The sequence below is a fragment of the Acinetobacter sp. ANC 4216 genome (assembly GCF_004331195.1).
Classification (GTDB): domain Bacteria; phylum Pseudomonadota; class Gammaproteobacteria; order Pseudomonadales; family Moraxellaceae; genus Acinetobacter; species Acinetobacter kookii.
The window spans coordinates 57,672-115,342 of sequence record NZ_SJOC01000013.1 but is presented as its reverse complement, the minus strand read 5'-3'; the positions used below and the strand labels follow the sequence as shown (position 1 = coordinate 115,342).

The 57,671-nt window shown below is 39.7% G+C and carries 45 protein-coding genes and 1 tRNA gene (2 of these 46 cut by a window edge); 26 read left to right on the top strand and 20 right to left on the bottom strand.

Annotated elements, in window-relative coordinates; all coding sequences use genetic code 11:
• A protein-coding gene (locus E0H88_RS11920) for a YbfB/YjiJ family MFS transporter (protein WP_131274323.1) crosses the window boundary here: on the bottom strand, nucleotides 1-88 show its start. The gene continues 1,091 nt to the left of window position 1, outside the view; only the first 88 of its 1,179 coding nucleotides appear in the window; it begins with the start codon at nucleotides 86-88; its stop codon lies off the left edge, out of view.
• Nucleotides 89-607: 519 nt separating this feature from the next.
• On the opposite strand from E0H88_RS11920, the gene E0H88_RS11915 reads away from it, so the two are divergent.
• Nucleotides 608-2,584: an acyltransferase family protein gene (locus E0H88_RS11915; RefSeq protein WP_131274322.1), complete on the top strand. Its 1,977-nt coding sequence runs from the start codon at nucleotides 608-610 to the stop codon at nucleotides 2,582-2,584.
• 73 nt (nucleotides 2,585-2,657) lie between these two features.
• Here E0H88_RS11915 and E0H88_RS11910 read toward each other — a convergent pair whose 3' ends face one another.
• Complete coding sequence (locus tag E0H88_RS11910; protein WP_131274321.1) at nucleotides 2,658-3,893, bottom strand: pyridoxal phosphate-dependent aminotransferase; 1,236 nt, start codon at nucleotides 3,891-3,893, stop codon at nucleotides 2,658-2,660.
• Nucleotides 3,894-4,044: 151 nt separating this feature from the next.
• Here E0H88_RS11910 and msrB point away from each other — a divergent pair, with 151 nt between their 5' ends.
• On the top strand, nucleotides 4,045-4,464 hold the full coding sequence (msrB, locus tag E0H88_RS11905; protein ID WP_092819276.1) for a peptide-methionine (R)-S-oxide reductase MsrB: 420 nt from the start codon (nucleotides 4,045-4,047) through the stop codon (nucleotides 4,462-4,464).
• Nucleotides 4,461-4,943, top strand: coding sequence for a glutathione peroxidase (locus tag E0H88_RS11900; protein WP_092819277.1), 483 nt, complete (start codon nucleotides 4,461-4,463; stop codon nucleotides 4,941-4,943). Before msrB ends, E0H88_RS11900 begins: the two co-directional genes overlap by 4 nt.
• Nucleotides 4,944-5,093: 150 nt before the next feature.
• Here the strand turns inward: E0H88_RS11900 and dapC are convergent, their stop codons facing one another.
• The 5 genes from dapC to E0H88_RS11875 form a co-directional block, all read right to left on the bottom strand.
• Entirely contained in the window at nucleotides 5,094-6,263 is a 1,170-nt protein-coding gene (gene dapC, locus E0H88_RS11895; protein WP_131274320.1) for a succinyldiaminopimelate transaminase, read from the bottom strand.
• Between the two features lie 25 nt (nucleotides 6,264-6,288).
• Complete coding sequence (gene glnD / locus E0H88_RS11890; protein WP_131274319.1) at nucleotides 6,289-8,955, bottom strand: [protein-PII] uridylyltransferase; 2,667 nt, start codon at nucleotides 8,953-8,955, stop codon at nucleotides 6,289-6,291.
• Nucleotides 8,956-8,985: 30 nt separating this feature from the next.
• Complete coding sequence (purT, locus tag E0H88_RS11885) at nucleotides 8,986-10,200, bottom strand: formate-dependent phosphoribosylglycinamide formyltransferase (RefSeq protein ID WP_171458695.1); 1,215 nt, start codon at nucleotides 10,198-10,200, stop codon at nucleotides 8,986-8,988.
• Between the two features lie 159 nt (nucleotides 10,201-10,359).
• Complete coding sequence (ygaH, locus tag E0H88_RS11880) at nucleotides 10,360-10,707, bottom strand: L-valine transporter subunit YgaH (RefSeq protein WP_092819281.1); 348 nt, start codon at nucleotides 10,705-10,707, stop codon at nucleotides 10,360-10,362.
• On the bottom strand, nucleotides 10,697-11,452 hold the full coding sequence (locus E0H88_RS11875) for an AzlC family ABC transporter permease (RefSeq protein WP_131274317.1): 756 nt from the start codon (nucleotides 11,450-11,452) through the stop codon (nucleotides 10,697-10,699). The genes ygaH and E0H88_RS11875 overlap by 11 nt, the downstream gene beginning before the upstream one ends.
• Before the next feature lie 104 nt (nucleotides 11,453-11,556).
• Between E0H88_RS11875 and E0H88_RS11870 the strand changes: the two genes are divergently transcribed.
• Nucleotides 11,557-12,036: a hypothetical protein gene (locus E0H88_RS11870; protein ID WP_131274316.1), complete on the top strand. Its 480-nt coding sequence runs from the start codon at nucleotides 11,557-11,559 to the stop codon at nucleotides 12,034-12,036.
• 239 nt (nucleotides 12,037-12,275) lie between these two features.
• A complete protein-coding gene (locus E0H88_RS15940) occupies nucleotides 12,276-12,440 on the top strand; it encodes a hypothetical protein (RefSeq protein WP_165493314.1) in 165 nt (54 codons plus the stop codon).
• Between the two features lie 133 nt (nucleotides 12,441-12,573).
• Here E0H88_RS15940 and E0H88_RS11865 read toward each other — a convergent pair whose 3' ends face one another.
• Nucleotides 12,574-13,275, bottom strand: coding sequence for a Crp/Fnr family transcriptional regulator (locus tag E0H88_RS11865; protein ID WP_131274315.1), 702 nt, complete (start codon nucleotides 13,273-13,275; stop codon nucleotides 12,574-12,576).
• A 101-nt stretch (nucleotides 13,276-13,376) separates the two neighbouring features.
• Between E0H88_RS11865 and E0H88_RS11860 the strand changes: the two genes are divergently transcribed.
• Nucleotides 13,377-13,910 carry an Mpo1 family 2-hydroxy fatty acid dioxygenase gene (locus E0H88_RS11860; RefSeq protein WP_131274314.1) on the top strand — a complete coding sequence of 178 codons (534 nt, stop codon included), beginning with the start codon at nucleotides 13,377-13,379 and terminating at the stop codon, nucleotides 13,908-13,910.
• A gap of 386 nt (nucleotides 13,911-14,296) precedes the next feature.
• On the opposite strand, the gene ychF is transcribed toward E0H88_RS11860, so the two are convergent.
• The 8 genes from ychF to E0H88_RS11820 all read right to left on the bottom strand — a co-directional run bounded on the left by ychF (nucleotide 14,297) and on the right by E0H88_RS11820 (nucleotide 22,775).
• Nucleotides 14,297-15,388: a redox-regulated ATPase YchF gene (ychF, locus tag E0H88_RS11855; protein ID WP_092819286.1), complete on the bottom strand. Its 1,092-nt coding sequence runs from the start codon at nucleotides 15,386-15,388 to the stop codon at nucleotides 14,297-14,299.
• A gap of 113 nt (nucleotides 15,389-15,501) precedes the next feature.
• Nucleotides 15,502-16,161, bottom strand: coding sequence for a methionine ABC transporter permease (locus tag E0H88_RS11850; protein WP_131274313.1), 660 nt, complete (start codon nucleotides 16,159-16,161; stop codon nucleotides 15,502-15,504).
• On the bottom strand, nucleotides 16,142-17,212 hold the full coding sequence (locus E0H88_RS11845; RefSeq protein ID WP_131274338.1) for a methionine ABC transporter ATP-binding protein: 1,071 nt from the start codon (nucleotides 17,210-17,212) through the stop codon (nucleotides 16,142-16,144). The genes E0H88_RS11850 and E0H88_RS11845 overlap by 20 nt, the downstream gene beginning before the upstream one ends.
• Before the next feature lie 10 nt (nucleotides 17,213-17,222).
• On the bottom strand, nucleotides 17,223-18,059 hold the full coding sequence (locus E0H88_RS11840; protein ID WP_131274312.1) for a MetQ/NlpA family ABC transporter substrate-binding protein: 837 nt from the start codon (nucleotides 18,057-18,059) through the stop codon (nucleotides 17,223-17,225).
• An 11-nt stretch (nucleotides 18,060-18,070) separates the two neighbouring features.
• On the bottom strand, nucleotides 18,071-18,901 hold the full coding sequence (locus E0H88_RS11835) for a MetQ/NlpA family ABC transporter substrate-binding protein (protein WP_131274311.1): 831 nt from the start codon (nucleotides 18,899-18,901) through the stop codon (nucleotides 18,071-18,073).
• 15 nt (nucleotides 18,902-18,916) lie between these two features.
• The gene (locus tag E0H88_RS11830; protein WP_131274310.1) at nucleotides 18,917-20,338 is read right to left on the bottom strand and encodes an LLM class flavin-dependent oxidoreductase; all 1,422 of its coding nucleotides are present in this window, start codon (nucleotides 20,336-20,338) and stop codon (nucleotides 18,917-18,919) included.
• Complete coding sequence (locus E0H88_RS11825) at nucleotides 20,338-21,561, bottom strand: SfnB family sulfur acquisition oxidoreductase (protein ID WP_131274309.1); 1,224 nt, start codon at nucleotides 21,559-21,561, stop codon at nucleotides 20,338-20,340. Before E0H88_RS11825 ends, E0H88_RS11830 begins: the two co-directional genes overlap by 1 nt.
• An 11-nt stretch (nucleotides 21,562-21,572) precedes the next feature.
• Nucleotides 21,573-22,775 (bottom strand): SfnB family sulfur acquisition oxidoreductase, encoded by a 1,203-nt coding sequence (locus tag E0H88_RS11820; RefSeq protein WP_131274308.1) that lies wholly within the window; start codon nucleotides 22,773-22,775, stop codon nucleotides 21,573-21,575.
• A 380-nt stretch (nucleotides 22,776-23,155) separates the two neighbouring features.
• Between E0H88_RS11820 and E0H88_RS11815 the strand changes: the two genes are divergently transcribed.
• Nucleotides 23,156-23,920, top strand: coding sequence for a glutathione S-transferase family protein (locus tag E0H88_RS11815; RefSeq protein ID WP_131274307.1), 765 nt, complete (start codon nucleotides 23,156-23,158; stop codon nucleotides 23,918-23,920).
• 249 nt (nucleotides 23,921-24,169) lie between these two features.
• Nucleotides 24,170-24,640, top strand: a complete 471-nt coding sequence (locus E0H88_RS11810; RefSeq protein ID WP_131274306.1) for an Lrp/AsnC family transcriptional regulator — start codon at nucleotides 24,170-24,172, stop codon at nucleotides 24,638-24,640.
• 103 nt (nucleotides 24,641-24,743) lie between these two features.
• Here the strand turns inward: E0H88_RS11810 and E0H88_RS11805 are convergent, their stop codons facing one another.
• Both E0H88_RS11805 and E0H88_RS11800 read right to left on the bottom strand, forming a co-directional pair.
• Nucleotides 24,744-25,493: a YebC/PmpR family DNA-binding transcriptional regulator gene (locus E0H88_RS11805; RefSeq protein WP_131274305.1), complete on the bottom strand. Its 750-nt coding sequence runs from the start codon at nucleotides 25,491-25,493 to the stop codon at nucleotides 24,744-24,746.
• 112 nt (nucleotides 25,494-25,605) lie between these two features.
• Nucleotides 25,606-26,187, bottom strand: a complete 582-nt coding sequence (locus E0H88_RS11800; protein WP_131274304.1) for a 1-acyl-sn-glycerol-3-phosphate acyltransferase — start codon at nucleotides 26,185-26,187, stop codon at nucleotides 25,606-25,608.
• Between the two features lie 1,150 nt (nucleotides 26,188-27,337).
• Between E0H88_RS11800 and E0H88_RS11795 the strand changes: the two genes are divergently transcribed.
• The 6 genes from E0H88_RS11795 to E0H88_RS11770 all read left to right on the top strand — a co-directional run bounded on the left by E0H88_RS11795 (nucleotide 27,338) and on the right by E0H88_RS11770 (nucleotide 31,425).
• Nucleotides 27,338-27,413, top strand: a tRNA-Ile gene (locus tag E0H88_RS11795).
• Between the two features lie 78 nt (nucleotides 27,414-27,491).
• Complete coding sequence (locus E0H88_RS11790; RefSeq protein WP_131274303.1) at nucleotides 27,492-28,223, top strand: hypothetical protein; 732 nt, start codon at nucleotides 27,492-27,494, stop codon at nucleotides 28,221-28,223.
• 155 nt (nucleotides 28,224-28,378) lie between these two features.
• Nucleotides 28,379-28,591, top strand: coding sequence for a helix-turn-helix transcriptional regulator (locus E0H88_RS11785; protein WP_131274302.1), 213 nt, complete (start codon nucleotides 28,379-28,381; stop codon nucleotides 28,589-28,591).
• The gene (locus tag E0H88_RS11780) at nucleotides 28,591-29,283 is read left to right on the top strand and encodes a DUF1376 domain-containing protein (protein ID WP_131274301.1); all 693 of its coding nucleotides are present in this window, start codon (nucleotides 28,591-28,593) and stop codon (nucleotides 29,281-29,283) included. Before E0H88_RS11785 ends, E0H88_RS11780 begins: the two co-directional genes overlap by 1 nt.
• 10 nt (nucleotides 29,284-29,293) lie before the next feature.
• Entirely contained in the window at nucleotides 29,294-30,019 is a 726-nt protein-coding gene (locus E0H88_RS11775; RefSeq protein WP_165493315.1) for an ATP-binding protein, read from the top strand.
• Nucleotides 30,020-30,291: 272 nt separating this feature from the next.
• Entirely contained in the window at nucleotides 30,292-31,425 is a 1,134-nt protein-coding gene (locus E0H88_RS11770) for a hypothetical protein (protein ID WP_131274299.1), read from the top strand.
• A gap of 82 nt (nucleotides 31,426-31,507) precedes the next feature.
• Here the strand turns inward: E0H88_RS11770 and E0H88_RS11765 are convergent, their stop codons facing one another.
• Nucleotides 31,508-32,707 (bottom strand): competence protein CoiA, encoded by a 1,200-nt coding sequence (locus E0H88_RS11765; RefSeq protein ID WP_131274298.1) that lies wholly within the window; start codon nucleotides 32,705-32,707, stop codon nucleotides 31,508-31,510.
• Here E0H88_RS11765 and E0H88_RS11760 point away from each other — a divergent pair.
• The 12 genes from E0H88_RS11760 to E0H88_RS11695 all read left to right on the top strand — a co-directional run bounded on the left by E0H88_RS11760 (nucleotide 32,686) and on the right by E0H88_RS11695 (nucleotide 56,088).
• Nucleotides 32,686-35,013, top strand: coding sequence for a type I restriction-modification system subunit M (locus E0H88_RS11760; RefSeq protein ID WP_131274297.1), 2,328 nt, complete (start codon nucleotides 32,686-32,688; stop codon nucleotides 35,011-35,013). The two genes, E0H88_RS11765 and E0H88_RS11760, sit on opposite strands and share 22 nt — an antisense overlap.
• Nucleotides 35,013-36,356, top strand: coding sequence for a restriction endonuclease subunit S (locus tag E0H88_RS11755; protein ID WP_131274296.1), 1,344 nt, complete (start codon nucleotides 35,013-35,015; stop codon nucleotides 36,354-36,356). The genes E0H88_RS11760 and E0H88_RS11755 overlap by 1 nt, the downstream gene beginning before the upstream one ends.
• Before the next feature lie 187 nt (nucleotides 36,357-36,543).
• Nucleotides 36,544-37,461: an Abi family protein gene (locus E0H88_RS11745; RefSeq protein ID WP_131274294.1), complete on the top strand. Its 918-nt coding sequence runs from the start codon at nucleotides 36,544-36,546 to the stop codon at nucleotides 37,459-37,461.
• Between the two features lie 34 nt (nucleotides 37,462-37,495).
• A complete protein-coding gene (locus E0H88_RS11740; protein ID WP_131274293.1) occupies nucleotides 37,496-40,759 on the top strand; it encodes a type I restriction endonuclease subunit R in 3,264 nt (1,087 codons plus the stop codon).
• A 27-nt stretch (nucleotides 40,760-40,786) separates the two neighbouring features.
• A complete protein-coding gene (locus E0H88_RS11735) occupies nucleotides 40,787-42,898 on the top strand; it encodes a hypothetical protein (RefSeq protein ID WP_213074928.1) in 2,112 nt (703 codons plus the stop codon).
• 10 nt (nucleotides 42,899-42,908) lie between these two features.
• Nucleotides 42,909-43,691 carry a hypothetical protein gene (locus tag E0H88_RS11730; RefSeq protein WP_131274292.1) on the top strand — a complete coding sequence of 261 codons (783 nt, stop codon included), beginning with the start codon at nucleotides 42,909-42,911 and terminating at the stop codon, nucleotides 43,689-43,691.
• 870 nt (nucleotides 43,692-44,561) lie between these two features.
• Nucleotides 44,562-47,090 (top strand): DUF8426 domain-containing protein, encoded by a 2,529-nt coding sequence (locus E0H88_RS11720; protein WP_409515227.1) that lies wholly within the window; start codon nucleotides 44,562-44,564, stop codon nucleotides 47,088-47,090.
• 12 nt (nucleotides 47,091-47,102) lie between these two features.
• A complete protein-coding gene (locus tag E0H88_RS11715) occupies nucleotides 47,103-48,380 on the top strand; it encodes an McrC family protein (protein ID WP_131274291.1) in 1,278 nt (425 codons plus the stop codon).
• A gap of 345 nt (nucleotides 48,381-48,725) precedes the next feature.
• Nucleotides 48,726-50,735 carry an anti-phage ZorAB system protein ZorA gene (gene zorA, locus E0H88_RS11710; RefSeq protein WP_131274336.1) on the top strand — a complete coding sequence of 670 codons (2,010 nt, stop codon included), beginning with the start codon at nucleotides 48,726-48,728 and terminating at the stop codon, nucleotides 50,733-50,735.
• Nucleotides 50,736-50,753: 18 nt separating this feature from the next.
• On the top strand, nucleotides 50,754-51,485 hold the full coding sequence (zorB1, locus tag E0H88_RS11705; protein ID WP_131267807.1) for a type I Zorya anti-phage system protein ZorB1: 732 nt from the start codon (nucleotides 50,754-50,756) through the stop codon (nucleotides 51,483-51,485).
• 20 nt (nucleotides 51,486-51,505) lie between these two features.
• On the top strand, nucleotides 51,506-52,864 hold the full coding sequence (locus E0H88_RS11700) for an EH signature domain-containing protein (protein WP_252152016.1): 1,359 nt from the start codon (nucleotides 51,506-51,508) through the stop codon (nucleotides 52,862-52,864).
• Between the two features lie 20 nt (nucleotides 52,865-52,884).
• Complete coding sequence (locus E0H88_RS11695; RefSeq protein ID WP_131274290.1) at nucleotides 52,885-56,088, top strand: DEAD/DEAH box helicase; 3,204 nt, start codon at nucleotides 52,885-52,887, stop codon at nucleotides 56,086-56,088.
• A 175-nt stretch (nucleotides 56,089-56,263) separates the two neighbouring features.
• Here the strand turns inward: E0H88_RS11695 and E0H88_RS11690 are convergent, their stop codons facing one another.
• A protein-coding gene (locus tag E0H88_RS11690; RefSeq protein ID WP_131274289.1) for an excinuclease ABC subunit UvrA crosses the window boundary here: on the bottom strand, nucleotides 56,264-57,671 show its 3' portion. 728 nt of this gene lie beyond the right edge of the window; the window shows 1,408 of its 2,136 coding nt (coding positions 729-2,136); its start codon lies off the right edge, out of view; it ends in the stop codon at nucleotides 56,264-56,266.

Below are 57,671 nucleotides of genomic sequence, written 5' to 3'. Positions count from 1 at the left end.
GCGCAGTATAGGAGAAACGCAAAATACCAATCCCCAAGCACATACTGAGGCATAACAACAGACTAAGCTTGATATTGTTTGAGGACATCCATGTACTCACAGTATTTATTATTCATTCATCCTATAAATAGCATGAGTGCCGCAGAATAAACAGGATTAGAACCAATAAACACTATAAAAACATGCATGCACGCGTTATTAAGTAATAGAATTCTTTCATAAATCATTTTAGAAACTAAAAATTGCTCGTAAAGCTGAAATTGAAAATAGATTTTAGTCGATATTGGATTCAGGAGTGTGGCATGGATGCCACACGTTTCTCATCACGACAAGGATGTCGTGTATGGGAAACAAAAGGTTTTTGTCTACTTTTGACCTTTCAAAAGTAGAGAGATTGCCTACGAAAAGGTACAAAAAATTAAATCAATCAAATGAGGCCGTGCTGATTTAAAATATCTAATATTGATCATTTTTTGATTTATGAAAGAGATTTAATGTTTAAGACTGTTTTTATAGCATTGTGTGACATATAACCCTTTATTTTGAAAATTGAATTTTTTTAATAAAGGTCTACAATCCCGCTACGTCATCGTACTTTTTTGAAATTATGAATTTCTCCTATCGCGCTGATATTGATGGCTTAAGGGCCATTGCTGTTTTATTGGTGATTTTTAACCATGTCGGATTATCTTTCTTTTCAGGAGGATATATTGGTGTGGATGTCTTTTTTGTCATTTCAGGTTATTTAATCACCATTATTTTAACGCATGATATTCAGTCCAAACGGTTTTCCATCGCGCGATTTTACAAGAAACGTGTGGTACGTTTAGCTCCGGCCTATTTTACCGTACTCAGTGTTGTGAGTATTATTGCCTGGCAGGTCATGCTTCCTGGTGAATTGACCGAATATTTTGACAGTGTCATGTATGCAACCTTGCTCATGGCAAATATCTATATGCGCAATGAAGTGGGTGATTATTTTAGCCAGGATGCTGAAGGAATCCCTTTATTGCACCTATGGTCGCTAGGGGTTGAAGAGCAGTTCTATATTTTCTGGCCTTTACTGTTATTGCTATTTGCAGGAAAGGTATCGCGTAAATATATGTGGGCTGTAGTCACTGCATTCATTGTGGCCTTATTGCTGTATGCCCAGCACAAGTTGACTCAGAATGCAGCGAAGGCCTATTACAGTATGCCGGTTCGTGCCTTCGAGCTGCTGATTGGTGCATTGATTGGCTTTCTGCCCCAGCTCAAACTGCCAAAAAAATTGCTGCAAAGCCTGATTTGGGGCGGTTTGGTCGTATTGTTTGCCACAGCTGTGTATTTTGATAAACAGACGCCTTTTCCTGGCGCAATGGCGCTGATCCCGTGTTTGGCGACAGCGCTGATTATTTATCTAGGTCAGTCTTCACCCTCAAGCAATATATTGTTAAGCAATCGTTTCAGTACCTGGGTGGGAAGAATTTCTTATCCTTTATATTTATGGCACTGGCCGATTATCGTGTTATTCGGCATCTATATGCGACCATTGAATGTCGAAAATCAGGTAGTGATTGTATTATTGTCCATCCTGTTGGCATTTTTAACCTATCAACTTATTGAAAAACCCAGTAAACGTTTTGTGATGGCAGCGAATTACAAAGTGATTGTTATCGGCTTTCTGATGCCAGCCCTGAGTTTTATCGCCATTGCCAAGACCGTCAATCTCAATGAGGGTTTTCCAGACCGGTTTCCGCAATCTGTTTATAGCAAGCAGGAAGCCATGCTTTCTTATGCGCATGTGATCCGAAATAAATGCATGGATATTGAGGATCCGAAAGCTTTACCCGATCAGGAGGACTGTGTCTTGGGCAAGCCGAAAGCCGATATCGACTTTTTATTGATTGGCGATTCGCATGCTAACGGTTATAGCGCGATGCTGGATGTATGGGCCAAAGATGCGAATTTGCGCGGTTATGACATCACGCAAAGTTCAACTTTTTACTTGCCCGGGGTGCAGCGTTCGGAAGCGAATTTTAACCGCTGGACAAAACTCGACAAGTTTGCATTCAGAAATGAGGCGATTACGGCCCATCTTGCGAAAACCCATTATCCCACCATTATTTTGGCCGGTTCCTATGTGCCGTATTTCGGTGATGAGGTGAAACTGGAAGATGGTAAACATCACTCCAATGCAGAAATATTTAAAACCGGTTTCATGAAAGCCCTGGAGATTGCCTATCAGTCCAGTGATCAGGTCATTCTGCTGAATGATGTACCTCGGTTAGATAGAGATGGGGTGCCGGCAGACTGTAATCTTCGCAATGAAATTTTAAATACCCAGGCGCCATGTACTGTTTCCCGAAAGAATTATGAGGCACAGCTACTACAATTTAATCGCATTGTTGCAGAAGCCAAACAGAAATACCCTGACCTGAAAATCATTGACCCGACCAGGGTCATCTGTAATCAGCAGGCGTGTAAAATTATGATTAATGATGTGCCTTTATATCGGAATAAAGACAGCAATCATATTAATGATCAGGGGTCGCGGCAATTGGGCATTGAATATCTAAAACAGTTTGGCAATCCGCTGAAAGACTAACAAGCGCTCACATCAGACATAAAAAAACCGCGTGATCAAACGCGGTTTTTTTAATCTATCTCAGAACCTAGAACTAGCGCATTTTTGACAGGAAACGACCTAAACGGGTAATGGCTTCACGCAGTTCATTTTCGGCAGGCAAGAACACCACACGGAAATGGTCAGGAGTCGGCCAGTTGAAACCGGTTCCTTGAACCAGTAACACTTTTTCCGCACGCAATAAGTCGAGCATGAATTTTTCATCATCCTGAATTGGGTAAATTTCCGGATCCAGTTTAGGGAAACAGTACATGGCACCTTCCGGTTTTACGCAAGAGACACCCGGAATGTCATTTAACATTTCCCAGGCAATATTGCGTTGCTCATATAAACGGCCACCCGGACGGATCAGGTCATTGATGGACTGATAACCGCCTAAAGCGGTTTGAATCGCATATTGTGCCTGGTGGTTGGCGCATAGGCGCATTGAGGCCAACATGTCCAGGCCTTCAATATAGTCTAGAGCACGTGATTTATCACCGGTAATGGCCATCCAGCCTGAACGGTAACCTGCGATACGGTACGCTTTAGACAAGCCATTAAAAGAAATACAAAGCTGGTCACCGGCAAGCGCAGCGACAGCAACATGCTCGATGCCATCATAAATAATTTTGTCGTAAATTTCGTCAGCAAACAAAATCAGGTCATATTTTTTTGCAAGATCAACGATTTGTTGCAATACATGACGAGGGTAGACCGCACCGGTCGGGTTGTTTGGATTGATAATCACAATACCGCGGGTATTGGGTGTGATTTTACTTTCCATATCCGCAATGTCTGGATACCAGAAATTTTCCTCATCACATTTATAGTGAATCGCGGTACCGCCAGACAGGTTTACGGCAGCTGTCCATAACGGATAGTCAGGCATTGGCACCAGCATTTCATCGCCGTCATCCAGCAAGCCTTGCATGGCCATCACGATCAGTTCTGACACGCCATTACCGATATACACGTCATTGACATGCATGTTCAGAATGCCTTTTTGCTGGTAATACTGGCAAATGGCTTTACGCGCAGGGAAAATCCCTTTTGAATCGGTATAACCTACAGCATTCGGCAGGTTTAAAGCCACATCATTAATAATTTCTTGCGGCGCTTCGAAACCGAATGGGGCGGGATTACCGATGTTCAGCTTGATAATCTTATGCCCGGCCTCTTCCATTTCGTTGGCCGCTCGTAACACAGGTCCGCGAATGTCGTAGCATACATGCTCGAGCTTAGACGATTTTTTAATTTCGCGTGGCGTAGTGTTACCTAAAACGGACATATTTCCATCCAACTATGTAAGTGTGTAAAAAAATAGATTACTGAAATATCACAATCTATATTGAAATTTAGCTAGATATTTTTTTTGCTCTAGCGTAAATATGAAGTACTGAAGCATGACATTGAATGTCAAAGATTTAAAGGAGTTAGTGATGGGAAAACTCAATAAAACAGACCGAGAATGGCAAAGAGAGTTATCACCAGACGAATTTCGCATTACGCGACAAAAGGGGACGGAGCCAGCATTTACCGGTAAGTACTGGAATACAAAGCAAGCAGGGACTTATCTTTGCCGTTGCTGTGGGACAGAATTATTCTCTTCTGAAACTAAATATGACAGCGGCAGTGGCTGGCCAAGTTTTTATCGTCCTGTAAATAATTCGGTTATTGAAGAGCATCAGGACTCTTCGCATGGGATGGTCAGAACCGAAATTGTTTGCCATCATTGTGGCGCACATTTAGGCCATGTTTTTGAAGATGGTCCACAACCTACAGGATTGCGCTATTGCGTCAATTCAGCTTCTTTAGAATTAAAAACACAAGAAAAAAATGATGAGGAAACCTATCCATGACCAACATTTATCAGTTTGAGGCTGAGTTGTTAGATGGAAAAAATAAATCATTTGCCGATTATCAAGGTAAGGTTTTATTAATTGTAAATACCGCAAGTAAATGCGGTTTTACGCCCCAGTTTGCAGGTCTTGAAAAATTGTATGAAAAATACAAAGATCAGGGATTTGAAGTATTGGGATTTCCCTGTAACCAGTTTGGCGGGCAAGATCCGGGTTCCAATGAACAGATTGGTGCATTCTGCCAAAAAAATTATGGGGTGAATTTCCCGATGTTTGCCAAAGTGGATGTCAAGGGACCTGAAGCCCATATTTTATTCCGCTATTTGACCAATAACAGCAAGGGAATTTTAGGCAACGGCATTAAATGGAATTTTACCAAATTCCTGATTGGCAAAGATGGCAAAGTATTGAATCGTTTTGCACCGACCACCAAGCCTGAAGATCTGGAAAATGAAATTGAAGCAGCTTTAGCGCAGTAAGCTTAAGCTGGAATAATAGAAAATAAATAAAATAGGGCGATTCATGAATCGCCCTCTCTCATTTTATAGGCTGCGTTTAAATGCATGTGCAAAAAATTATCCACTGTTGCAGCAGTGGATAATGGTTGATCTTATTGCTTATTTAAGCCATTAAAGAAAGGCTTTCAAACGCTGAATGGCTTGTTCACATTGTGCGATATCGGCGACCAATGCCATACGGACATGATTTTCACCCGGGTTGCCTTGCTCGGTATCACGTGAAAGGTAACGGCCTGGCAGGACTTTAATATGGGCTTTTTCCATCAGCATTTTGGCAAAGCTTTCGTCATTGTCGACTTTCAGCCAGTAATAAAAACCCGCATCCGGTTTTTTCAGTGGCAGTAAATGTCCCAGTTCATTTTGAAACAATTCAAATTTGGCACGGTACAGCTTACGGTTTTCTTCCACATGCACTTCATCATCCCACGCCGCAATAGAGGCCAGTTGATGCTGAACCGGCATGGCAGCACCGTGATAGGTACGGTATTGCAAATAAGGTTTCAGTAAAGTGGCATCACCGGCAACAAAGCCGGAACGCATGCCCGGCAGGTTTGAACGCTTGGACAGGGAATGGAACACGACACAGTTTTTGTAATCGTCACGACCCAGTTCAGCGCAGACTTCCAGTAAACCGACAGGGGCTTCCTCAAACCAGAGTTCTGAATAGCACTCATCTGAGGCAATCACAAAATTGTACTGGTCTGAAAGTGCAATCAGTTTTTTAAATTGTTCTTTGGACAATACGGCACCCGTCGGATTACCTGGAGTGCAGACGAATAATAATGCCGTTTTTTCCCACACTTCTGCGGGAACTGCATCAAAATCACCCAGATAATTGTTTTCTTCTGTGCAATTAATGAAGTAAGGTTTGGCACCGGCGAGCAAAGTTGCCCCTTCATAAATTTGATAGAAAGGATTCGGCATCACCACATAAGGTGCATCTTCGCGGTTGACCAAAGCCTGAACAAAAGAAAAGATCGCTTCACGTGTTCCCGATACAGGCAAAACATGGTTTTCAGCGCTAATGCTGTTCAGCTTGAAGCGACGGGTGAGCCAGTTGGCAATGTTTTGACGTAATTCAGGCAAGCCTTTGCTGTTCGGGTAAGTCGATAAATGCTGGAAGTTGTCAATAATGGCCTGCTTCACAAACTCCGGTGCCGGATGCTTTGGTTCACCAATCGATAATGGAATGAGTGGTAAATCTGCAGGTTGAATACCCTGAAAAAGCTTATTTAACTTTTCAAAAGGATAAGGATGCAATAATGACAAACTTGAGTTCATGAAATCGATACCGCGTAAATTTAAGTTAATGGTGACCAGAGACTAGACTTGAGGCTTCATCCAGAGCTGACTTCAATTGGGCAGCAAAAGTTTCAGCTTCTGAATCAGTCATTGGCTTGCCATCTTTTTTGGTGACAAAGAAAATATCTTCTGCACGCTCACCCAGGGTGGCAATTTTAGCAGAATGAATATCTAAACCCTGCATCATAAATAAACCACCTACTTTAGCAAGTAAACCCGGATGGTCGAGCGTTGCAATTTCCACCATGTTTTGCTGAAGTGCTGCATTCAGGGTGATATCCACGGTATTTTCAATATCGAAATGACGTAACTGGCGTGGAATACGGCGTTGCATTAGGCCCGGGTATTTATCTGACTCGCTCAACGCCTTGACCAGTGCCTCAATGACCGTTTGTTCACGTTCAGGGTCAGTCAGCAAAGTCCCAAAACGGTCCAGCACCACATAGGTGTCCAGGCTAAAGGCAGTCGAGGCGGTGATAATCCGTGCATCCTGAACGTCCAGGTTCATCCGGTCCAGAATGGCGACAGTGGTGGCGAATAAATTCGGTTGATCCTGAGTGTAAATAAAGATCTGCACGGCATCTTGTGCCGACTGGCGATGGGCACGCATCAAGACCAGAGGCTCTGGATTATGGCCGTGTTGCAAGATGGCACGGGTATGCCAGGCAATTTCATCGGCTGATTCCTTAATAAAGTATTCATCGCCGAGTTCTTGCCAGACTTTTTCGACATCCGCCAGGGAGAAGTCATTGACCAGCAATTCACTGGCAGCGAATTTGGTGTCTTCAATCAGCATCTGATAATCCACCGGATGTCCCAGACCGGTACGAATCACATCACGTGCGTGGGTATAAAGCTGACGCATCAGGGAGGCACGCCAGGTATTCCACAGTTTTGGATTGGTCGCGTTAATATCGGCAACGGTTAAGGTATACAGATAGTCCAGGTGTTCCATATCACCGAGTTTTTCAGCGAAATCTTGCACCACGTCCGGGTCGGAAATATCTTTTTTCTGTGCGGTCATCGACATCAGCAAGTGGTTTTGAATCAGCCAGGCCACAAGGTTACATTCACGTTCGGTAAAGCCGTGGGTACGACAGAAGGTAATCGCATCTTCTGCACCCAGTTCGCTATGGTCACCGCCACGACCTTTGGCAATGTCATGGAACAAGGCCGCCAGATAGACAATGTCGCGACGGCGAAGACGCTGGAACACCGAACTGACCACCGGAAAATCTTTGGCAAATTCAGGTTCTTTAAAGCGGTTTAAATTGCGCAGCAATAATAAAGTATGCGCATCTACGGTATAGATATGGAACAGGTCATATTGCATCAGCCCCATAATTTGCCCGAATGCCGGAATATAGTTTCCGAGCACGCCATAACGTTTCATCGCCACCAGTGTGTCATACAGGCGATGCGGTGAACGCATGATTGCCATAAACAGGGCCTGATGTTCGGGATTATCGCGATAGGCTTGATTGATGCGTTTGGCTGCCAGGGTGAGCAGGCGTAAAGTGCGGGCACGGATGCCTTCAATTTCAGGACGGTTCGCCAATAAATAGAACAGTTCTAAAATTGCACTTGGACGTTCCGAGAAAATTTTATGATGCTGTACCGCCAGTTTGCCATCGACCAGTTTGAAATTTTCGTTAATTTCTTCAATTTTGCGTTCGTAGTTGGGTAACCGTGGGGTAATCACAGATTCATTAAAGTAGGCCAGCAGCATTTCATTTAAGGTAGAGACCTGCTGTGCGCTACGGTAATAGCGCTTCATGAACTGTTCAATCGGATAATTCGGCGATTTATCTTTTTCACGGGTATAGCCAAATAAGGCCGCAATATCACGCTGATAGTCGAACAATAAGCGGTTTTCATCGCGTTTGGTCAGACGGTGCAGATGATGACGGATTTCCCATAAAAAGCTTTCAGCTTCTTCTAGAACACCCAGTTCGAACTCTGAAATGAAGCCTAAATGCACCAGGTCATAAATCCGGTTGACCCTGAAGTGACGTTTGGCAATCCAGCCAATCTGGTTGATGTCGCGGATGCCTCCCGGCGCATTCTTGATGTCCGGTTCCAGGTTGCTTTCGGTATTGTTGTGCTGCGCATAGCGTTTTGCCTGCTCATCCATTTTGGCATCAAAAAAGGTTTTATCGGTCCAGGTTTGCGACACAATACGGCGTGGCCATTTGGCTAGATGCCGGTTGCCGCTAATTAAGCGCGATTCAATCAGCGCAGTCGCGACGGTTAAATCATTGGTGGCCTGTTCAACACACTGCAAAATGGTCCGTACACTAATACCGGGTTTGAAATTGCCGACATCCCAAAGCGAGGAGATAAAAGTGGAAATCAGTTTTTCCTGCTCGGCAGTAATGTCATGTTCCGATAAAATCATGATATCGACATCGGAATAAGGCAGCATTTCCCGACGGCCATAACCACCTACCGCAAACAAGCCCAGATCGGTCTGGTCAAGTTCAGCATGTTTCCAGAGAAACTCCAGGGCTTCATCAATCAAATGGGATCGGGCCAGGATAATTTCTCGGATGGACTGTCCATTTTCAAAACTTTCCTGAAGCTGATTTTCAACATCGGTGCGCCATTGATTGATTGCCTGGATGTCATGGTTACTTTTAACGTAATTCAGCAGAGGAGAGGTATTGATCATGAACAGTGGTCCGTTAATAAGGTGGCAGGTTTAGTTTTGTTGAACACTGACTTGAGACGCCGTCTCTAGGGCAAGTTGACGCGCCTGATCTGTTGTTTCAGCACGTGCAGTTGCAACCCCCATACGACGACGTTTAAAACCCTCGGGTTTACCAAAAAGGCGTAAATCGGTGTCTGGATTGGCTAAAGCAAGATTTAAGCCAGAAAAAGACAGATTGGTGTCATCAACGCCTGCATAAATGACAGCACTGGCTGCAACACTATGACGAGATGTATTTACCGGCAGGCCTAAAATGGCACGTGCATGTAATTCAAATTCGCTCTGGAATTGCGATGCAAGGGTGACCAGCCCTGTGTCATGCGGACGTGGAGAGACTTCACTAAACCATACTTTATCGCCTTTGACAAATAGTTCCACGCCGAAAATACCGCAGCCTCCTAAAGCTGTTGTGACTTTATGCGCAATGCGTTTGGCTTCTTCCAAAGCCGCCGCTGTCATGGCCTGAGGCTGCCAGCTTTCGACATAATCGCCAGAGTCCTGACGGTGTCCGATCGGGTCGCAGTATTGCGTTTCAATTTCACATGTTTCCGCATTTTTGGCACGTACCGTGAGCAGGGTAATTTCAAAGTCGAAGTCGATTTGCGATTCGACAATCACTTTACCCTGATTGACCCGGCCACCGGTTTGCGCATATTCCCAGGCCGCATCCACTTCATCAAAGTTCTTGACGCGTGATTGTCCCTTACCGGAAGAAGACATCACCGGTTTGACAAAGTTGGGATAGCCAATGTCATCACAGGCTGCACGGAATGATTCTAGCGAGTCGGCAAAACGGTAAGCTGAGGTCGGCAAGCCCAGTTCTTCGGCAGCCAGACGGCGAATGCCTTCACGGTTCATGGTCAGGTTGACGGCTTTGGCAGAAGGAATGACGGTGGCAATATTCTGTTGTTCGATTTCGACCAGAACCTGAGTTGCGATGGCTTCAATTTCAGGCACAATTAAATCAGGTTTAACCTGCTGGATCAGTTGTTTGAGTTCTTCGGCATCTGCCATATTCAAGGTATATGCATAATGGGCAACTTGCATCGCAGGAGCATGATCATAACGGTCAGCAGCATGAACTTCTACACCTAAACGTTGTAGAGAAATCACCACTTCTTTACCTAATTCTCCTGAGCCTAAGAGCAAAACTTTAAAGGCAGAAGTTTGAAGGGGAGTACCAATAGTCACGCTCATGTAAATCATCCATGCTTGATTTTATGGACTTTTAGCATAGCAGAACTGATTGCCGAATTAAGCCCGGATTCACATAAAATAATGATATTGTCCAACAATTTTATTTATAAAGTGCTTTAAAAATTTTCCTAAATCCCTCTTTATAAAAGAGGGACTTGTATACAGGGTTTAAAATGAAACCGGCAGATAAGTATAAATCACGCCATAGGCCAGCGCAGCGGTTAAAGTCGCCGGAACAATCTTCTTGAATTTAAAATATAGCCCGGCTAAGGTTAAAAAACCGACCAGCATGGCAAAGCTTTTATTCGGGTTTTCCATGAGTGGCGGAAGTGTCGCCACCACCAGCATGGAACTGATAGCGGCAATGCCAATACTGCCTAAAGCAATTCTGATCCAGACCGAGCCACGCTTTTGAGCGTTTTGCCGACTTTTCTGAATGACATAAAAAGGACCAAAACGCGAAGCAAAATTGGCAATCCCGACAATAATCCCGACCAGAATAATTTCAAGATTCATGGGCTTCTCCCAGTACATCATCATGCTGTTTTAAAACATAGTGCTTAAATAAGCCGGCCAGAATGCCGGATAGAATCCCAATAAAAATGGCTGCAGACAAATTAATGAAATAGCAGGCAATCGCGGAAACAATTAAACAGACCGTGACAATAAAAGTATGTTTCTTTTCAAAGGCAGCCAGCAGGAAGCTCAGGAATAAAGCCGGCAGCAGGAAATCCAGTGCGGCCTGTAAAAACTGCGGCAAGGCACTGACCTGGTCGGCGAACAATCCACCCAGGAAAGAACCTAAAGCCCAGGACATCCAGCTAAACAGGCTTAAGCCCAGCATCCAGGACTCTGACCATTCCTGACGGCGTTGCGACAGTTTAATCATGCCCGAGGCAAACACTTCATCGGTCAGGCCCCAGGCCCAGACGGCAGTTTTCTTTAAATTCAGCTTGTCCTGAATCAGGTTTTGTAGGGCTGGGCCGTAAAGCACATGTCGAATATCTAAAGCAATGACGGTGAGGGCGGTCATCCAGATGGAGGTGCCACTGCCCAGTAAGGCGACAACCAGAAACTGGCTGGCACCGGCATACATCGAGCAGGATAAAAACAGCGCTTCCCAGGAGCTAAAACCAAACTGGCTGGCCGAAACCCCGAAAGCAAAGGAAACGGGAAGATAAGTAAAAATAATGGCTTGACTGTCTTTAGCACCTTGCCAAAAGCCAGCAGCTTGAACTGGAGGAGTTTTGTGCTCAGACACGACACACCTTTGCGGGAGAGTTGAACAGCAGGTCAAATGATGATTGAGTATTGTACTCGAATTCACTAGCATAGTGCCGAATTGTTTATCGAGGCGAGCCTGATATGTTGATGTCGAAGACACGTGGAATGCTGATCGTTTCTTTATTGTGCAGTAGTGTTTTGCTGCAGGCTTGTGGAAATGATGGCGAAAAAACAGAAAAAGCTGAAATTAAACCCGCACCCAAACTGACCAATGATGCCACCACTTATGCGCATGAAGCCTGGACATTCATTAACAAGGTGGATGGTTTGGTCTATGCCAAAAAACTGGATGTATTAGAAGAACAGGTCCGTAAACCTGCACGCAAGCTCAGCACCGATTGGCGCATTAATGTCAAAATGACTGATTCGGTGACTGAAGGTAAATATGCACTCTGTCGTAAAGCCTTGACCAGTCTGGAAATCTGGGCACGTGAGACGATGGAGCAATCAAGTACAGTGGCGCAGAAGCAGGCCGATTACGAACGTGATAAACAGCAATGTAAAGGTGCGATTGAGCATCCGCAGTTGGGCAATACCGACCCGAAAAAGATCGGCGTTTAAATGCAAAGCAAACGAGGCCATGGCCTCGTTTTTTTATATTTTAAATATTTAAACATGTTCTTATTTATAGCTTTAAAGAATGAGTAAGAAGATAAAGTGATAACCTGATAAAAATATTAAATTATCATAAAATGATAAAATGTTTATAATAATATGTGATTATTACATAATATTATTTAAATAAATTCAAAATTTATTTAACTTTAAAAGAATCAGGAGTAATAAAGATGGTAAATAAAGTGTTTTTATCAATAAGTATGGCTGTCGTTTTGAGTGCTTTAAGTGATGTTGCCACAGCTGCAGAGCTGCTACAGGCCATCCAGGCGTCGTTGGACAATGAATATGAAGTTGCGCCATGCACCAATGGGTTTGATGATGTCAATGTGTGTCAATTACGTTCATAAACACGATAAATAAAATAAATGCGTCATCCGGTAAGTCATTCACCTGTCAGGCTTGACCGAAACACAGCTGATACCGCAACGGGATACATCGCTGAATTATTTTCATGGTTTAAAATTTCCTTCATGTTCCGATTTAAAGATTGGGAAAGGCATGCGCGATGCGATGCAGTTCCGCTACATCCAAAATCTCAATTTTCTTAAAAGATAGGCGCAATATATTTTGCTGTTCCAAAGCTTGCAGTTCCTGATTGATGGTCTGCCGGGAGCAGGTCAGCATTTGGGCCAGTTGTTCCTGAGATAAATGAATGACATTCTTTTCAATACTTAAATGATTGCCATAGCCATTTAAAATAAACATCAAACGCTGTGCCAAACGCTGGCTGATGCTTTGCGTTTGAATGGAAATCAGCTCCAGAAAAGCAAAGCGCAACTTTTGACTGGTCAATTGCGCGATGTGATACCAAAAAAACGGATGCTGTTGCAGCAGTGATTGCAGGGCGGTACTGGAAATATGCAGGATCAGGCTTTTTTGCGTGGCAATGGCATCGTGGGAACGGGGCTGGGCATCGACCAGCGAGATTTCGCCAAACCACATAATCGGTTCAACAATGGCAGCCACCGATTCTTTGCCATGAATATCAATATAGCCCAGGCGAACGGCACCCTCTAAAACGGCATAGATGCCATTAAATGAATCACCGGCATGAAAAATCGCTTGTTCCTTGTCAAAATGCTGCTGCACGGCATGCTGGATAATGAACTGCTTAAATTCGGCTGACAATTGTGCAAACCATACATTCTGCTGTAAATGATCGATATAAACCGGTTCGAGCATTGTTATTCCTTTTTTAATGTCAGTTGTCGGCTAGCTGACAACTTGTCCGGGTATTTTTTTATATAGTGAAATGAAAATATAAGTCTAACAAGGAAACGGTCATGACCAAATTAGAACAGCTGCTGAGCCAGTATGCAGCATATCATCTGGACCAGAAAAATATTTATACCCATTTTATTGGCATTCCATTGATTGTGTTTTCCATTATCTGCCTGACTGCACGTGCCGGTGTGATCATTTCAGGTGTTGAGCTGACGCTGGCTTTAGGGCTATTGCTTGCCAGTACGCTGTATTATCTCAGCCTGGACCGCATCTTTGGCCTGATCATGTTGCTCATCTACGCGCTTGCTTATCCATTCGCTTACAGGATTGCCCAGCTGGATACGGTGGTCTGGTTAAGCTTAAGTATCGGCATTTTTGTGGTGGGATGGGTATTCCAGTTTGTGGGCCATTTTTATGAAAAGAAAAAACCGGCTTTTATGGATGATGTGATTGGCCTGGCAATCGGGCCTTTATTTGTATTGGCTGAAATGGTGTTTATGTTCGGATTTCGAAAAGAGCTGGAGCAACGCATGCTGGCAGAAGCACGCAAGCAACGTGCTGCAATGGATGCCCAGACGGTAAGCCTGAACTGAAAAAGTTCGACATAAAAAAGCCAGCATCATACTTAATGCTGATCAGTTAAGGAGTTTAGAAATAGACTTTTTAATTTTTAAGTAATTCACGGCGGAGTCTTGCCGTTTTAAATCAAACTGTTTCAGCTCATTTGTTACTTTGGTTTCGCCCAAAGTAACCAAAGGCATTTGTCATCCGCAAAACTCGTCAGCCACCATCAACTAGCAAATTTGTCGCAGAAACAATCATTTTTTAATGTAGTCATGCCTCAAACAGTTGCGGATGAATTTTCCACATGTCAAATATAATCATGACTTTAAAAAAGAAAATGCCAGTCAATTTCTTAACTGACTGGCATTACAGCATGATGCTGGCTTTTTAAGCTGTTTTGAAAGGTCAGAATGGCTTAAACGTTAAAACGGAAGTGTAGCACGTCACCGTCCTGAACCACGTAAGTCTTGCCTTCCAAACGCCATTTACCGGCTTCTTTCGCGCCAGCTTCGCCGTTGTACTGTACAAAGTCGTCATAAGCAATACATTCAGCGCGGATAAAGCCTTTTTCGAAATCCGTGTGAATTACACCGGCTGCTTGAGGTGCAGTCGCACCGACTTTCACGGTCCAGGCACGAACTTCCTGTACACCCGCAGTGAAGTAAGTCTGTAAGCCAAGCAGGCTGTAACCGGCACGGATTACGATGTTCAGACCTGGTTCTTCCATGCCCATCGCTTCTAAAAATTCAGCACGGTCTTCATCTTCAAGCAGTGAAATTTCAGCTTCAATCTGGTTGCACAGTGGAACCACAATCGCATTTTCTTCAGCGGCCAATTTTTTAACAGCTTCCAGATGCGGGTTGTTTTCAAAACCGTCTTCAGCCACGTTGGCAATATACATGGTCGGTTTTAAAGTCATTAAACCGAAACCGCGTACCAGTTTGCGTTCATCATCATCCAGATTGGCTGCACGTGCAGGTTTGCCTTCATCCAGTAAAGGCAGGATTTTGTCCAGAACGGCTTTGGTGGCAAGTGCATCTTTGTCGCCGCCTTTTGCAGATTTAGCCAGACGCGTAACCGCTTTAGTCACAGTTTCCAGGTCAGCCAGTGCAAGTTCCGTGTTGATGGTCGCGATATCATCCAGCGGGTCAATCTTACCATTGACGTGAATCACGTTTTCATCTTCAAAACAACGCACCACGTGTGCAATGGCATCAGTTTCACGGATGTTGGCCAGGAACTGGTTACCCAGACCTTCGCCTTTAGAGGCACCGGCAACCAGACCGGCAATGTCTACAAATTCCATGGTGGTTGGAAGCACGCGTTGCGGATTGACAATTTCAGCCAGTTTGTCCAAGCGTGGATCAGGTACAGGCACGATACCGGTGTTTGGTTCGATGGTACAGAACGGGAAATTTTCTGCAGCAATAGCAGCTTTAGTCAATGCATTGAAAAGTGTAGATTTACCAACGTTCGGCAAGCCGACAATACCGCAATTAAAACCCATGAAATGACTCACAACGTGTTATTTAAAAATTGCCGCTGATTTTACATGAAAGCCATGACAAAGTCAGGTCATGGCTGGATGCTTTGTTGAAAACTCCTAAAATGGATAGGGATTTAAATTTTGCGTTTGTCCAGCTGACGGGATAGGGTATCGCCCGTGGCCTGCACCAGCATGACCAGAATCACCAGCACTACAATTACGGCAAGCATAATCGGCATGTCAAAACGCTGATAACCATAACGATAGGCAATATCGCCCAAACCGCCTGCGCCAATGGCACCGGCAATTGCCGAGGAGTTGATCATGGTCACCAGGGTCACGGTAAAACCGGCCACAATCCCGGGCAGGGCTTCAGGCAGCAGCACATGCCAGATGATCTGCTTGCGGTTACAGCCAATCGCCTGGGCGGCTTCAATCAGACCTTGATCGACCTCGCGTAAGCTGACTTCTGCAATACGGGCAAAGAACGGTGTGGCTGCCAGGGTTAAAGGTACCACCGCGGCCCAGACCCCATAACTGGTGCCAACAATCCAGCGGGTGAGTGGAATGAGCGCCACCATTAAAATTAAAAACGGTACCGAACGGGTAATGTTGACCACCCAGCCCAAAGCCTGATTAATAGGCTTGGATGGATAGATGCCATGTTCGGAGGTGCTGACCAAAATGATCGCGATAGGCAAGCCAATCAGAAAAGCCACAATGGCGGATACGCCGACCATCAATAGCGTGTCGATTGTGCCAGTCAGTAATAAATCAATAAGCTGGTCGTGCATAGCCAATCACCTCAATCTGTGCGATGTACTGTTTTAATTTCTGCTGGAGCAGTTTGGTATCTATATGCAGATCAGGGATAGCGACAATAAAACTGCCGACCAGATGGTTCTGGATGCTGTCGATATGACTCTGATAGAGATGAACCGGATAATCGAACTGCTCGAAAATCACTTTTAAATCCGGGGCGTGCTGAACACTGGAGGCATAGCGCAGTTTTAAAATGCTATGTGAGCTGTCAGCAATAATCTCTGGCGTTAGCGCAAAAGGCAATTCCAGTTGTTCCAGATTCAGCAATTCCTGAGTAATCTGCTGCTGCGGATTAGAAAAGACCGACCACACTTCACCTGCTTCGACAATTTCACCGTGTTCAATCACCACCACCTGATCGCAAATTTCACGAATGACCTGCATTTCATGCGTGATCAGCACAATGGTAATGCCGAGCTTTTGATTGATTTCCTTGAGCAGGGACAGCACCACAGAAGTACTTTCCGGGTCGAGGGCAGAGGTGGCTTCGTCACAGAGTAAAATTTCCGGATGATGCACCAGTGCGCGGGCAATGCCGACGCGCTGTTTCTGCCCGCCAGACAACTGCGAAGGATAATTCTGCGCTTTATTGCCCAACCCGACCAATTGCAACACTTCATTGACCCGCGTTTCAATTTCATGTTTTGGATAGTTTGCAACTTTCAGCGGCAGGGCAACATTTTCCCAGACGGTTTTCGCAGACATCAAGTTAAAATGCTGGAAGATCATGCCAATGCGCTGACGCAGCCGGATCAGTTCAGCATGTTTCAGTTCTGCCAGATCTTGCTGGTGAATGTGGATATGTCCTTCACTGATCTGTTCCAGACCATTTAAGGTGCGCAGCAAGGAAGATTTGCCTGCACCACTTTTGCCGATAATCCCGAAGATTTTTCCTTCCGGAATATCCAGGTTGATGTTTTTCAAGGCATGTACCGATTTACCCTGTACTTCATAATATTTGTTCAGGTTTCTGATCTTGATATGCGGGACGGAAAAGTCCACCTGAGAACCAAAACTCACCATAGTATTCACCTTATTTCCAGCCTTCAAACCACATGCCTGTACCAAAATCCCGGTCTAAAATTGTTTTTACTTTTGCAGAGTTCTGGAAAGCTTTGACAAAGGTTTCGAGCTTTTTATCGTGATCGACATAATCTTTTCGGGTCACAAAAAGAATGGCGTATTTCTTGTCCACCGGGTCTAAAAACAGGGCACTGTGAGGATCGGCTTTTTTCGCCATATTTAAATAATGCGGAAAACCAAAAATCAAATCGGCATCGTCATAGGCCAGAGCCGTTTGCGGACCTTCCACTTCTAAAAATTTAAGCTGTTTTGGATTGGTCACAATATCTTGCAGGGTTGATAGCTCATTATGGATATCTCTGATTTGAATCAGGCCTGCACGATGCAGCAAAATCAATGCACGAGCCGAGTTCACAGGATCACTGGGAATCACCACACGTGCATTTTGTGGCAAGGCCTCTAAGGATTTATATTGCTTGGAATACAAACCGACATGGCTGCCACTGCCGATGCCGAAAGCATGCAGGTCATAACGGGTCTGTTGAATCGCATTCTTTAAAAACACGCTTTGCTGGAAAAAGTTGGCATCAATATCGCCATTTTGTACCGCAACATTGGGAGCCTGCCAGTCTGAAAACTCCACCAGTTTGACATGAATGCCGTCTTTCTCTACTTCTTTTACAACTGTCTGTAATAGTTCTGCATAAGGCGGACTAATACCAATCGTCAGGACATTATCCTGTTGCGGGTTTTGCACATAACGATAGGTTATTAATCCTGCAATGATGACAAGGATAGTGAGACCTATCAGCAGTTTTTTAAGGTTCAGTTTGGAAACTTGAGACATGATTTAAATCCTTATTTCCAGCCCGGGAACCAGAGTTTGGCACCGAAATCAGCATCCAGAGCCTGTTTCACTTTTGGCGAGTTCTGATAGATCTCGACAAATTTTTTCAGCTTGTCGTTTTTATCTTGATAATCTTCACGCACGGCAAACAGGATGGCATAACGGGTGTCGGTGTTAGAGTCAAATAACAGCGCCTGTTCAGGATCAGCCGTTTTTGCCAGACGCAAGTAGTGCGGATAACCAAAAGCCAGATCGACGTCATCAATGGCACGTGCGGTTTGCGGGCCTTCCACTTCAACAAACTGCAATTTTTTCGGATTGCTTGCGATGTCCTTCAGGCTCGATAAATGATTTTCAGGATTCTTCAGGGTGATCAGTTTGGCTTGTTGCAATAACAGTAGAGCACGACCTTGGTTGACAGGGTCGTTTGGAACCACGACTTTGGCGCCATCTTTTAACTCATCAAAGCTTTTGATTTTCTTGGAATATAGACCCACATGCGTGGCTGCACCTTTGGCAAAGGCTTTGATCTTAAAGTCAGTTTCTTTTTTGGCATTATCCAAAAAGGGTTGATGCTGGAAGAAGTTGGCATCAATATCACCGTGATTCAGGGTAATGTTGGGCGTGTTCCAGTCGGAAAATTCCACCAGTTTCACGTTCAGGCCTTGCTGTTTGGCTTCGACTGCTGCCACCTGTAAAGGCTTGGCAAAGGATGGGCTGATGCCAATCACCAGTTCATCCGAAGCGGATTTCTTTTGTTGATTCCAGACCGCCAGTCCAATAATGACGGCGGCAATAATGACCCCAATAATGGTCAGTTTGGTTTTTGCTGTTTGTGCCATGTTGCACCTCAAAATTTATGCGGATTGTTTTTGCTTTAAGTTGGAATTCGAAGTTGAGGCGGAGCTTGGACATCGAAATTGCTGAACTGGGTGTGAGTTCGATAGGCGGTCTCCCTGATTAAACAGTTTGTGTCTTAAACTGCCTGGTTCATATTCAGTCTTATAGCGACCACGCTGCTGCAATTCAGGAATCACAAGACGGATAAAATCATGGTGCGATTCAGGCGCAACGGTACGGGTCAGGTTGAAGCCATCAATGCCGGTTTCATCAATCAGCTGAATCAGTTTTTCCGCCACAGTGGCGCCACTCCCGACAATCAGCGGATAACGGCCGCCTAATACATGCTGGGCTTTTAAGTCGTTTTTGCTGATGCGCTGTTCTTTAAACTTGTTGTTGACCGAAGCAATGCTGTTGGTTTGCTGGTAAGGAATAGGCTCATCATCGGCAAATCTGGACAGGTCAATGCCGACGGAACTGGAAAAATGCGCCAGACCCGCTTCAGGGCTGGCATAAGCTTTATATTCATCCAGTTTTTGCTGCGCCAGTTCATCGGTTTCCGCAGTCACCACAGTAATGCCGACAAAGATTTTAATATCTTCAGGATTGCGTCCTTGATTGATGGCTTGCTGACGAATCTGATCGACCTGTTTTTTGATTTTTTCCGGTTGATCTCCACCAATAAACATGCCTTCCGCATGCCGGGTGGCAAAGGCCATTCCACGCGGTGAAGCACCGGCCTGAAATAATACCGGGGTGCGCTGAATGGAAGGGGAAACCTGAAACACACCCTGGCTTTGGTAAAATTGGCCCTGATGATTGACCTGATGTACTTTGGCCGGATCGGTAAAGATACGGTTTTGTTTATCTTTGAGCACTGCATCATTTTCCCAGGAGCCTTCCCAGAACTTATAGCAAAGCTGTAAAAACTCCTCGGCCTGTTCATAGCGCAGGTCGTGGTCTTTAAGGCCTTTTTCACCAATTAATCGCTGTGCGCTGTCCAGATAACCGGTGACAATATTCCAGCCAATACGGCCATTGGTCAGATGATCCATACTGGCAAAACGACGGGAAAACTGATAAGGCGATTCATAACTTAAATTGACGGTAATACCGAATCCAAGGTTTTGCGTCACAGCAGCCATGGCAGAAACCAGAGTGCTGGGGTCGTGACTCGGCAACTGAATCGATTCTTTTAACGTCAGGTCGATATTGTTTTGATAGACATCATACACCCCGGTAATGTCGGCAATAAACAGGCCATCAAACAGTCCTTGTTCCAGAGTTTGGGCTAAATCTGTCCAGTAACTCAGCTCATTAAAGCGGTGTGACTCATCACGCGGATGGGTCCATAATCCGTGATTGATATGGCCGACACAGTTCATGTCAAAAGCATTCAGTAAGATTTTCTTGGGTACAGATTGTGGTGTTGTTGTCATTACAAGGTTCCCCGACGTGGAGGCAGAACGCCATTCAATAAATAATTGGCAATGAAATAATATTTCCAGCGTGATGCATCATGCAGGGTGTGTACGCGGGCATTGCGCCAGAAGCGGTCCAGGCCATCTTCTCGTTGGCTGCCGCGGCTACCGGCCAGTTCAATCAGTTTGGAGGATGCCTTTAAGGCTGTTTCGGTGCTGTGTGCCCGAACCTTGGCCACATCTAAGGATGCTTTGGCGACATTTTCTGCTGTCGGTGCAGGTCTGGCGGCATCAATTGAACGGGCGGCCTGTTTCAATAACACTTCAGAGGCGCGCACATCGGCCACAATTCGGCCCAGTTCGAATTTGGTCAGTGGGTCATCGGTGGCTTGATCTACACCTGAGTCAATCCACGGCCGGGCCTGACGCACACGCTTTAAGGTTTCTTCAAAGGCGGCACGGGCAATCCCGGTTTCAATCGAGGCATGCAGCAATTGTGCAAACGGACCCGAGAGGGTGGGTTCTGAATAGGCAATATCAAATGGCACCACATCTTCAGCCAGCACCCGCACATTGTTGAATTTCACTGTGCCGCTACCTGTGGTACGTTGTCCAAAACCACTCCAGTCATCGATTAAAGTCAGACCTTCGCTATTACGCGGAACAAAAGCCAGAAACTGCTGATCCTGCTCATCGACCACCAGTGTTGGAATGCGATGCGCGAATAAACTGCCGGTGCAATAAAACTTTTCGCCATTAATCACATAGCCCTGATCGGTTTTACGTATTGCGGTCTGGCGTTGTGCAGCGGTTTTGGTTTTAAACTCGGCCAGGGCGTTGCCCAAGCGTGCGCCTTTTAACACTTCAGCATAGAGTTTCTGTTTTTGCTGTTCCGTACCGTTGTTACGCAGGATCTCCAGTCCATAAAAATGGTTTTGCGGAATCTGTCCAATAGAGCCATCTACAGCACTCATCAGTGCAATGACTTGCGCGACGGTATAGCTAGAGACCTCTGCACCGCCATACTGTTTCGGTACCGTGATTGCCCAGAGTCCAGACTGGCTATAGGCTTCGATTTCTTCAAATGGGAGAATACGCTCGGCATCGCGCTGCATGGCTCCAGCTTTGAACTGTTCCGCTAAATTATGTGCAATTTCCAGCGCCTCTGCATCAGACTGAATGATGTGTGCATGCGCCAGTTGTTCCGATTGAAAAGGAAGAATATTTTGATATGAAGTCATGGGCAGTGTCCTTAAATCCAGGCGTGGCGGGCAGGGAGTTTATGATTCAGGTAATAATCCCCAAGCGCATGCAATTTCCATCGCACCGGATCATGCAGGGTATGTACACGGGCATTGCGCCAGTGCTGATCCAGGTTGTGCTGACTCAGGCTGGAACGGCTACCGCCAAGTTCCAGTAGTTTTTCTGAAATGTGCAGGGCTGCATCATTGGCATAAATTTTCGCTTCAGCAACCAAAATAGAGGCTTTTGCTGCCTGCTCATCAGTGACCGACTCCAGCCGATCCAGTTCATCCAGATATTCAGCCGCTTCATCAAGCAGTAAAATGGCTGCATCGAGTAATACTGAAGATTTGCCGACTTCCTGTAAGGTGTAATGTTCAAAACTGGCTTTGTCCACGTGTGCATCCACAATCGGGCGGGCCTTATGCACGGCAGTAACAGTATCGGCAAAGGCGGCTTCAGCAATGCCGACATCAATGGCCACCTGTAATAACTGTGAATACGCACCGCGGTAATTGGGCTGGCTGGAAAGCAGGCGTTCATCAAAAATCAGCAGCGGATCAACTTCCACATGGTCGAGTCTAACCGTGCCACTTGAAGTGGTACGCTGTCCAAAACCGTTCCAGTTATCAATCACATTCACGCCTTCAGCCTGAGCATTGACGAGGGTCAGTACCACATGACCTTCCGGATGGATGGCTTTAATCGCGAGCCAGTGGGCAAAACTGCTGCCAGTCGAATAGAATTTTTCGCCATCGACAAAATAGCGGCCATTTTCAATCGTGAGCGTAGTCGCCAGGGTTTTGGTATCTTTGGTATGGCGTTCCGGGCCACCATTGGCCAGGCGTTTACCTTGTAAAATTTCTTGATAAATAAACTGTTTTTGCTGCTCCGTACCCATAATCTGGATCATGTTCAACAGCGCAATCTGGTTTTGTGGAATTTGTCCCACACTGGAATCGGCTTTATTCAAAATACGGAATACATGGGCAAGCGTTTTATTGGAAACGAATGCACCCCCAAACTGTTTTGGGATACGAATTCCACCTAAGCCTTTCTGGCTGAACAGATCAATTTCAGCAAAAGGCAACAAGCGCTGTTGATCACGTTCATTGCGACCTTCCAAAGCAAAATCTGCGACATGATAAGCAGCATGAATAGCTTCAAGATCGTTTTCAATCACATGAACATTTTCAGAAATTAAACGAGACATAATGACACCTTAAATCGATATCAAAACGCTACAAGTAATCGAATTCAAAATTAAGCAATTGCTTTTGCAAAGCTTATGAAAAATCCTGTTTAAAATAAAAACTGCTAGATTTTTATTTATTTTGGATATATTAAATGTTTAAAAAACAACATGATTTTATTTTTTAAGAAATTTGTTGGAGGATTTTGATGGGGAGATATCTACTTTAAAGATAATCAAGACAAAAAAATGTATAAAAATAAAAAGTGTATGACTGACAGGATCAAGATAATATTTTGAATAAAAAGCGCATTGTAATTCCGGGGTAGGGTGACTAAAGTATCCGACTGAATTAGATGGTTTTGGCTTGGCAGAACTAAAAAAATAAACGCGGAGTTTTTATGCGAATTTTATACCAGTTTCCTTTATCTCATTTTTGTGAAAAAGCGCGCTGGTTGCTCGATCATAAAGAGTTGGATTATGTGGCGCATAATCTGATTCCAGGAGTGCATCGTGCATTTGCCCAATTAAAAACTGGACAAAACCGTTTACCTATTTTACGTGATCAAGATTTTTGGATTGCCGACTCGACTGAAATTGCCTTATATCTGGATGAGGTATATCCGGAACATTCTTTATTGCGTGCTGATCCCCAGCAGCGTCAACTGGCTTTGGAAATCAATGGGCTTGCCACCGAACTGGGCAGACATGTGCGCCGTTGGGGGCTGGCCCATACTTTGTCAGAAAATGAAGAGTCTTTAGATATTCTGATTGGTGAAAAGGGCTATTTACGCCAGTTTGAAAAATATTCCAAACCGATTATCAGAGCCCTGCTTTCTAAAGGTTACCAACTGAATGCAGACAAGGTGGCCGAATCTAAACTGCACATGGACAGTATCATCCAAAATTTAAATGAAAGATTGATTGAAAATCATGGACGTTATTTTGTCGGTGAACGCCTAGGGCTTGCTGATATTGCTGTCTGTTCAATGCTTGCCCCCATTCTGGAAATTCCAGGTACACCCTGGGAAAAAGAGCAGGGTGAAACCTTATCTGAAGAATTTCGTCAATATAAAGAGCATCTAATGACATTACCCTTGGGACAATATGTGCTGCGCATCTATCAAACCGAACGTAATGCACGGGTGGATTGGCGCGGTGTTTAAAAGGAACACCTAAAAATACGCGCTATATCGCGCGTATTATTGCAAATCAAATGACTGTATTCTTTTGTTTTGTTCGAGCATTTAATTTTTAATCAATTTCTAGGTAGACAGCAAAATTTCTCTTATGTGTTCACCAGCTTTTGGAAAATATTTTCAGGATATTAAAATTTTGTGAAAAATAAATAATTGTTGTATAACAGAGAGAGTGTAATATTTTACGTATCTATAGATTATTGAAAAGAGTATAAAATGGAACTGGATCGTTTCGATAAACAGATTCTAGAAATATTGAGTCATGAAGATGTCAACTTAAATGAACTTTCGGAACGTATAAACCTTTCTGTGAGCTCAGTGCATCGACGGATTAAACATCTGATTGAAGCCAATATCATGACCCATTTAAAGCGTGATATTAACTATGCCAAGTTGGGTTTCAGCTTGCATGTACTTTTGCAGGTTTCTTTAAATAAACATGACACGGATACGTTCGCCAAGTTTTTAGAAGAACTGGAAAGTATTCCTGAAGTGATTAATGCCTTTTTGGTGACCGGCCAATCTGCTGACTTTATTGTTGAAGTCGTTGCAAAAGATATGGAAAACTATAGTGAAATTCTTTTAAAGCGGATTGGCAAAATTGAGCATGTGGTGGCATTACATTCCAGTTTTGTGATTAAGGAATATAATGTACTGAATTGTAGCGGCTTGCTTAATCGAATCTGAGTTAAAAGCTTATCCTATGTTTTGTTCACAGTTCTATATATAGAAAAGGTTTTAAAGCCCATAAAAAACGCACCCAAAGGTGCGTTTTTTGCTTTAAATACCGTTAAGCATCTAATTCTGCTAATACTTCGTCTGAAAATTCAACGTTGGTATAAACGTTTTGAACATCATCAAGATCTTCAAGCATATCAATCATCTTCATGATTTTTTTCGCCTGGTCGATATCTGTGATTTCAGCTTTTGTTGATGGATTCATCACAACTTCGGCATTGTCAGATTTAAGGCCGGCAGCGGCTAAAGCATCTTGAACTGTACCGAAACTTTCTGGAGTGGTAATGACCAAGATTTCATCTTCATCAACTTCAATATCTTCTGCACCTGCTTCTAAAGCTACGTCCATGATTTGATCTTCCAAAGATACATCTTCAAAAGTAATCTCACCACGTTTAGTAAACATATAAGCAACCGAGCCCGCAGTACCCAAGTTACCATCAGTTTTAGAGAAACAGTGGCGTACGTCAGGAACTGTACGGTTTAAGTTGTCTGTCATTGTTTCAACAATAACGGCAACGCCGCCTACGCCATAACCTTCATAAGTGACTTCTTTTAAATCAGCATTTTCTTCACCGCCAACACCGCGCTGGATTGCACGGTTGATGGTGTCACGTGTCATATTTGCGACTAATGCTTTTTCAACAACAGCACGTAAACGTGGGTTAGACGCAACATCACCACCGCCTAAACGGGCAGCTGTAACAATTTCACGAATGAATTTTGTGAATACTTTAGCGCGGCTCGCATCTTGTTTTGCTTTACGATGCTTAGTATTAGCCCACTTGGAATGACCCGCCATGCGAAATATGCTCCTTGTAGATTGGCCTTATGCCTATCAGATTGCGCAAATTCTACCATAAGCCCTTTTTTCTTAGAAAGGGCTCAGTTTTGAGTTTTTAAACAAATGCTGCTTAGTTTTTATCTTCGGAAATGTTTTGAGGTTCTGGAATAGTAATATCCAATCCTACCTTTTCTTTGTAGAGCTGTTTTAATAAAGCCAAGTCGTGATTAATTTCCGTTGGATAAATCTTGCCTAAAATGCCACCTTGTTTGGTCTGTGAATTGGCATACATTAAAACAATAGGCACACCAGCGGCTTTGGCAATATACCAGAAACCTGTACGGATGGGCTTTCTGGCTTCACCTGTTTTGGCCCGGGTCGCTTCAGGCGCAATCACCAGATTGAATCTCTCATTCTGCTGAAAATGCTCGACCATAAGAGAAACAATATCCTGATTTGCCTTTCGGTCGACAGCAATTCCACCGATAGCCTCTAATAAAGGTTTCATGGGACCTTTAAATAATTCTTTTTTAATCAGGGTATGAATTTTTATATCATAAATCTGGAACAGTGCCAGTGAAAGCACGGCATCCATCATGGAAGTATGTTCAAACCCGACAATAACCTGCTTATTTTCAAGTACATCTGGTTCAACTTGATATTTCCATCCTGCAAGCTTAAATGCGGATTCACCAATAAATTTTTTTAACATAAATGTGCGGGATATTTGACAATATGAAAGTGGGCTAATTTCTGCCTGTTCGTATATATAGTCAAGTACCGATGCATTAAAAATGACCAAATAAATACGCTTGATATAGTTTCTAAAAATACGCCTATTAATTGTTTTTATATATAAAAAGATATTAAAAAGATGTAAAAGATATTATTTAATATAAATTAAGACTCAATAATGACTGGTCAGATGAAAAGATACCTATTAGACTTTTGTCGAAGATAAAATTTTTTAAACACATGGTCTGACTTGGACAGTTGTTTAATGAGGATTGAAAAGAATGATGTATGTTTCGACTTTTCTATTGGCATTTTGCTTGTTTATGCTCGTTGTTGTATGGTCTTTGATCGAAATTCGCATTGAAGATCAAAAAGAACGCAGTCTTTAGCTATTGCTCTGCAGTCGAAGCTTAAAAATATTCATTATTTAGATTTTAAAAATACTCTGTTCACAATCTAAATAAAAATTAAAGTAATATCTTTTAGGTATAATTTATTCATCTTTTTCACATGATTTGAATGTCAAAAATGCTGAACGATTGATGACTAAATTTGGTCTGAGTATTTTTTAAATGGCGGATTCAAACGTCATTCATTTAAAAAGTTGGCTGTCGAGAGAGTGAACTATCAATCCGGCTATTTTTTTGAATTTTATATTTCCTTAAATATTGTTCATTCTTCTTAATTTATTCGTGTAAGACATTGGTTCAGTATATTTCATTGGAATGTTTCAAATACTTATTATGAAGGGCTTTGACTATAAATTTACGATTTATTCACTCTAAGCAAGAGTTGAGTGTATTGAAAGAATAATAGCCGTTTGAAAGATGTCCAAAATTGTTGCGTTAGTGTGCAGGTATAAACAAAAGGACTTGTCTTTTAAAAAAATCTTCGATAGTATGCTTTTCGTCTGAAATTATTGATAAATAAAGCTTTCAGAATATAGGGCCTATAGCTCAGTTGGTTAGAGCAGATGTAAAGCCCTAAAGCTTCACAACTTTATAGTTAAAGTATTTATTTCAACTACTTATGTAGTTGTAAATTAACAACTCTAAGTTGTTAATTTACAACAGAGCATTTTAATTGATATTAGACATTGTATATGTTAAAATATCATTATAAATCAAGGGCCTATAGCTCAGCGGTGAGAGCAGCGGACTCATAATCCGTTGGTCGACAGTTCAAGTCTGTCTGGGCCCACCATATAAAACAACCCCTTGCGTGTACTAATCGTAAGGGGTTTTTTAATTAAAACAAAAAAGGTAGCACATAGGTAGCAATATGAATGATCCTTTTGGGTTGCAAAATCCCCAAGAAATATATGTAAATAAAGAAAGAATTCTAGAAATAGAAAGACAAGAGATTAATGATTCAATTTCTTATTTAAGTTTAAGTACACGTTTGTCCAAAGTGCCTGTATATACAGCTTTACAAATAATACTTAGAAAAATTCAAGGAGAGTCAAATAAAGTAGATCAACTTTCTGAAGCAGAGATAATTAAATATTATCGGTCTATTTTACTAGTCCTTAAAAGTGAGATGTCCTCACCAGAGAAAAATATTATTATTGAAACAGAAATGCTTCCAAATCCAATCACGGGTGAATTTTTAGATTTTCTTGTGAAGGAAAGTTTTGCTGAACGAAATGATTTGGGATCATGGCAACAGTTTGCTTCAAAGTCCGCTGAATTTTTTATTCCAATAGTAAAAATCAAAAAATTTCTCTTAATAATTAATCGTTACCAAAATATTTACCCACAAAAAAGTACGACCTCTACACAAGCGCGTCAGGAATTTTTAATTAAAATTTATAAAGATTTAAGTAAAGAAGATCAGGCTCTTTTAGATGATAAACCACAGGGTAAGCACGGAATAAAAGATAAAGTTCGTAAAAGCATTTCGGATGAAGAATTTACTCTTCACTTTGCAGACATTGACCATAATTTTGCTAATGCATGGAAAGCTGTAAGAAAAATATTAAAAAATAAAAATCAATTTGCAGAAAAAGGATAATTATCCTTTAGGTGTGTGGAGTTATAAATTAATTTATATAAGTGTATGATAATATAAAATATTATAAATATATTTATTCTTATATTTATCTTTTTACTTATCTTAATTTTTCACCAAAACTATTTATAACTTCTTTACGTTGTTGGTAAATTTTTATGAATAGTTATGATTTAAATATTGATGAGATTAATGATTTAGCATTACTCACAACTAATCAAACAGCCCAAATTTTCGAGTTAAAACCTCAAACATTGCGTAAGTGGGCAATGGATGGTAGCGGGCCAATTCAGCCAATCAAAATTGGTAATCGTTTAAGGTGGAAATTAAAAGATATAAAAGAACTCTGTAAAGCTGAGGGAGATGAATAATGAAAGATATCTTACCTCTAGTACCAGATCTATTAATACCACCTCTAGTACCACCTAAATGTGATCTAACCTCATTTCCTTATCTTGCAATTGAAGTAAATAATTTTTTATCAAGCCATGAATGGATTTCATTTAGTTATGTCGAAAAAGTTGCATTTCTTAATTTATTGCTCAAAAGTTGGCATCAAATTCCTTGTTCTAGTCTTCCTAATGATGGTGTGCTTCTAAAATATTTTTCTGGTGTAGGACAAAAATGGGGGAAGATAGAAGAGAAAGTTCTTTCTAAATGGGTATTAGCTTCAGATGGGCGATATTATCACCCATATGTTGCAAAAAGAGCTTTGGAAGCATGGTTAATAAAGTTAAATGCTTCATTAGATGCGAATAAAGGTAATGAAAAACGTTGGAATGTATCAATCGATAGTTCTGAGTTATTAGCTGATTTAGAAGAAGCCTTAAAATGTTTAAAAATATTAAATCCAACATCTAGAGCTTTAGAAAGTCATGTTTTAAAAGCAATAGTTCGCGCTAATAAACATATAGATAATTATGTAAATTTATCGGGGGGCGATCCCAATATAAATAAACATAATCAAACTAAAAAAATATTAAATAAAAAAGAAGACATCAATGCTCCGTGGGGGCGTGCTGATGATGTCACTTCAATTTTAGAAAACAAAAGAAGTAATTAAGGAGATGAATATGTTAAATGAACTTGATTACTGTGAAAAACATGAATGCAATAAAGAATTATTGTTTAAATGCAAGTGGATATGTAACAAATGTATATCAGAGAGCTTGAAAAATGCGAGCAAACAACATGAAGAAATTTTGCTAAAGAACTTGCTCAGTAGGAAAATTAGCAATGCTCAAATACCTCTAGATTTGAAAAATAAGGATTTAAACAATTTTCTTATTAATGACGAAGAAGATGAAAAAATAGTAGTTCTTTCAAAGAGATATATGGAGCAAATAGTAGAAAAGAAAACTCATTTAAATCTTATAATTACTGGGCCAACTGGAGTTGGAAAGTCACATATTGCTGTGGGTATTTTAAAGTATTGCTATGAACTAAATTATTTTAGGAATTCTATTTGTTACTCAACTTCATTTGGATTGGCAAGTAAAGTTATTGCTACTTGGAAAAATCCTGATTTGAATGAAGAAGATGTTTTAAAGGAATATACGGAAATAGATCTTTTAGTTATTGATGATCTAGGTTATGACGACATGGGTAAAAAAGCTGAAATTATCAATAAAATTATTTACCGTAGGCATGAAAATCAAAAAAGTACAATTATTACTTCTAACCTAAAAGCAAATCAGGTACTTGAATATATGGATAGCCGAACTTGTTCACGATTCTTGTCGCATCTATATTCTGACATACAAATTGATACTGAAGATTTTCGTTTGAAACAGATGTAAATTTTAGTGCAAATTTACAATAGATATTAAGTTTGCAAAATCAACAAATGGGTCGACATCTATTCGTGTTCTTATTGGGCACTCTAATAATCCACCTGAAAAAATTAGAGTGTCATTTAAACTGGATGAAATTAACAAGCTCGTCGACTTTTCTTCTCATTTTTCGTTTTGATTCACCAACTAGATTGTACGGATGTGTCTGATGGATCATCCGATTCAATAAAGTATCTCACAATCTTATCTTCAAAATGATTCAACAAAAAGTTTAATGTATGACTAAAAAAGCAAATTTAAATCAGATAAATAGTAAACGTTATGGTAATGAATTATGGACGGAGATTCGCAAGCTTTATGAATCAAGAGCTCATCCTAATTATGAAAAAATTAAAAGTAAGCTTTGTACTAAATTTAATCTTGATACTTTCCCATCACAACGTACTGTAGAGCGCCATGCTGTAAAAGAAGGATGGGTTAGGTTTGAGGATGAAATTACCAATAAAGTCGCTCCTAATAAGTACAGTGATGACTTTTGGCTTTGCGTTAGACAGGTCTATGAATCTAATCCTAAAGTTTCCTATAAGCGCCTAAAAGAATTAGTTCAAAATGAACTGAAGTGCAAGGATTTCCCTTCACATCAGGCTATAGCATATAAGGCTATACATGAAGGATGGGAAAGGTCAGATTATCTATTAAAAAAAAGTGACGCTACCTTAAAAAATTTAATCCGTAGCGTCAAAAAATTAGAGTCAGAAAATGATTTTAAGGCTTCTTTAGATAATAAAGAAAATAATGAAAAACAAAGTCTTAATCATAGTGATACAGGTAGTGACATATCTGATTCTGACGTTATCAAGGAAATCGTAGAATGCGAAAAGGCTAGCATCGGGAATCTGCTTATGAACGCACAAGTACGGCGTAAAAGACAGGCTGAGATCATTGTAAAATCTCGAAAGAGAATGGCATTAATTAACGATTTAGGGGATCAATTGTCTGATGCGTTTGTGATGATTTATGCGCTCATAACATCAGATGAGATCAGCAGAAAATTTACCAAGCCGATGATGAAGCAACTCAACGACAAATTTGATAACTTATGCCAAATTTTAGAATTCTATAACGATTTTTCTTTTAATAGGCGTGAGAGTATTAAGTTTGAATTGTCCTTATACGGCACACAACTAGAAGACCTTAAAGAGGAAAATGATGCGAAGCGTGTGAAGGATCTAAACGATAATAAAGCCTATGAAGCACAGCAGTTACGTTTAGCTTCCGAAGCCGAACGGATAGCAGCACGTAGACGTTATATTGATTCAGGTGGGCTAGAAAAAGAGGTAAATACCGAAATGGAACAGCGTATGAAAGACGTGGAGTTGGATGGGTACGATGCAGCCGATCAGGTGGAATAGCTAAATAATTTACAGGCTCTAAACTCTTTACTTTTGCGAATGAGTTTATATCTATAGCTTAAATTTTTTCATTGATGGGTAATTATTTCAAATAATACCAAAGCCCATCAATTTCTGTTTTATGATCCATTTTGACCTCTATTGGATCACTATAAATCATATTTTTAGAATCCCGTTCGTGATGAGCGAAAAATGCACCTTGAAGCGCATCGCAGTGAAAACAGCCATTAGATAAATATGCTTCTCCACGGGTTTTACTAAACCGTTTAATAATAAAACCGTACTGATATTTTTGGAGTAATTCAGGACTGTTTAAAACTTCACTGTGCGGTTGAGATAGCTCTTCAATATCTAAGCGGTATATTTTTGTCAGTTTTTCACCATGAGGAATGAAATAATTAATTTCCATGATGGTGTTAGTGGATTGTTTGCATTTCCAGCATTGAATGGTATTCATCACCAATTGTATAAATCTGCTCGAATTAGGCTTTACAGAATATTGTACTGTGTCCGTCATGAGTTTCTTAAAGAAATAAATAAACTCAACTTCGACTAAATCACTTGAATCCCAATTTTCAAATGCTCCACTTGCAGTCAGTTGATAAGTTTCTTTATTCAGCCAAATCGAAAAAACAGGAAGTTCATAACTCTGGTAGTCTAAGACATCCCATTTGTTTTTCTGGGTTGTTCGCATAAACCAAACTGCTCGAATTCCTGAAGCAATATATTTTTCCTGACGGCGTTTTGTCTCCTCAATGCTTTGAGCAGACCACTGAATTTCTATGGCTATTTTGGCTTTATTTTTCTCAGCATAAATATCAGCGATCCAGATTTCACCATTTGGCGTTTGCCCACGATATTCAGGAATCACAGTCCAGCCATTTTCGTGAAGATATTTTAAGATGAGATATTTACAGAGTTGATGTTCGCGACTTTCACCCGAGCTAAAATCACAACTGCTGGAGGGATGATGTGCAAAAAATTGTGTTCCGAGTTTATTTTTCTTGGGAATTGCGGGTGTCTGGCAACATGGCATAAACATGCTGAGGTTTTTATATTTATCTTTCAGTCTCATCCATTGTTCATCATTCAGCGTGAAACTGTAGATTTCTTTATTTTCAATAATACTGAGAAAGCCCATTGTTATACTAAATAATCGTCTTTTGCCCCATTTTAAGGCTAGTAAAATCTTTTGTAAATCAGGCACAATGAAACTATAAATTTCAAGTTTTATAGCCTTAGGGCCAGCGGTATTTTTTAATGACAAATAATAACTTTTCACAAGTAGCAGCTTTCATTTGGTCGGTGGCAGATTTACTGCGTGGTGACTTCAAACAATCTCAATACGGTCGTGTGATTCTCCCATTTACGCTGTTGCGCCGTTTAGAGTGTGTACTTGAAGCCAGTAAGGCAGATGTATTGGCAGCCAATGAAAAAGTGAAACTCATGCCACTGCCAGAAGAAGCCAAAGAAAAGATGCTGCTAAAGGCAACCAATGGCCTGTCATTTTTCAATACCTCCGAGCTGGATTTAGGCAGCCTGGGTCAAAAAGACATCCGTTCAAACCTCAATACTTATATTCAAAACTTCTCCAAAGATGCACGTGAAATCTTTGAACACTTCAAGTTCGACGAATTTATTGGTCTCCTGGATGATGCCAACTTGCTTTATAAAGTCGTTCAATATTTTTCAGACCCTAAAATTGATCTCAGTCCAAAAAATATATCTAACCATGAAATGGGCTTGGTGTTTGAAGAGCTGATCCGCCGTTTTGCCGAGGGTTCAAATGAAACTGCAGGGGAACACTTTACCCCGCGTGACATCGTTCGCTTAACCACAGGCTTGGTATTCAGCAAGGATGATGATGTGCTGAATGGTGACGGTATCATCCGCACGATTTATGACCCGACGGCAGGTACGGGTGGATTTTTATCCTCAGGTTCGGAATATGTGTATGAGCATAATCCAGATGCGGTGATGCGCGTTTTTGGTCAGGAGTTAAACCCAGAGTCTTATGCGATCTGTAAAGCAGACATGCTGATTAAAGGTCAGGACGTGCGTAATATCAAACTCGGCAATACGCTGTCCAATGACCAGTTGGCGTATGAGAAGTTTGACTACATGCTATCGAATCCGCCATTTGGGGTGGACTGGAAAAAGATCGAATCGGACATCAAAGACGAGCATGAGCAAAAAGGCTTTGAAGGGCGTTTTGGTGCAGGCTTGCCACGTGTATCGGATGGTTCTTTATTGTTCCTGATGCATCTGATCAGCAAGATGCGCAATAAAGACTACAGCACGGCGCAAGGCAGTCGTATTGGTATTATCTTGAATGGTTCGCCGTTGTTTACAGGCAGTGCAGGCAGTGGTGAAAGTGAAATCCGCCGTTATATTTTAGAAGCAGATTTGTTGGAAGCGATTATCGCGCTACCCACCGATATGTTCTATAACACCGGTATTGCGACCTATGTTTGGGTACTTAGCAATAAAAAAGAGACTCAACGTAAGGGCAAAGTACAGCTGATTGATGGTAGTAACCTGTTCAGCAAAATGCGTAAGTCGCTTGGCTCTAAACGTAATGAAATGAGCGAAGATGATATCGCGATGATTACCCGCAGTTATGGTGACTTTGAAGTGACAGATGCACGTGAACTGGATAAACCCGCAGAGGTTAAATCTAATCGTGGTCGTCAATCGGCTAACCCTAAAAATGAAGCTGCTAAAACCTTTTCTAGTAAAATCTTTAACAGCTATGAGTTTGGCTACCGTCGTGTGACTATTGAACGTCCTTTACGTTTATCTGCTCAGGTAAGTGATGACGCCGTCGCATCGTTACGTTTTGCACCGAAGCCTTTTAATGCGGTAATGCAAAAAGTGTATGAGCAATACGGTAAGACTTGGACAGAAGAGAGCTATGGTCAGCTTGATGAGTTTGAGGTGGAAATCCGTGCGCTGATTAAAGCTGAATTTAGCGAGCTGAAAGAAAAAGATATTAAGACGGTGCTTGAACCAAAACTGTGGTTAGAACAGCGTAATTTATTGAATAAAGCGAAAGCCTTGCAAGCGAAGATTGGTACGACGCAATTTGATGATTTTAATACCTTTGATGATGTACTGAAACAAGCATTAAAAGATGCCAATGTGAAGCTTGAAACCAAAGAGAAGAAGCAATTCCTGGATGCCATCACCTGGAAGAATGCTGATGCTGAACCAGTGATCAATAAAGTGATGAAAGGTACAGAAAATCCGCTGTATGGTCAGTTTAACTATAAAGGCAAAGTGGTTGAGTTTGTGCAGGATGGTGATTTGCGTGATGCGGAGAACATTGCGCTTGACCCAAGCCAAAGCACCACAGATTTAATCGAGTCTTACTTTACGCGTGAAGTGCAACCGCATGTGCCTGATGCGTGGATCAATGCCGATAAGCGTGATGCTCAGGATGGCGAGATTGGCATTGTCGGTTATGAGATTCCGTTTAACCGTCATTTTTATGTATATGAGCCGCCACGTGACTTAAGCGAGATTGATACGGATTTGGATGCGGTCAGTCGTGAAATTATGGCACTTCTTCAAGAGGTGCATTCTTAATGTCGAAGTATCAGAAATATGCTGAATATAAAGATTCAGGTGTTGAGTGGTTGGGTAAAATACCTAGTCATTGGAACTATTTTTCAGGGAAAAGAATTTTTGCTTCTGTTAGAAAATCAGCTTTCGAAACAGATCAGCAATTGGCTGCAAGTCAAAAATATGGAGTCATCCCACAAAAACTTATGATGGAATTAAATGATTCCAAAGTAATGTTGGCTCTAAAAGGAACGGATTCTTTTAGGCATGTAGATGAAAACAATTTTGTCATTAGTTTGCGTAGCTTCGAGGGCGGGATTGAGTATAGTCAATATACTGGATGTGTTTCACCAGCATATACGGTTCTGCAAAACAAGAAGACAATAAGTTATTCATACTTCAAATATCTATTTAAAAGTGCACCATATATTGCAGCCTTGCAATCAACAACTGACAGTTTAAGAGATGGTAAGTCAATATCATATGAACAATTTGGTGGAATTCCTCTTCCACTATGTAATGTTGATGAACAGCAAAGAATCGCCAACTTCCTCGACCATGAAACCACAAAAATTGATACCTTAATTACCAAACAAGAAAAGCTGATTGAGCTGCTTAAAGAAAAGCGTCAAGCGGTGATTAGCCATGCAGTCACCAAAGGTTTAAATCCTGATGTAACGATGAAGGATTCAGGTGTGGAATGGTTAGGGCAAGTGCCTGAGCATTGGACGGTATCTAAATTAAAACACTTTGTTAATGTTGTAGACTGTAAACACATTACTGCTGAATTTTTTGATGAAGGTATTCCCTTAGCTAGTATCGGTGAAGTAAAAGGTTGGAAGGTTAATTTATCGAATGCAAAATTGACCAATGAAAAGTATTACCAAGAATTAATTGATGGTAATCGTAAACCGCAAGTAGGTGATATTATCTATACACGTAATGCAACTGTTGGAGAGGCATCGTTAGTTCATGCTGAATTACCAAAATTTGCGCTTGGGCAGGATGTTTGCTTAATTCATATTATTCAAAAACTTTCATCAGAATATCTTTTGCATTTTCTCAAATCTGAAATTATTAAGATTCAACTTAATTCGGCAATGGTAGGTTCTACTTTTAAGCGAATAAATGTAGATGATATTCGTAATTATGTGATTGTTATTCCTCCAATCGAAGAACAAGAATGTATCTTAAAAGAGTTAGACCAAAAAATTGAAAAATATGATTCGTTGATTAATTTTGCTGTGAAACAAATTCAATTAATGCAAGAACGCCGTACAGCCCTTATTTCATCTGCGGTTACAGGAAAGATCGACGTACGCAACTGGCAACATCCCAATGAGGCTAAAACGGAGTTAAGCCTATGAATATTCTTAGTTGCTTCAAACAAATGTGGACTCAAGCAGATACAAAAAATCATTGCATAAATAATTGCAATGATTCACTATATGCTCAACAACACCCGACAAGGCTAGGCAAGCAATTGCATCCTCAAACTGTCGGGTTACTTGTTTCTAGAGCCCTAAAAAATATAACAATCAGGGCAAGCCAGTTATGAAATCTTTTAACAAGCCTGCCAAAACCTTTGCTGAACAAATTGAGCTATTAAAAGCGCGTGGCATGCAATTTGCCAATGAGCAAGATGCACAATTTTACCTAGAGCAAATCAATTATTATCGCTTAGGTGCCTACTGGCTTCCATTTGAAGAAACCCATTCACCACATTGCTTTAAACCAGATACCAGTTTTGAACAGGTGTTAGCGCTGTATGTATTTGACCGTGAATTAAGGTTACTCATCCTGGATGCCATAGAACGCCTGGAAGTTGCCGTTCGTACCCGTTTTGCCTATGAATTGGCACATCGGCATGGTTGTCACGCCTATCTGCAAGGGCAATACTTTAAACCCGCCTTTAGATGGCACAGCTTGCTCGAATCACTGAAAACTGAAGTGTCCCGGGCAGATGAAGTCTTTATAGAACACTATAAACGTACCTATGATGAGCCTGAATTACCACCGATTTGGGCAACCTGCGAAGTGATGAGTTTTGGTCAACTGTCCAAATGGTATCAGCTCTTGGCACCGATTCAGACACGTAAAGCCATTTCCAGTCATTTTGATTGCGATGAAAAACAGTTTGAAGGCTTGTTACAGCATTTTGTCTACTTAAGAAATACCTGTGCCCATCATTCAAGACTATGGAACCGCAAATTTACCAAAACCATTGCCAAGCCGCGCAGTAAGCCGATGGGGCTTCGGGTGCAATGCAATTTTGAAAATACCAACGCATCAGATCGAAAAATTTATAACAGTCTGGTATTTCTACTCTATTTTATGGACAAAATCGCCCCGCAGCATACATGGCGTAAACGTCTGGTTGATCTGCTTTTGACACATCACAACATATCAAAAACAGCGATGGGCTTCCCTGAAGATTGGCAAAGCTATCCAGTTTGGCAAATAGAACAGTAATAAAGAAATTTGAGTATTTAGGGGTAGGGGAAACATGAGATCGGATGCAACTTTAGAAACCATCTTCCAGCAAGATATTATTGCGCAAATGCAAAGCCATGGCTGGATTGTGGGTTCTGGGCAGGGCTACAATTGTGAAAAAGCCCTGTATGAGCAAGATGTACTCGACTTTGTACAAAAGACCCAACAGGTCGAGTGGCAGAAATTTAAAAACATCTTCCCCAATGATACTGAACGCCATTTTTTAGATACCGTGGTGGCTCAGCTTAAAAAAGCCGATATCAATGCCACCGATGTTGAATCCCGCAGTTATGGCACATTGGGCATACTCCGTCATGGCATCAAAACTCGTGGTACACGCTTTTCATTCTGTCAGTTTAAACCTGAACATGGTCTAAACCCCGAACTGAATCAACGCTATCAGCAAAATATCTGCCGTGTCGTGCCTGAACTGGTGTATAGCCCATATACATCCAAAGCCGAATTAGAGGCAACTGGTAAACAAGCCAAGAAATGGCGCATCGACCTGGTGCTGTTTATCAATGGCTTTCCTGTGGCAACTATGGAATTCAAGTCCGAGTTTAAACAGGCTGTGCAAAATGCCATGACACAGTACCGGAAAACCCGATTGCCCAAAGACCCTGAAACCAACAAGCCTGAACCCTTACTGATGTTTAAACGCGGGGCATTGGTGCATTTTGCCGTCAGTCAGTATGAAGTCTATATGGCGACGCATTTGAATGGTGACAGCACCTACTTCCTGCCATTTAACAAAGGTACTTCAGCCCAAGGTGCAGGCAACGATGTCCCTGAAGATGTGAATGAATATGCCACAGGCTATTTATGGAATGAAGTCTTAACCCCAGATAGCTTGCTGAATATTTTGGGTAACTTCATTCATTTACAGATTGAAGAAAAGGAAGACTGGGAAGGGCGCAAATACAAAAAAGAAAGTCTGATCTTCCCCCGTTATCACCAATGGAAAGTGGTGAATAACCTAGTTCAAGATTCATTGGCAGAAGGCACAGGACAAAAATACCTGATTCAGCACAGTGCCGGTTCGGGTAAATCCAACTCGATTGCATGGACGGCGCATCAGCTTTCCAGTCTGTATGATGCCAACAATAAAAAGATGTTTGATTCGGTGATTGTGGTGACAGACCGAACCATTCTGGATGCACAGCTACAAGATACGATCTACCAGTTTGAACATGCCGATGGCGTGGTGGGTCGGATTAACAATAAAGAAGGTGATGGCTCTAAATCCGAGAAACTGGCAAAAGCCTTGGAAATGGCGCAGCCGATTATCATCGTCACCATTCAGACCTTCCCGTTTGTACTGCGTGCCATCGAAAACAGCACCAGTTTAAAAGAACGAAAATACGCCGTCATTGCCGATGAAGCCCATTCATCGCAAAGCGGTTCCACGGCGCGTCAGCTCAAAGAAACTTTAATGATTGAAGAGCGTGAAGAAGATGAGCAGCTTTCTTCTGAAGATGTACTCGATGCAGTGATGGCATCACGTAAGGGCAGTGCAAACCTAAGCTTCTATGCCTTTACCGCAACCCCAAAGGATAAAACCTTACAACTGTTTGGACGCTTGCCCGATCCAAGCATGCCGCCGTCTAAAACCAATATTCCTGTGGCATATCACGTCTATTCGATGCGCCAAGCGATTGAAGAAGGATTTATTTTGGATGTACTGAAGAATTACACCAACTATAAAGTCATCTACAAGCTCAAGCAGAAGATCGAAGAAAAAGACGCTCAGGTCGATGCCAAGAAAGCCAAGACCAAGCTGAATCAGTGGGTACGCTTACACGATCATAATATCTCGCAAAAAGTGCATATCATTATTGAGCATTTTAAGAAAAATATTATGGGCTTACTCGGCGGACAAGCCAAAGCCATGGTGGTGACCAGTTCTCGTAAAGAAGCGGTACGCTATAAACAAGCCTTTGATAAATACATTACTGAACAGAACTATGCCAACATTCAAGCCATGGTGGCATTCTCAGGCGATGTAGAATTTAATGCCAATGATGCAGACAGTAGTCATCTGTTAGGTCAGAAATTTACTGAAAGCAATATGAACCCGAATCTGAAAGGTCGTGAGATGCGTAAGGCATTTGATAGCGATGACTTTCAGGTGATGATTGTGGCGAATAAATTCCAGACCGGCTTTGACCAGCCAAAACTGTGTGCAATGTATGTCGATAAGAAATTGGGTGGCGTGGAGTGTGTACAGACCTTATCGCGCTTAAACCGGATCTATCCTGCGAAATCTGAAACAGGCACCTTTGTGCTGGACTTCTTTAACGATCCACAAGACATTCTCGATGCTTTCCAGCCGTATTATCAAACAGCAGAACTGGCGGATGTATCCAATCCCGATCAGGTTTATGATCTGTTTGAAAAGCTGAAAGCCTCAGGTATTTTCCTCTGGACTGAGGTAGAACAGTTCGTTGAGGCCTTCTACAGCAAAAATAAATCCAGTGCAGCCCTCGCGAACATCTGTAAGCCAGCTTTACAACGCTGGCAGCATCGTTATAAACAAGCCATCAATGATTATGACGTTACCAAGAACCGTTTAGAGCGCTGTAAGCAGACAGGTGACGCCGTATTGATTGCCAATGCTGAAAATGAATTTGCAGAAGCGAAGAAAGCTCGTGATGCGCTAGAGATCTTCAAAAAGGATTTAGGCAGTTTTACCCGTTTCTATGAGTTTATGTCTCAGATCGTGGAGTATGACGATCAAGAACTTGAGAAGCTCAGTCTTTTTGCGCGTAACTTACGCCCAATGCTACGTGAACAAGCTGCGGATGAAGATGAGATTGATCTGAGCAATGTGGCGATGAGCCATTACCGCTTGTCTAAGCTTCGTCAGCAGGATATTCAGCTTAAAGCAGATAGTACTGAGCATAAACTTGAACCTGGGAATGATTTGGGTACAGCCAAGGCGAAAGACAAGAAAGAAGACTTCCTGTCGGTGATTTTAAGCCGTGTGAATGAGATCTTTATCACGGATAAGCTGACCGATAAAGACATGATTAATTATGTTCATACCGTAGCGGATAAGATGTCTGAAAACGTGCGGATGATGAAGCAGATTCAAAATAACACCCGTGAGCAGGCGATGCTCGGTGAGTTTGATACGGCGCTTGATGACGCCGTATTGGATAGCAATGATGCACATACTGAGCAAATGACACAGCTCATGAGCGATCCTGCGAAGATGAAGCAGTTTGCGCATATCATTTATGATGTGTTGGTGAATAAAGAACAGAAGAATTTTTAAAAAATAGTTTAAATGTTAGGGGGTAATGTGAATACAGTTTCTAAAATCAATTATGGTGAAAGAGAAGGTTTAGAGCACCAAAGAGCAGCGTTGCTAGAACAACTTAAAGAGTTGCAATTTAAGCTTTTTGATAAAAGTTCTCCAGAAGTTGTAGAGCATCTTAATCAACTTCAGTTAGAAAAGGCAAAGCAACAGTCTTTGTTAAAACAAGCTCAATCTAAACTGGAGCAATTGGAACCTGAGTTAGAAAACTTTGAAGAGGGCGCTGAGCAAATTTTATTGGAGGCGATTAGCCAACAAGATTGGTATGGGTTTAGAAACAAGAGAGAAATAATTCTTGATAAAAATAAGGGGTTATTATTCCCCAACTTTGAATTTATACCTCATATTTTATTTAATGATTGGCAACAAGAAAAAAAATTTTTTGCTCCAAACAATATTGGAAAAAATAGTTGGCAAAATTTAGGAGATTTTTTTAATGAATATGAGTTTTTTAATTACCCTCAAGTTAAGAAAGGAACATTTATTCCAAAATATTTTTTTTACAAAGAGTTTCCTAATCCTAAAGTACATTCTTCAGTTCTTTATAATTTTGAAAGTACATTGAGAAGCAGTGATATTTATAATGTTCAAGAGGTATATGTTTTTCCTGTATTAAAAATCTGGTCTGATACTCGTTTAGTACCAAGTAATCCAAGATTGACTAATTTAGAAAAGTCTAAAATCATATTAGATTTCTTTCTTGAACAAGATTGGATACCAAATTTTGAACCATTTTTAGAAAAATTCCATAATGAAGAAGATGATGACTTCAAAGAACGTTTAAATGAAGCTCAACAGCAATGTGACGAATATAATCGTATTTTTGATGCTTACTACAAACGGATACAATTACAAAAGCAGTTGATAGGATTGGAGTCACAAATTGCTGAATTACCTGAACCCGCACCTGTCAATCTATTTACATCAGATTTTGACTATCGACTAGACCTAAATAACTATGATTTAAGTGCAATTCAAAGCTCAGTTTGGCAGTATGGTCAAGCTAGCCAACAATGGATCAATACATTATTAAACCGAATTGATGAGTGGGAAAATCAACATCTGAACCTTGTTAAAAATACAGTTGAACTAAATCAAGAGCTAGATAAAAAGTTACCTGTAAGTATGAATGTGACTGCTGAAGAAAAACAGTTACTTGAATCACAACTACAACAGCTAAAAAAACGTCTTGATATAGGCTTAACGCCGTTGCGTTCAAACTTAATTAATTTATTTTCAGAATCTCAGCAGATTTCTCTCAATTTAGAGCAAACCAATACATTGGTAGGTTTGGCAAAAATTGAGCAACAATTGCGTCCAAGTTTTGAACTGCTTGCAGAACATAGTGCAATACTCTGTACCAACACATTAAAAGAAATGGAATGGTTGGATCAATCATTGGATTTTGTGAAATCAATAGTAAGCGTTCTGCGTAAATCAGCAGAGGATTATCTCATTCTGGTAGATAAATATCAGCAGGACTTAATGCAGTTAGGTCTAGATAACAGTATTGAATCGGAAGAAATTGCAAAATGGTTTGCAGAATGGCGTAGTGAACGGTTATCCCTTTTAAAACAGATTCAGCCTTTGTTGGATGCGGGCTTAAATAAAATCATAGATGAACAAACTGTTCTTGATGTATTGCCATGTATTGAACAGTATCAATCAGGATTGGACCAATTCTATCTACAAAAACGTTTAGGTATTCATACGACGTATGCATTCCAAGCGAATGGGCACCGTCAAGAGAAGCTTGAAAAAGAACAAGAGCTAACAAAATTAGTTCACCAGTTCATGCAACAGTTGGAAAAGATCATCTTTAATACTAAAACAACGGCGCAAAAAATCTGGTTAATACGCTTTAGTGAGGTTTGGCAGCAAGGCGTGGTCAATCAAATCACAGATTTTCTAGCCAAAGAACAGCTTATAGAACGTGATGATGTCGTTTTAATCATGAGTGAAGAATTACGTAAAGTCCAACAACAGAACTTAGCAGCATGTTTGCAGGATGCTCAAAGCTATAGTGAAGCATTGGCACAACGAGAAAAAGACGTAAATACATTGATTTTTAAAATGCGTAAGGCTTTACAAAAATAAGGGGTAGGCAATGGGGTTGTTTAGTTCAATTGGTAGTTTTGTGAGCAGTGCTGCAAGTGCTGTTGGTAGTTTTTTAAGCGGGTCTTCATCAAATAGTGGGGGTGGACGAGATCGAGACTATGGCGGTTCATATTCAACGTCGACTTCTACAAGCTCTACAGTGACCAACTATGATCCAGATAAGGTGGAAGTTGCTAAACTAGAAAATGAACGTGTCGATCTTGTTAAAAATGCTCAGCTTGAATTGATGGAAGTCAATGCTCGTCTGGAAGCAGTGATGATTGAAGCTCGATGCAAAGGCTTTCAGGCGATGCAAGGCTCAATGATGCAAATGCTTAAAGAGGTCAATTTACTCGCTGAAGAGCGTTTGGTTCTCTTGGAGAACGGTAGTCAGGAACAAGTTCAGAAAGTTGAAGCAATGTATGCTGATCTGGGAAAAGACATCGAAAATGACGACTTTATGTTTTCAAAAGTTCCACAGATGTTGGATATAGCAAACAAATTCCCGGAGGAATCAGACAGCCGAAAACTTTATATGAGTGGTATTGATCGAGAAATGGCAAAGCATTTTGATTTCAAGACAGAACAGTTGAAGAAACTGAATGAACGTTGTCATATTGTCGTTGCCTCTGTTGTTGAAAGTAAGAAGCAAATGCAGGCCCATATTGATACCGTCATTTCTAAACGTATTGAGCACATTGAACAGGTGATGCATGTAAATGCACAGCTTCCTTATAATGCAACGGCGCAGATTGGTAGTAGCGATCAATTAAAAATTGAGCAGAAGTCTTAAATCAATTGTTAGTAACAAAAAGCTAGGTGATGTACCTGGCTTTTTCTGCATTGTTGAAGGTTTTAATTAAATCAGGGGTATAAACTTGGCTATAAAGAGCTAAAAACTATGAATCAAAATGGGATTAAAGCTGTCAGAGCACAGTAATTCACAGATAAACATCATGTACTTGCAGAAAGAATTTTAGGTTTGGTTGGTCGTATATACGATAGACACATTAGGCTTTACGATATCTTAAAAGAAACAGACCAGCAATTTTATGACCTGACAGAGTTTTGCAGATGTATCTGGTTAAAAGAAAGTAAAGCTTGGATAGCATTGGCTGGGGCTTGGAAAAAGGTTTAAAAGCAGAATTAATTGAGAGAGTTACAGTGCAGAATATTAATGAAAGGTTAATATTTTCATTGATGTCAAAGTGATTTAGTAAATTAAGTTTTTATGAAATAAAATAGGTAATTAATAGTGGATTTGCAAGAACTGAAGGTTAAATTTGAAGTCGATCGTATTCAACTTTTTTTAGAAAAATTAGAAGATGCTGAAATAGAATGGTTTTGGCAAGCACTCAACGATATACGGACTATATTTCCTAATATAGACATCTATCATGCAGGAAGTGGTAAATATGGCTATCTTGGATTTGGTATTAAGCCTATTTTAACAGGTAGGGTAAAAGACTTTCTATTAGTGAGCCATTTAGGAAATAATGAGAATGGTGAATTATTTTTCAAATTGGGAGTCATTCAAGCTCTAGCAGATTTTATTTATGAAAATGATCCAAATTTCTGTTTTGAATTTTCTTCTAAGAATTCTGCTGATTATAAATTCACGGATTGGTTATGTGAGTTGCAGAAATACGCATTTGAATTTGGTATGAGTTTGAATGGACAAGGCTTGTTGCCTGTCGATTATAAAAATCAGAGTTTGACTGCAGCCCAAGCTGTAGAGTATCTAAAAGAAAGGTATCCTAATACCTATTCAGGAACAGTTCATATAGCGGCATTTAAAACACATCTAGGAAGAGAATTAGCTTTAGATCCAGAATCTAAAACTCCAGTAATAATTTGTGATGCTCAGCCTCCAGAAGAAATAAAATTAACAATTAAGAAAGAATATTCAGAAACTGATACACGACACCATCATCTCTCCACACATGCAAAAACATTACAGGTTGGAAATAAAGCATTCTCAGTGATTATCAGTAATTTAAATGAATTAGAAAATTTTTGTGATTGGTATGAGGAAAGTGGTGATCAGACTACGGCGCTTGAGCGTAAAGTTAAAGAGTTTTTAAAGGGTTGGCCAATTGATCGTCTCAAGAACATGTCCATTAAAGACTATCATCAGGCTAAAAATATAGAATGTTTTATTACGCAAATTGATAGTTTTGATCCAACCCAAGGCGATCCAACCTTTGCTTGTTATTTTGATATTTGGGAGCCTATAGGCCTAGGAGATAACGATAAATATCATAATAAAAAACCGTATTCATGGAATAAACGGCTTGGGGATGATGCAAGTCTCGCATTTGAAACACTCAAGCAAGAAATACTTGAGATTGTAGATGCAGCTCAGCGCCGTGACTTAAAGGCAATTGACCAAATTCAGTTTACTAAAGGACTGAAGTGGATGATTGCATTTTTATATCAGGATTTTAACGATCCTTTCATCATTCCAATTGTGAGTAAAGTGAATACAAAACGTATTGGCTATGATCATCTATACCCTAAATTACCACTTCCAGAGTTTTTACCTCTTTTATTGGCTGATAAGGGAGAACAGCAATTTTTCCCTTATGTAGAAAAGCTTTTTGCGATGGTAAGAAAAGGCTACCTGGATAACAAACAAAAGAAACAGCAAACTGAAGAATTAATGGATGAAGTCATGACTCAACAACCTTTAAACCGTATCTTATTTGGCGCTGCAGGTACAGGTAAGACATTTCATACAATCAACCATGCACTATCCATTATTGAAAATAAAACCCTTGAATCATTAGAGAATGAAGATCGCACGGTGCTCAAAAAACGGTTTGATGAATATAAATCTCAAGGGCAAATCAAATTTGTCACCTTTCATCAAAGCTTTAGCTATGAAGATTTTGTAGAAGGGATTCGTGCTGAAACGGATGATAAAGGAAATTTAAAATATCCGATTAAAGCAGGGGTATTTAAAGAAATCGTTGAGTTGGCTAAAGGAAATGTTCAATCCAATATTGAAGATGAAATTGACCTATCAAATAAAAAAGTCTGGAAGATGTCTTTGGGGAAAGCAGGGATTGAAGATGACCTGTACCGCTCTTGTTTAGACAATAATGTCATTCTGCTAGGATGGGGGGATGCAGTTAATTTTAGTAAGTGCGAAAATATACAGTTCATCAAGAGTAAATTAGCTGAAGTTAATTATCCTAAAGACAGTGAAGATACAGCTGCTGGTTATGTGAATACTTTCAAGAATAAAATTCAGAATGGTGATTTAGTCGTTATTACTGATGGGAATTTGAAGTTTAGAGCAATTGCTGAGGTTACAGGGAATTATGAGTATGATGAAAATCAGGAGTTTGGATATCATCAGCTCAGAAAGGTCAATTGGCTAAAAACTTTTTCACCAAGTTTGAAAAATGAGGATTACTTTAAGAAAATTTTCTCTCAATCAACAGTCTATAACTTAGAAAATGCTGTTGATAAATCGAAGCTATCAGCTTTGTTACAGCCAGAAGCTAAGCATTCAAGTAACTTAGAAAATAAATATGTATTGATTGTTGATGAAATCAACCGAGGTAATATTTCTCGTATCTTTGGTGAATTGATTACTTTAATTGAAGATTCAAAACGTGAAGGAGCTGATGAAGCTTTATCTGTAACTTTGCCATATTCTAAAAAAGAATTTTGTGTGCCTGATAATGTTTATCTGATTGGGACGATGAACTCGTCTGACCGCTCTTTAACAGGTTTAGATATTGCCTTGCGTCGTCGCTTTACCTTTATTGAAATGCCTCCAAAGCCAGAATTACTAAATGATGTGAATGTCGAAGACATAGATGTTCAACAGTTACTGACGGTCATTAATCAACGTATTGAAGTCCTGCTGGATCGTGATCATTGCATTGGTCATGCTAATTTCATGTCATTGAAAGATCAGCCAACCTTGCAAAATCTCGCAGATATTTTTAAGCAGAGGATTATTCCACAGCTTCAAGAATACTTTTTTGATGATTGGTCAAAGATCAATATGGTCTTAAATGCCAATGGCATGCTTAAACCAAAAGCAGTGGAAAAATCAGCTTTATTCCCTAATGTCGATACTGGTTCAGAAGGCTTCTTTGAAGATCAAAAAACCTGGGAATTAGTTGATTCCACATTTGATTCAATTGAAAGTTTTACTAAGATCATTAAGTATTAATCGGGGATATCTATGCCTGATTTTACAGTTCGAGAATATGCCTTCATCAGTATCGCTTATGAAGGCTGTCCTAAGTCGACACTAGACCATGCTTATATTTCTGAGTCTGCCTTTGAGCATTTGTGTGAGTTGGCTGCATCCTTTTCAAAGCACGGTGCGAAAGTATTTGAATTGGCAGGTCGAAGAAAGATCAAGCTAGATCAGTATGTGGGTGTCATTGAAACCAAATGTGGCACACGTATTGAAATGCTGCCGAAGCATGTGGAAATGAGTGGGACTGATGATCAAAGTATTATTCAGCAAGAACGTAGACTGCTTCAGGAAATGCTCAGTGTTTCTTTGCATTTACCATACCGTGAAGCGGGTGCGGCGAACCTAAATCGCTTTAAACAGTCACTGCATGAGTGGATTATCAGCCAGTTTTTAGCCTCTTTTGAACGATTGGTTCAACGTGGCTTACGTTTTGACTACAATCGAGTTCAGGAAGAGCAGAGGTTCTTAAGAGGGCAGTTGCAGCATGTAAAATACATGCGCCAGCCTCCGTCTAAAAGGCATATTTTCCCAATCGAACATGATGTATATGAAGTCAATCGCCCTGAAAATAGGTTGATTCGTACCGCATTGGAAATCGTCTGTAAAAAGGCTAAAGATGCGAGTAATTGGAAATTAGCGCAAGAACTCCGCCTGATGACGGGTGAAATACCACGAAGTCAGAACATAAGGCAGGATTTGAGACAATGGCAATCAGGACGCTTACTTGCGCTCTATGATGAGATTAAGCCTTGGACTGAGCTAATCCTTGGCGAATATATGCCTGTATCAACGTCCGGTGAGTGGCGTGGTATGAGCCTGCTGTTCCCAATGGAAAAGTTGTTCGAGCACTACGTGGCTTATCATCTGCGCCGTAACTTGCCTGAATGTAAGGTCAAGATACAGCATGCAATGGAACATATCTGTAAACATCAAAATAGCAATATCTTCAAACTCAAGCCAGATATTTTTATTGAGCGATCTGATGATAAAAATATTGTCATGGATACCAAATGGAAGTTGATTGATCAAAGTGATCGTAGTGGACGATACGGTTTAAAAGACAGTGATATTCAGCAGATGTTTGCTTACAGTCACTTTTACTTAGAACATGAGAGCGAAGTAATATTGATTTATCCTTATAGAGTTGAAAAGTTTAATCGGCCTTTAGATGAGTTTGAGTTTAGGCAAACGGATGGTGCAAAGCTGCGAGTCGTACCATTTAATCTGGATGAGCCAGAAAATTTTAAAATTTTGTAGCTATTTTGCATGGGGTTAGGTGCAATATTTTGTACCTAACCCAACATAAACACTCATTAAGTACAATTTTGAGTACTCAATGGGTAATGGTGGAAAATTTGTTTTAAAGGATAAAGTGAATAGCCGCCACTTTTTTAGAAAAATTTTTAACTATATTATTTTTAAATTTTTGAAAAACAATGCATTTACTTGCCTTTCTTTGATTGTGAGCTAGGTTTGTAATTTGTGATATATTGCACATAATTATTTAATAAAAATCAACTTTATAATAGTTGAAGGGGAGCGGTTGTGAATTTTTTAGCTATTGCAGCATTTTTGCAAAGTTATTTTATTATCCCAGTTCTTATGGGGATATTTGTCGCTGTGATTAGCTATAGGTTCTACATAAAATATATTAAACCAGCAAAACAGCTTGATACTCAATTATGTGATGCCATAAAAGCTTTAAAGCAAGTTGAACAGCAACCTAATGTTAATACTCATGCTTTAGATCATGTTTTTGATAACAGTATTCCATTAAAACATGCATGGTTGAATTATAAACATTCTTTCCATGATAGCTATGAAGTTGTCGATGGTGCAGATGTTTTAAGAGCATCTCGTGCGACTGTATCGAGTGATATTTTTTTCTCGCAATCGGTTATTGTTGATACTCCTTTAAGAGTTGAATTCTATAAACATCTTCCAGGGATTATCACGGGTGTCGGCATTATTGCTACCTTTGCAGGCTTACTGTGCGGATTATTAGCTTTTGATCCAGCAGGTAATCCTGAAAAAGTGCAAGATAGTCTTGGATTACTCTTAGGTGGTGTGAGTGAAGCCTTTATGGCATCTGCATTGGCTATTGCTACAGCAATGTTAATTACATGGCGTGAGAAATCGTGGTTAAGACAGTGTTATGCTCAGTTGGAAATGTTAACAACAGAGATAGATGATTTCTTTGAATCTGATGATACCGGTGAGGAATATTTAGCGAAATTACTGAAATCATCGCAAGCAAATGAAACGAATGCACGTCAGTTGAAAGATAGTTTAGTCAATGAACTAAAAGTAATGATGACTAACTTGGTTGATGAAAATAAAAAGAATCAAATGGCTTTTGCATCCCAATTAACGGATAGCTATGCCAAAACAAGCAAAGATATGGCTGATCAAATAGGTCAGTCTATTTCCGATAATTTACAAGCACCATTAGAGAAAATTGCGTCAAGTGTACAGCAGGTCAGTGGTGATCAAAGTTCTGCTGTCCAAGAGTTAATGACAGATGTACTCACTGCATTTATGACCAAATTAGAATCAACATTTGGTACTCAAATGAATGGTATGAGTGAGATGATGACTCAATCAGTATCTGCAATGAGAGAGATGCAATTAGGATTCACTCAATTAATTACTGATATGAAAGTGAATAGTGAAAGTTCGACAAAAAGCTTAGAAAACCAAATGTCTAAAATGATTGAGGATATTCAGCAAAAGCAAAATGCGATGTCCGATCAAATGAATTCAATGGTCGAACAGTTGTCTAAGGGTGCAGAAAAAATTGGAGAACAGGGACAATATGCGATTGAACAATTAAATGGGAAAGTTTCTGAGCTGATTGGACATATGGGCGGAACTATGTCGGGTGTGATGGCAGATATTGCTAAACAGCGTATAGAGCAAGATCGTACAATTGCGGATAATCAGCATAAGTTACATGAACAATCTTCAATCCTAATTGATAGTCTTGGGGTAGAAATCAAAGAATTAATTGTGCATAGTCAAAATGCAGTTGAATCTTATAAAAACAATATTCAAAAGCTCACTCAGGTGACGACTGATAGTATTACAGGAATGAACAACGGCGCAGAAAAAATGCGTATAGCTTCGGAACAATTTAATATAGCTGGTACTTCACTTATTAGTGTCACAGATAAAACATCACAATTGATCTCAGAAGTAACCACTACATCTACTCATCTGACTAGTGCAAGCAGTAATCTTATTTCGTTATTGAGTGATTATAAAAATTCTCAGGATAGCGTTAATAAGGCGATCAGTACGCTTGAGGGGCTGATTAAACAAGCGCAATCTGAAGCCGGTATGAATACTAAAATGCTTGAGGATATGAATCAAATGACAACAGCATTGAATCAAGTAAAAAAAGAGATGCAAGACTATCTTGAACAAGTAAGTGATGTATTAGTGAAGAGTTTTGATAGCTTCGGGGCATCGGTTGAGACAAGTCTGAACCATTCTTTAGGTATTTATGATAATACGCTTGACCAAGCAGTTAAGCGTCTTTCAAGTGGTGTAGAAGGCTTAGGTAGCTTTGTTGAGGATCTTGAAGATATCGTTAGACAAAAGAAAAACTAAGTCTGGAGTACATGAGCAATGCTAGGTAATCGGTACTCTAAAAAGACACGTCCTAAAGATGAAGGTGAAAAACCTTTTTGGATTTCTTTTGCGGACTTAATGACAGCATTAATGACTTTATTTCTCGTTGTTATGGCTGTATCACTCATGATCGTAACTAAAAAGATTAATGAGGCTACTCAAGCTGAAGATCAAAGAAGTGCAGAAATTTTAAATATTTGTCAGAGTATCAAGCACAGTGTCAAATTGAAAGATGCAGGCATTGAAGTTGATTGTAAAAATAACCGCATTAATTTTGGTGAAGCTGGTCGTTTTTCACATAATGATTATCGTTTAAATGAGGTGGGTCGTAATCGTCTAAATACTATTGTGCCAATTATTCTTGAAGAAGCAAATAACCCACAAGGTGAAAAATGGTTTAAGCAAATAGTGATTGAAGGCTTTACAGATACAGATGGTTCATATCTATATAATTTAAACTTGAGTTTACGTCGTTCAGAATGGGTGATGTGTAGTTTACTTGATCCTAAATTTAGCTCAGGCCTAACTTTAACTGAACAGCAAAAAAACCAGGTTAAGCAATTATTCTTGGCTGGGGGGGTATCTTTTAACTCGGCTAAAGATAGTAAGGAAGCATCTCGCCGTGTTGAATTGAGAATGCAGTTTTATGGCTTAAAAGAAAAAGAAAGTGCAGAGCCTCAACCTCATTTTGTTTCAGCGCCGATTGAAACATGCCAATTGATGCGGTGATACCTATGAGCATAGCGAACTTGAAACGTCGTTTGGAGGAAAAAGTAAGGGGTCATTCAGTTGTAGATGTTACAAATGCGAAATTTGTAAAGCCTCAACGACTGCTCAAAACACTTTCTGTGCTTGATCAGAAGTTTGATGATTTAGAAAATAGCCTTCCTTTAGATGAAAAAATTTTTAGGTCAATTTCTAAATTAGAAAGCTCTGGTTTTGGGCACCTCACACGAAGAGATTGGAAAAATTTGGCTTGGGCATTAAGCAAAATACTACCAGGTGCACAAGAAAAACTTATCTTTAGTGATATTGGTAAAAGGATTATCCAGCACTTTCAACAATCAGAGATGGACCTTATTGGACTCGTTTATTTTCCATTGTTGTACAGCTATTTTGCTTTAGAAAATGAAGATGTAAAAAGTAAGCCAGCAATTTGGGTTCAATTGAGAGATATATTGAATACAAATAGGTCTGGTGTTTATAGAGAATTAAAACGTCCTAAAAAATGGATGAATACCCTTGTTGATTATTCGGAAATTTTATCTAATTCACCAACAAAATCATTTGTTAAAAGATTTTTAGAAGACAAAGATGCAAGTAGTATTGCAAATGAATTAGAAAGCTTAAAGATGGCTCCTAATAGCTGGTTTTGGGATAATTTAATTAAGTCTTCTATTCAATCTATTAAAGATATGAATGAGCAGGATTATTTGAAAATTATTCCCCGATTTATAGACTTAGCTGAACAAAATGTTTTGTACACCACTGATATTCTTATTGCGTTGTTAGAACGATATGCTAGGACTTCTAAGCGGGAAATAGTAAATGAAGTTTTGAAGCATTTAGCCTTAAATCAGTGGGGGAATCCACAATATGATTCTTCTGCGGGATGGAATAATGTAAATTCTGAAACAAAACGTATGGTTATCCAGTGGTTTGTTAGAGCTGATTTAGAAGCATTTTTTAAAGTCTTTAGCTATGGTGCAGAAACACGCAGATTTAATTATTGGATGCGTTTTATTAAACAAGTTTCTCTCTCTGAAATATTTTTGAATGAAGATGCAATCTTTCGTGCAACTAGACAGCAAGAGGAATTCAAGAGGAAAAACCAAGGAAGATTCAAGCGAATTATTGGTAAGAGTTCAGCAGCCAATGCATTTATGATAAAGATTGGTGGTTATTATATAGTTGAGTTCTCTGAACTAAATAATGCTACTTATTTTTATAGAAAGCTACCTTACAAATCTTTTAAATCAGATCTTCAAGTCGTCAATATTACAGATTTGAAATCTACGGCAAAGGCTGATTTTTATTTATCACATAACGGTGCTTGGGAGAACTCCTTCGACAATAGATTAAAAGGTCTGGGAATTTATCCAGACTAATTTTTGAAAGGTATATTTAAATGAAACTAGCATTCTGGAAAAGAAAAAAAAGTACTGAAGTTATTCAAGATGAATCGCTTAAATTGGATCTAAAGCCATTTACTTATGATGAAGTAGGTATAATTTATTCAGATACACCAAATGCTAAGACAGATGCCGATTTCTATTGGGAAAGCTTGGAAGAGGAAGAGCTTGCATACCTTATAGATAAACACTTTGTGTTGCCTTGGGAAGAGCTTTTTCAAATTCAGCAAGACTTAGAACACAGTAATGTGATTCACTTGCTAAACCTACCGACACAAACTTCTTTTCGGCCAATAATTAGAAGTGAAGGAGGGTTGAGTGCCCCAGATTTCAAAATCATTTTGGATGGTTGGTTGAACGAAAATAATATTAAGGTTAAAAGTTCTATTCAGCGAGTTGGAGCTATTTTAACGATTGATGGCACAGAACATTTATTGAGTGAATCAAGTTTTCAACTTGTCGAAAAATTAAAAGAGTTTTCACGTATAGAGAATAAAGATACGAAACAGAACCAGAAATATTGGGCGAATATCAGAAAATTGGCCAATAAGTCTAATGCAAATTTAGATGATTTTTTACGAAAGACATTAGTTTTAGCACCTGAGAAACTACAGTTAAATCTTCGAAAAAATTTGATTAGTCAGGAATCTGTTGTAGAGATTCAGCCTGAATTTGATGAAGCTCCATCAAATTGGCTGAAGACGTTTGATCAATATAATAATGTTCAAGATCAGTACAGTATTAGCTTAGCTGATGGTGGAATTGCACATATAGTGATTGAACCTCAAGTGAAGCAAGTTCTGAATGAAATTAAAAAAATGCCGAACAGACGTATTTCTGGTGAGCGCGCGCAAGCATTTTTACACAATCCATTTGCTCAACTAGGTGATGATGCAATTGAAGTTATTTCACCTGAGAGTTTTGAGGAGTCCAAGCAGCAAGCAGAAATTTATACTTATATTTTACAAATAGAAAAAAATTATGATGAGTTAAATCATTATGTTTCTGCGAAATTAGAGCTACAAGAGAATTCTGAAAGAGAGCAAAATCCAATTTTCCTAGAACTATATAATGTGGATCAGACTTCTTATTTTATTCAAGCATATGAGAAAAAATCCCCTATTTTTATATGGGCAGGATATGAAATTGACCGAAGTAGCTATTTAGATGATCAAATTGAAGAATTAAAAAATGACCTAAATCAAATTCAAAAATATCAAGATGAACTACAAGCTCAAAAAGTATTGGATTTATCGAATTATAGCGGTCGTGTTATTGGTATTGGTGAAGCAGAAAAGCTGAACTCTGAATTTATTAAAAGAGATAGCGGTGAATCTGAATGGTTGCCACAGCATTTAATGGACTTAGAGCAGCAACTGCAAGATGAAAATTTTGATGAAACCATTGAATTACTTGAGCAGCGGATTAAGCAGGCAGAGCAAAACAGTCAAGATGAAGTTGAAATTCCATATACAGATAAAGAAGTGTCATTAGATGATGCCAAAAATTTACTAGACCGTTTATATGCTTCCAAGAAAGAAGAGCCCAAAGAGATATTAGAAGAATCTAACGCTAATTCACAGAAAAAGAAAAAAGATACATTATTAATTGCGAATAATATTGATGAAGCTGAATTTACAAAGCAGCGAGTAAATCGCTTACTTTTTGATGAGAATAATCCTCCATCAGCTAAATTGCCCGCTAGTTTTAGAAACCAAGAATTTAATTTAAAGCAGCATCAAGAATATGGAATTGCATGGTTGCAGAATCTGCACCAGTATGCGCCAGAACAAGTCAGTGGATGTCTTTTAGCTGACGATATGGGCTTAGGTAAAACACTTCAGCTCTTATGTTTTATTGGTGAGTATCTTGAAAATGCTGAAGATAAGAAACCAGTGTTAATTGTGGCTCCAGTTTCACTGTTAGAGAATTGGGAAGCCGAAGCAAATCGATTCTTTAGTGGTAAATTTGCCAAAATATTAAGTTTATATGGTGATAACTTAAAAGATAGAAAAATTCCCAAACATTTGATTTCAGCACAGTTAAGAGAAAATCATGGTATTACACACCTTTTAGAGGACGATTGGCGTGGTGATGCTGATATCATTTTAACAACCTACGAGACGATGCGTGATCTTGAATTTTCTTTAGCTAGAGAAGACTGGAGTATAATGATTTGTGATGAAGCACAAAAAATTAAAGTTCCTACAGCAATGGTGACAAAGGCTGCAAAAGCTCAAAAAGCAGATTTTAAAATTGCATGTACAGGTACTCCAGTAGAGAACTCTTTAACCGATCTTTGGTGCTTATTCGATTTCATTCAAGAAAACTTATTAGGTCCTTTAAATGAGTTTGGTAAAAGTTATCGAAAACCTATAGAAAATGCTGAAAATAATGATGAAGCAGTACTATTAAAGCTTCGTGAGTTGATAGCCCCTCAAGTCTTACGAAGAATGAAACATGATGTCGCAGATTTACCCGCTAAAACTGAGGTAGATCACTGTAAAAATATTGAAATTTCATTATTGCAAAGACAATTATATATTGATGTGGTTAACCGCTTTAAAAAATTGTCCGCAGAAGGTAATCAGGGAGCGATGTTAACTTCTTTGCATAGTATGAGAATGATCTGTGCTCATCCATTACAATTTCAGCCAAATGCTACTTTAAATGATTCTCCAAAAGTAATTTGGTTAATCAAAACTTTAGAATCTATCAAGCAAAAAAATGAAAAAGTCATTATTTTTACTGAATTTAGAGACATTCAAGTATTTCTTAAACGAATTCTTCTGGAAAGATTTGGCTTAAACGTTATAACGGTCAATGGTGATTCAAATACGAGCAGTAAAAAAGGCTTAACACGGCAAAACTTGATTGATAAATTTCAAGAAAAATTAGGATTTAATATCATTATCTTGTCCACTACAGCAATAGGGTTTGGTGTTAACATTCAACGTGCTAATCATGTCATTCATTATACACGTAGTTGGAATCCAGCTAAGGAAGATCAAGCGACTGACCGTGCATATCGTATTGGGCAAGATAAAGAAGTTTTTGTTTACTATCCAACAGTTGTAACAGACGAATTCAAGACTTTCGAAGTAAAGTTGGATCGACTTTTATCAAGTAAAAGAGAATTAGCTGATGATATGTTAAAACCAAATGTAGATATAGGTCGTGAATTAATCAAATTAATTTAAAGGTTAATCAAAAGCTAATCTTAAATAAATTTGTCTAGAGTAAAGATATAGATTCTCATGGTTCTTATACTTATTATGCGAAATACAATTTTAGAATTATTTCATATTATTCAACTAACTAAAGATTATAGTAGTAATCTTTAGTTCATCAAATGAAATTTAGTGAAGTAGATGTTCAGTTAGAAGGAAGTTCTAAAAAGTTTGTTTGTTCGAGAACCTTACCTCCTAATGATCCTGAACCAGGGCCAATTATCACTTTATAATCACAATATTGAATAACCTCTTCTTTATGTTCAATAATAATTATGGCTTCAAATTTGGAAGACTTTTCATACAGGAAACTAGCAATACTAGAGGAAGTTTCTGGATCTAATCCCGCCGTAGGTTCATCGATAATTAAGATTTTATCGGAATTTCTTTGTTTAGATAAATATTCACATAATTTAATACGCCTTAATTCACCTCCAGAAAGAGTTTGAGTTTTTCTACTCAAGTGTAGATGGCCAAGACATAGACGATCCATGACATTAAGTATATTAATAATTTTTTTATCATCGAAGTAATCAATCAGGTCTTTAATTTCTGTTTGATATACATCAATAATATTTTTATCATCTACTATAGTATTTATAATATCTTGATCTGAATAATTAAATAACTTACCGTCACAAACCGGACATGTTAAATATATATCTTTTTCAAATCCTCTTTCATATTTAATTGTTCCTGTACCTTGGCAATTAGGACATCCCCCTAATTTATGAGGGAGAAATTTATCGGTTATTAAATTAGACTTTTTAGAGAAGTATTCAGCAATAAGAGTATTTAACTTTATTGTGGAGCAAAGAATTGATCTTGTTGAGTAATTAGAAACTTTTTGACTAATATAGTAAGACCCCCCCAAATCATTGATTGCCTTCGCTAAAGAGGACTTTCCTGAACCAGAAACACCTACAAAACATGTGAGACAATTTTTAGGAATATGAACATTTTGATCTTTAATAGTATTTTTATTTAAATTATTAAATTGGAAAAAATTCTGTATAGTATTTTTTTCTTTTTTTGAAAGAAATGGTTTGATTATTTCATCCTCACATATATATCCACCATTTTTTCCAGCATTTTTCCCAATATGGATTTTGTGATCTGCTGCATCAATAAAATATTGTTCATGTTCAACTAAAACAACAGTATTATTTCTTGATAATTTTCGAATTTTGTTAAGTACTAAAGGAAAATCTAATTTTCCTAATTGAGAGGATATTTCATCGATAATAATAAGAATACCCGAAATATCAGAATTAAGAAGTCTACTAAAATTTATTTTCTGTAATTCCCCACCTGATAAACTTGGTATAGATCTATTAAGACTTAAATATCCAAGTCCCATATTATTAATAGATTTTAGGGTGCGTAGAAAATTGTCATTAACTTTAATTTCATTTTGAGAAATAAAATTAATTATCTCAGAAATAGGAGTAGTCAAAAAGATTGAAAAATTAAGTCCAAAAATCTTAATGTCTTTATAAAGGTTTAAATCTATTTTTGAGCCATTACAGCTATTACATTTTTTATATTTAGTT

Coding starts and splice junctions, on each gene's coding strand:
- E0H88_RS11740 (WP_131274293.1), top strand. CDS start 37,496: ATGAGATCGGATGCAACTTTAGAAACCATCTTCCAGCAAGATATTATT.
- E0H88_RS11805 (WP_131274305.1), bottom strand. CDS start 25,493: ATGGCGGGTCATTCCAAGTGGGCTAATACTAAGCATCGTAAAGCAAAA.
- E0H88_RS11860 (WP_131274314.1), top strand. CDS start 13,377: ATGACCAAATTAGAACAGCTGCTGAGCCAGTATGCAGCATATCATCTG.
- msrB (WP_092819276.1), top strand. CDS start 4,045: ATGGGAAAACTCAATAAAACAGACCGAGAATGGCAAAGAGAGTTATCA.
- glnD (WP_131274319.1), bottom strand. CDS start 8,955: ATGATCAATACCTCTCCTCTGCTGAATTACGTTAAAAGTAACCATGAC.
- E0H88_RS11810 (WP_131274306.1), top strand. CDS start 24,170: ATGGAACTGGATCGTTTCGATAAACAGATTCTAGAAATATTGAGTCAT.
- E0H88_RS11715 (WP_131274291.1), top strand. CDS start 47,103: ATGCCTGATTTTACAGTTCGAGAATATGCCTTCATCAGTATCGCTTAT.
- E0H88_RS11840 (WP_131274312.1), bottom strand. CDS start 18,059: ATGTCTCAAGTTTCCAAACTGAACCTTAAAAAACTGCTGATAGGTCTC.
- purT (WP_171458695.1), bottom strand. CDS start 10,200: ATGATTTACATGAGCGTGACTATTGGTACTCCCCTTCAAACTTCTGCC.
- E0H88_RS11870 (WP_131274316.1), top strand. CDS start 11,557: ATGTTGATGTCGAAGACACGTGGAATGCTGATCGTTTCTTTATTGTGC.
- dapC (WP_131274320.1), bottom strand. CDS start 6,263: ATGAACTCAAGTTTGTCATTATTGCATCCTTATCCTTTTGAAAAGTTA.
- E0H88_RS11770 (WP_131274299.1), top strand. CDS start 30,292: ATGACTAAAAAAGCAAATTTAAATCAGATAAATAGTAAACGTTATGGT.
- E0H88_RS11865 (WP_131274315.1), bottom strand. CDS start 13,275: ATGCTCGAACCGGTTTATATCGATCATTTACAGCAGAATGTATGGTTT.
- zorB1 (WP_131267807.1), top strand. CDS start 50,754: ATGCTAGGTAATCGGTACTCTAAAAAGACACGTCCTAAAGATGAAGGT.
- E0H88_RS11850 (WP_131274313.1), bottom strand. CDS start 16,161: ATGCACGACCAGCTTATTGATTTATTACTGACTGGCACAATCGACACG.
- E0H88_RS11800 (WP_131274304.1), bottom strand. CDS start 26,187: ATGTTAAAAAAATTTATTGGTGAATCCGCATTTAAGCTTGCAGGATGG.
- E0H88_RS11695 (WP_131274290.1), top strand. CDS start 52,885: ATGAAACTAGCATTCTGGAAAAGAAAAAAAAGTACTGAAGTTATTCAA.
- ygaH (WP_092819281.1), bottom strand. CDS start 10,707: ATGAATCTTGAAATTATTCTGGTCGGGATTATTGTCGGGATTGCCAAT.
- E0H88_RS11745 (WP_131274294.1), top strand. CDS start 36,544: ATGAAATCTTTTAACAAGCCTGCCAAAACCTTTGCTGAACAAATTGAG.
- zorA (WP_131274336.1), top strand. CDS start 48,726: ATGGGGATATTTGTCGCTGTGATTAGCTATAGGTTCTACATAAAATAT.
- ychF (WP_092819286.1), bottom strand. CDS start 15,388: ATGGGTTTTAATTGCGGTATTGTCGGCTTGCCGAACGTTGGTAAATCT.
- E0H88_RS11755 (WP_131274296.1), top strand. CDS start 35,013: ATGTCGAAGTATCAGAAATATGCTGAATATAAAGATTCAGGTGTTGAG.
- E0H88_RS11790 (WP_131274303.1), top strand. CDS start 27,492: ATGAATGATCCTTTTGGGTTGCAAAATCCCCAAGAAATATATGTAAAT.
- E0H88_RS11845 (WP_131274338.1), bottom strand. CDS start 17,212: ATGGTGAGTTTTGGTTCTCAGGTGGACTTTTCCGTCCCGCATATCAAG.
- E0H88_RS11760 (WP_131274297.1), top strand. CDS start 32,686: ATGACAAATAATAACTTTTCACAAGTAGCAGCTTTCATTTGGTCGGTG.
- E0H88_RS11720 (WP_409515227.1), top strand. CDS start 44,562: ATGAGTTTGAATGGACAAGGCTTGTTGCCTGTCGATTATAAAAATCAG.
- E0H88_RS11775 (WP_165493315.1), top strand. CDS start 29,294: ATGTTAAATGAACTTGATTACTGTGAAAAACATGAATGCAATAAAGAA.
- E0H88_RS11820 (WP_131274308.1), bottom strand. CDS start 22,775: ATGTCTCGTTTAATTTCTGAAAATGTTCATGTGATTGAAAACGATCTT.
- E0H88_RS11730 (WP_131274292.1), top strand. CDS start 42,909: ATGGGGTTGTTTAGTTCAATTGGTAGTTTTGTGAGCAGTGCTGCAAGT.
- E0H88_RS11780 (WP_131274301.1), top strand. CDS start 28,591: ATGAAAGATATCTTACCTCTAGTACCAGATCTATTAATACCACCTCTA.
- E0H88_RS11915 (WP_131274322.1), top strand. CDS start 608: ATGAATTTCTCCTATCGCGCTGATATTGATGGCTTAAGGGCCATTGCT.
- E0H88_RS11815 (WP_131274307.1), top strand. CDS start 23,156: ATGCGAATTTTATACCAGTTTCCTTTATCTCATTTTTGTGAAAAAGCG.
- E0H88_RS11785 (WP_131274302.1), top strand. CDS start 28,379: ATGAATAGTTATGATTTAAATATTGATGAGATTAATGATTTAGCATTA.
- E0H88_RS11835 (WP_131274311.1), bottom strand. CDS start 18,901: ATGGCACAAACAGCAAAAACCAAACTGACCATTATTGGGGTCATTATT.
- E0H88_RS11825 (WP_131274309.1), bottom strand. CDS start 21,561: ATGACTTCATATCAAAATATTCTTCCTTTTCAATCGGAACAACTGGCG.
- E0H88_RS11910 (WP_131274321.1), bottom strand. CDS start 3,893: ATGTCCGTTTTAGGTAACACTACGCCACGCGAAATTAAAAAATCGTCT.
- E0H88_RS11900 (WP_092819277.1), top strand. CDS start 4,461: ATGACCAACATTTATCAGTTTGAGGCTGAGTTGTTAGATGGAAAAAAT.
- E0H88_RS11830 (WP_131274310.1), bottom strand. CDS start 20,338: ATGACAACAACACCACAATCTGTACCCAAGAAAATCTTACTGAATGCT.